General features: G+C 63.0%; 48 protein-coding genes and 1 pseudogene. 19 read left to right on the top strand and 30 right to left on the bottom strand.

The window, feature by feature from the left end:
• Positions 1–560: 560 nt before the first annotated feature.
• From ftsH to NKI25_RS23510, 17 genes are all read right to left on the bottom strand, one after another.
• Entirely contained in the window at positions 561–2,486 is a 1,926-nt protein-coding gene (gene ftsH, locus NKI25_RS23590) for an ATP-dependent zinc metalloprotease FtsH (RefSeq protein WP_023677989.1), read from the bottom strand.
• Between the two features lie 106 nt (positions 2,487–2,592).
• Entirely contained in the window at positions 2,593–4,026 is a 1,434-nt protein-coding gene (gene tilS / locus NKI25_RS23585) for a tRNA lysidine(34) synthetase TilS (protein WP_352999564.1), read from the bottom strand.
• A 54-nt stretch (positions 4,027–4,080) separates the two neighbouring features.
• Entirely contained in the window at positions 4,081–5,190 is a 1,110-nt protein-coding gene (gene ybgF, locus NKI25_RS23580) for a tol-pal system protein YbgF (RefSeq protein ID WP_352621494.1), read from the bottom strand.
• 188 nt (positions 5,191–5,378) lie between these two features.
• Positions 5,379–5,885 (bottom strand): peptidoglycan-associated lipoprotein Pal, encoded by a 507-nt coding sequence (pal, locus tag NKI25_RS23575; protein WP_023677992.1) that lies wholly within the window; start codon positions 5,883–5,885, stop codon positions 5,379–5,381.
• 298 nt (positions 5,886–6,183) lie between these two features.
• Complete coding sequence (tolB, locus tag NKI25_RS23570; RefSeq protein ID WP_245274748.1) at positions 6,184–7,455, bottom strand: Tol-Pal system beta propeller repeat protein TolB; 1,272 nt, start codon at positions 7,453–7,455, stop codon at positions 6,184–6,186.
• 77 nt (positions 7,456–7,532) lie between these two features.
• A complete protein-coding gene (gene tolA, locus NKI25_RS23565) occupies positions 7,533–8,690 on the bottom strand; it encodes a cell envelope integrity protein TolA (RefSeq protein WP_352569596.1) in 1,158 nt (385 codons plus the stop codon).
• Between the two features lie 7 nt (positions 8,691–8,697).
• Complete coding sequence (tolR, locus tag NKI25_RS23560) at positions 8,698–9,150, bottom strand: protein TolR (protein ID WP_502897418.1); 453 nt, start codon at positions 9,148–9,150, stop codon at positions 8,698–8,700.
• Between the two features lie 15 nt (positions 9,151–9,165).
• Positions 9,166–9,876 (bottom strand): protein TolQ, encoded by a 711-nt coding sequence (tolQ, locus tag NKI25_RS23555; protein WP_254816465.1) that lies wholly within the window; start codon positions 9,874–9,876, stop codon positions 9,166–9,168.
• A 295-nt stretch (positions 9,877–10,171) separates the two neighbouring features.
• On the bottom strand, positions 10,172–10,642 hold the full coding sequence (ybgC, locus tag NKI25_RS23550) for a tol-pal system-associated acyl-CoA thioesterase (protein ID WP_352999560.1): 471 nt from the start codon (positions 10,640–10,642) through the stop codon (positions 10,172–10,174).
• Positions 10,643–10,770: 128 nt separating this feature from the next.
• A complete protein-coding gene (gene ruvB / locus NKI25_RS23545; protein ID WP_023719611.1) occupies positions 10,771–11,811 on the bottom strand; it encodes a Holliday junction branch migration DNA helicase RuvB in 1,041 nt (346 codons plus the stop codon).
• Positions 11,808–12,212 (bottom strand): type II toxin-antitoxin system VapC family toxin, encoded by a 405-nt coding sequence (locus NKI25_RS23540; RefSeq protein WP_352999558.1) that lies wholly within the window; start codon positions 12,210–12,212, stop codon positions 11,808–11,810. Before NKI25_RS23540 ends, ruvB begins: the two co-directional genes overlap by 4 nt.
• Positions 12,209–12,493 (bottom strand): AbrB/MazE/SpoVT family DNA-binding domain-containing protein, encoded by a 285-nt coding sequence (locus tag NKI25_RS23535; protein ID WP_352999556.1) that lies wholly within the window; start codon positions 12,491–12,493, stop codon positions 12,209–12,211. The genes NKI25_RS23540 and NKI25_RS23535 overlap by 4 nt, the downstream gene beginning before the upstream one ends.
• Before the next feature lie 67 nt (positions 12,494–12,560).
• Positions 12,561–13,181, bottom strand: a complete 621-nt coding sequence (gene ruvA, locus NKI25_RS23530) for a Holliday junction branch migration protein RuvA (RefSeq protein ID WP_352454898.1) — start codon at positions 13,179–13,181, stop codon at positions 12,561–12,563.
• A 13-nt stretch (positions 13,182–13,194) separates the two neighbouring features.
• A complete protein-coding gene (locus NKI25_RS23525) occupies positions 13,195–13,617 on the bottom strand; it encodes a type II toxin-antitoxin system VapC family toxin (protein ID WP_023678002.1) in 423 nt (140 codons plus the stop codon).
• Positions 13,595–13,864 carry an AbrB/MazE/SpoVT family DNA-binding domain-containing protein gene (locus tag NKI25_RS23520; RefSeq protein ID WP_352634208.1) on the bottom strand — a complete coding sequence of 90 codons (270 nt, stop codon included), beginning with the start codon at positions 13,862–13,864 and terminating at the stop codon, positions 13,595–13,597. Before NKI25_RS23520 ends, NKI25_RS23525 begins: the two co-directional genes overlap by 23 nt.
• 56 nt (positions 13,865–13,920) lie before the next feature.
• Positions 13,921–14,433 (bottom strand): crossover junction endodeoxyribonuclease RuvC, encoded by a 513-nt coding sequence (gene ruvC / locus NKI25_RS23515; RefSeq protein WP_352450830.1) that lies wholly within the window; start codon positions 14,431–14,433, stop codon positions 13,921–13,923.
• A 328-nt stretch (positions 14,434–14,761) separates the two neighbouring features.
• A complete protein-coding gene (locus tag NKI25_RS23510; protein WP_352999555.1) occupies positions 14,762–15,616 on the bottom strand; it encodes an SDR family oxidoreductase in 855 nt (284 codons plus the stop codon).
• A 192-nt stretch (positions 15,617–15,808) separates the two neighbouring features.
• Here NKI25_RS23510 and NKI25_RS23505 point away from each other — a divergent pair, with 192 nt between their 5' ends.
• The gene (locus NKI25_RS23505; protein WP_245274745.1) at positions 15,809–16,126 is read left to right on the top strand and encodes a winged helix-turn-helix transcriptional regulator; all 318 of its coding nucleotides are present in this window, start codon (positions 15,809–15,811) and stop codon (positions 16,124–16,126) included.
• 38 nt (positions 16,127–16,164) lie between these two features.
• Here the strand turns inward: NKI25_RS23505 and rcdA are convergent, their stop codons facing one another.
• Positions 16,165–16,692 (bottom strand): protease adaptor protein RcdA, encoded by a 528-nt coding sequence (gene rcdA / locus NKI25_RS23500; protein WP_352569592.1) that lies wholly within the window; start codon positions 16,690–16,692, stop codon positions 16,165–16,167.
• Between the two features lie 579 nt (positions 16,693–17,271).
• Between rcdA and NKI25_RS23495 the strand changes: the two genes are divergently transcribed.
• The gene (locus NKI25_RS23495) at positions 17,272–17,823 is read left to right on the top strand and encodes a DUF2269 family protein (protein ID WP_352644563.1); all 552 of its coding nucleotides are present in this window, start codon (positions 17,272–17,274) and stop codon (positions 17,821–17,823) included.
• Between the two features lie 40 nt (positions 17,824–17,863).
• On the opposite strand, the gene NKI25_RS23490 is transcribed toward NKI25_RS23495, so the two are convergent.
• Complete coding sequence (locus NKI25_RS23490) at positions 17,864–18,634, bottom strand: sulfite exporter TauE/SafE family protein (RefSeq protein ID WP_352450835.1); 771 nt, start codon at positions 18,632–18,634, stop codon at positions 17,864–17,866.
• 94 nt (positions 18,635–18,728) lie between these two features.
• On the bottom strand, positions 18,729–19,178 hold the full coding sequence (locus NKI25_RS23485) for an Lrp/AsnC family transcriptional regulator (RefSeq protein ID WP_023678010.1): 450 nt from the start codon (positions 19,176–19,178) through the stop codon (positions 18,729–18,731).
• A gap of 132 nt (positions 19,179–19,310) precedes the next feature.
• On the opposite strand from NKI25_RS23485, the gene NKI25_RS23480 reads away from it, so the two are divergent.
• The 3 genes from NKI25_RS23480 to NKI25_RS23470 all read left to right on the top strand — a co-directional run bounded on the left by NKI25_RS23480 (position 19,311) and on the right by NKI25_RS23470 (position 22,051).
• On the top strand, positions 19,311–20,195 hold the full coding sequence (locus NKI25_RS23480; protein ID WP_352644564.1) for a DMT family transporter: 885 nt from the start codon (positions 19,311–19,313) through the stop codon (positions 20,193–20,195).
• A gap of 175 nt (positions 20,196–20,370) precedes the next feature.
• Positions 20,371–21,018 (top strand): thiamine phosphate synthase, encoded by a 648-nt coding sequence (locus NKI25_RS23475; RefSeq protein WP_352999553.1) that lies wholly within the window; start codon positions 20,371–20,373, stop codon positions 21,016–21,018.
• Between the two features lies 1 nt (position 21,019).
• Positions 21,020–22,051: a tetratricopeptide repeat protein gene (locus NKI25_RS23470; protein WP_352450838.1), complete on the top strand. Its 1,032-nt coding sequence runs from the start codon at positions 21,020–21,022 to the stop codon at positions 22,049–22,051.
• Positions 22,052–22,093: 42 nt separating this feature from the next.
• Here the strand turns inward: NKI25_RS23470 and NKI25_RS23465 are convergent, their stop codons facing one another.
• The gene (locus NKI25_RS23465) at positions 22,094–23,110 is read right to left on the bottom strand and encodes a zinc-dependent alcohol dehydrogenase family protein (RefSeq protein ID WP_352999551.1); all 1,017 of its coding nucleotides are present in this window, start codon (positions 23,108–23,110) and stop codon (positions 22,094–22,096) included.
• Between the two features lie 112 nt (positions 23,111–23,222).
• Here NKI25_RS23465 and NKI25_RS23460 point away from each other — a divergent pair, with 112 nt between their 5' ends.
• The 7 genes from NKI25_RS23460 (at position 23,223) to NKI25_RS23430 (ending at position 29,332) form a co-directional block, all read left to right on the top strand.
• A complete protein-coding gene (locus tag NKI25_RS23460) occupies positions 23,223–24,080 on the top strand; it encodes a LysR family transcriptional regulator (RefSeq protein ID WP_352999549.1) in 858 nt (285 codons plus the stop codon).
• A 138-nt stretch (positions 24,081–24,218) separates the two neighbouring features.
• Positions 24,219–24,785 (top strand): elongation factor P, encoded by a 567-nt coding sequence (efp, locus tag NKI25_RS23455; RefSeq protein ID WP_023678016.1) that lies wholly within the window; start codon positions 24,219–24,221, stop codon positions 24,783–24,785.
• 81 nt (positions 24,786–24,866) lie between these two features.
• On the top strand, positions 24,867–25,667 hold the full coding sequence (locus NKI25_RS23450) for an inositol monophosphatase family protein (RefSeq protein ID WP_023678017.1): 801 nt from the start codon (positions 24,867–24,869) through the stop codon (positions 25,665–25,667).
• 99 nt (positions 25,668–25,766) lie between these two features.
• Complete coding sequence (trhA, locus tag NKI25_RS23445) at positions 25,767–26,474, top strand: PAQR family membrane homeostasis protein TrhA (protein WP_023678018.1); 708 nt, start codon at positions 25,767–25,769, stop codon at positions 26,472–26,474.
• 115 nt (positions 26,475–26,589) lie between these two features.
• Entirely contained in the window at positions 26,590–27,615 is a 1,026-nt protein-coding gene (locus NKI25_RS23440; RefSeq protein ID WP_023678019.1) for a MotA/TolQ/ExbB proton channel family protein, read from the top strand.
• A 1-nt stretch (position 27,616) separates the two neighbouring features.
• Positions 27,617–28,648 carry a peptidoglycan -binding protein gene (locus tag NKI25_RS23435; RefSeq protein ID WP_352454907.1) on the top strand — a complete coding sequence of 344 codons (1,032 nt, stop codon included), beginning with the start codon at positions 27,617–27,619 and terminating at the stop codon, positions 28,646–28,648.
• A gap of 285 nt (positions 28,649–28,933) precedes the next feature.
• Positions 28,934–29,332, top strand: a complete 399-nt coding sequence (locus tag NKI25_RS23430) for a hypothetical protein (RefSeq protein ID WP_352454908.1) — start codon at positions 28,934–28,936, stop codon at positions 29,330–29,332.
• A 78-nt stretch (positions 29,333–29,410) separates the two neighbouring features.
• Here the strand turns inward: NKI25_RS23430 and NKI25_RS23425 are convergent.
• A pseudogene (locus tag NKI25_RS23425) lies at positions 29,411–29,754 on the bottom strand (DUF1304 domain-containing protein).
• Between the two features lie 183 nt (positions 29,755–29,937).
• Here NKI25_RS23425 and NKI25_RS23420 point away from each other — a divergent pair.
• Together NKI25_RS23420 and NKI25_RS23415 are read left to right on the top strand one after the other, a co-directional pair.
• Positions 29,938–31,422 (top strand): carboxypeptidase M32, encoded by a 1,485-nt coding sequence (locus tag NKI25_RS23420; protein ID WP_352999547.1) that lies wholly within the window; start codon positions 29,938–29,940, stop codon positions 31,420–31,422.
• A 206-nt stretch (positions 31,423–31,628) separates the two neighbouring features.
• Positions 31,629–33,656 (top strand): DUF3857 domain-containing protein, encoded by a 2,028-nt coding sequence (locus tag NKI25_RS23415; RefSeq protein WP_352999545.1) that lies wholly within the window; start codon positions 31,629–31,631, stop codon positions 33,654–33,656.
• 117 nt (positions 33,657–33,773) lie between these two features.
• Here NKI25_RS23415 and NKI25_RS23410 read toward each other — a convergent pair whose 3' ends face one another.
• Positions 33,774–35,576 (bottom strand): ABC transporter transmembrane domain-containing protein, encoded by a 1,803-nt coding sequence (locus tag NKI25_RS23410; RefSeq protein ID WP_352999543.1) that lies wholly within the window; start codon positions 35,574–35,576, stop codon positions 33,774–33,776.
• 203 nt (positions 35,577–35,779) lie between these two features.
• Here NKI25_RS23410 and rpmE point away from each other — a divergent pair, with 203 nt between their 5' ends.
• Complete coding sequence (rpmE, locus tag NKI25_RS23405; RefSeq protein WP_006327661.1) at positions 35,780–36,001, top strand: 50S ribosomal protein L31; 222 nt, start codon at positions 35,780–35,782, stop codon at positions 35,999–36,001.
• A 69-nt stretch (positions 36,002–36,070) separates the two neighbouring features.
• On the opposite strand, the gene NKI25_RS23400 is transcribed toward rpmE, so the two are convergent.
• Positions 36,071–36,712, bottom strand: a complete 642-nt coding sequence (locus NKI25_RS23400; RefSeq protein ID WP_352999542.1) for a TetR/AcrR family transcriptional regulator — start codon at positions 36,710–36,712, stop codon at positions 36,071–36,073.
• Between the two features lie 131 nt (positions 36,713–36,843).
• On the opposite strand from NKI25_RS23400, the gene NKI25_RS23395 reads away from it, so the two are divergent.
• Positions 36,844–37,323: an anthrone oxygenase family protein gene (locus NKI25_RS23395; protein ID WP_352590001.1), complete on the top strand. Its 480-nt coding sequence runs from the start codon at positions 36,844–36,846 to the stop codon at positions 37,321–37,323.
• Between the two features lie 27 nt (positions 37,324–37,350).
• Here the strand turns inward: NKI25_RS23395 and NKI25_RS23390 are convergent, their stop codons facing one another.
• From NKI25_RS23390 to NKI25_RS23380, 3 genes are all read right to left on the bottom strand, one after another.
• Positions 37,351–37,662: an Rdx family protein gene (locus tag NKI25_RS23390; protein WP_352644582.1), complete on the bottom strand. Its 312-nt coding sequence runs from the start codon at positions 37,660–37,662 to the stop codon at positions 37,351–37,353.
• Positions 37,659–38,408, bottom strand: coding sequence for a YebC/PmpR family DNA-binding transcriptional regulator (locus NKI25_RS23385; protein WP_352540320.1), 750 nt, complete (start codon positions 38,406–38,408; stop codon positions 37,659–37,661). Before NKI25_RS23385 ends, NKI25_RS23390 begins: the two co-directional genes overlap by 4 nt.
• Before the next feature lie 238 nt (positions 38,409–38,646).
• Positions 38,647–38,970 (bottom strand): ArsR/SmtB family transcription factor, encoded by a 324-nt coding sequence (locus tag NKI25_RS23380; RefSeq protein WP_352569576.1) that lies wholly within the window; start codon positions 38,968–38,970, stop codon positions 38,647–38,649.
• Between the two features lie 51 nt (positions 38,971–39,021).
• Between NKI25_RS23380 and NKI25_RS23375 the strand changes: the two genes are divergently transcribed.
• Genes NKI25_RS23375 through NKI25_RS23365 form a run of 3 tightly spaced genes read left to right on the top strand, consistent with a single transcriptional unit; the run spans position 39,022 to position 40,381 of the window.
• Entirely contained in the window at positions 39,022–39,504 is a 483-nt protein-coding gene (locus NKI25_RS23375; RefSeq protein WP_352569575.1) for an SRPBCC domain-containing protein, read from the top strand.
• A 16-nt stretch (positions 39,505–39,520) separates the two neighbouring features.
• The gene (locus NKI25_RS23370; RefSeq protein ID WP_352454915.1) at positions 39,521–39,883 is read left to right on the top strand and encodes a VOC family protein; all 363 of its coding nucleotides are present in this window, start codon (positions 39,521–39,523) and stop codon (positions 39,881–39,883) included.
• Between the two features lie 30 nt (positions 39,884–39,913).
• The gene (locus NKI25_RS23365) at positions 39,914–40,381 is read left to right on the top strand and encodes an SRPBCC family protein (protein ID WP_352590009.1); all 468 of its coding nucleotides are present in this window, start codon (positions 39,914–39,916) and stop codon (positions 40,379–40,381) included.
• 21 nt (positions 40,382–40,402) lie between these two features.
• Here NKI25_RS23365 and NKI25_RS23360 read toward each other — a convergent pair whose 3' ends face one another.
• The 3 genes from NKI25_RS23360 to NKI25_RS23350 all read right to left on the bottom strand — a co-directional run bounded on the left by NKI25_RS23360 (position 40,403) and on the right by NKI25_RS23350 (position 42,731).
• Complete coding sequence (locus NKI25_RS23360; protein ID WP_023678035.1) at positions 40,403–41,167, bottom strand: TerC family protein; 765 nt, start codon at positions 41,165–41,167, stop codon at positions 40,403–40,405.
• A 69-nt stretch (positions 41,168–41,236) separates the two neighbouring features.
• Positions 41,237–42,061, bottom strand: coding sequence for a TIGR00282 family metallophosphoesterase (locus NKI25_RS23355; protein WP_023678036.1), 825 nt, complete (start codon positions 42,059–42,061; stop codon positions 41,237–41,239).
• Between the two features lie 82 nt (positions 42,062–42,143).
• Entirely contained in the window at positions 42,144–42,731 is a 588-nt protein-coding gene (locus tag NKI25_RS23350) for a 5-formyltetrahydrofolate cyclo-ligase (protein ID WP_352999539.1), read from the bottom strand.
• Positions 42,732–42,766 lie beyond the last annotated feature (35 nt).

The raw sequence follows: 42,766 nt of genomic DNA, 5'->3' as shown, positions 1-42,766 counted from the left end.
CCAAATCAGAACGTCACAGAAGAATCATACAGCACACGCCGGCGGAATCCGACACGTCACAACCGAGTCAATCCGTCGCAGCAAGATGTGTATACGCCCTAGCCTCGTGCGGGGGAGATGTCCGGAAGAACAGAGAGGGACACTGTCCCGCCGACATCGATGGTCGCCAGCACGCGCGACGCTTGGTCGAAAAGGAGCCTGAAATAAAAAAAACCCGCCTCGGCGGGCGGGTCATCAGCGCCAATTGGCACCATACCTAAATTAGTAGCATAGCTGCCGGCACAAAGCAAGAACAAAATGTGGCGCCGCCGGCAAAAAATGCGAGCTTCATTCTCCGGCGCGCTTTGTCGATCTTCCCGAAATCGTCAACGAGGACGATAGAAGGCCCCGTTCCTTCGCGCCCCGCTCTGGCCTGCCGGACATCTCCCCACGAGGGGGAGATTGGCCGTCATCGTCACTTTCGCCAATTTCCAGCGATGCAGGAAGGGTCGCATTCCCCAAGAGAAAACGCCGCGGTTAGAGCCGCGGCGTTTCGAAGTCGATCTGTCCTGGGCCGGAGCCTAGCTTGATGGCTGGGGTTCCATGCCGCCTTCGGGCTCGGGGCCCTTCTTGCGGCGGCCGGACTTCGGCACGGCCGAGCCGCGGCTCGGCGGCGTGTCGTCGCCAAGGTCGCGCGCGGGCTTATTGCCGGCGATCAGCTGCTTGATCTCCTCGCCGGACAGCGTCTCGTATTCGAGCAGGCCCTGCGCCAGCGCGATCCATTCCTTCTTTTTCTTGGTCAGGATGGACCTTGCCGTCGAATAGGCCTCGTCGATCAGCCGGCGCACTTCGGCGTCGATGATCTGCGCCGTCTCTTCCGAGATGTTCTGCGTGCGCGCCACCGAATGGCCGAGGAACACCTCCTCCTGGTTGTCGCCATAGGCGACATGGCCGAGCTTGTCGGAGAAGCCCCAGCGCGTCACCATGGCACGCGCCAGCTTGGTCGCCTGCTCGATATCGGAGGAGGCGCCGGAGGTGATGTTCTCCTTGCCGAACTTGAACTCCTCGGCGACACGGCCGCCCATCATGATGGCGAGGCGCGAGATCATGTATTTGTAGCTCATCGAATAGCGGTCGCCTTCCGGCAGCTGCATGACCATGCCGAGTGCCCGGCCGCGCGGGATGATGGTCGCCTTGTGCAGCGGATCGGCCGACGGCACGTTGAGCGCCAGGATGGCATGGCCGGCCTCATGATAGGCGGTCAGCTCCTTCTCGGCCTGCGTCATCGCCGACGAGCGGCGCTCGGCGCCCATCATGATCTTGTCCTTGGCGTCCTCGAATTCGGCCATGGTGACGAGGCGCTTGTTGCGCCGCGCCGCCATCAGGGCGGATTCGTTGACCAGGTTCATCAGGTCGGCGCCGGAAAAGCCCGGCGTGCCGCGCGCGATCACCTTGAGGTCGACATTGGGCGCCAGCGGCACGTTGCGCACATGCACTTTCAGGATCTTCTCGCGGCCGACGATGTCGGGGTTCGGCACCACCACCTGGCGGTCGAAGCGGCCCGGCCTCAGCAGCGCCGGATCGAGCACGTCTGGCCGATTGGTGGCGGCGATCAGGATGATGCTTTCGTTGGATTCGAAGCCATCCATCTCGACCAGCAGCTGGTTCAGCGTCTGCTCGCGTTCGTCATTGCCGCCGCCGAGGCCGGCACCGCGATGGCGGCCGACCGCGTCGATTTCGTCGATGAAGATGATGCAAGGCGCGTTCTTCTTGGCTTGGTCGAACATGTCGCGGACGCGGCTTGCGCCGACGCCGACGAACATCTCGACGAAGTCCGAGCCCGAAATGGTGAAGAACGGCACGTTGGCTTCACCGGCGACCGAGCGGGCGAGCAGCGTCTTGCCGGTTCCGGGAGGACCGACGAGCAGCACGCCGCGCGGGATCTTGCCGCCGAGCCGCTGGAATTTCTGCGGGTCGCGCAGGAACTCGACGATCTCTTCCAGATCTTCCTTGGCTTCGTCGACGCCGGCGACGTCCTGGAAGGTGACCCGGCCATGTGCTTCGGTCAAAAGCTTGGCCTTCGACTTGCCGAAGCCCATGGCGCGGCCGGAACCGGACTGCATCTGGCGCATGAAGAATATCCAGACGCCGAGGATGAGGATCATCGGCAGCCAGGAGATCAGGGTGCCGAACAGCGAATTGGAGCCGTCGGATTCAGGACGCGCATTGATGGTGACGTTCTTGTCCTGCAGGCGCGAAACCAGCGACGGGTCCCCAGGCGAATAGGTCTGGAAGCCGTTGGAACTGTCCGTGTAATTGCCGGAGATACGGGCGCCGGCGATGGTCACCGACTTGATCCGTCCCGCCGCGACTTCCTGCAGGAACTGCGAATAGGGAACATCGCTCGAGGCTCCACGCGTCTGCGGCGTCTGGAAAAGATTGAAGAGCGCGATGAGCAGGACCGCTATGATCGCCCAGAGCGCGAGGTTGCGATAATTCGGATTCATCAATTGTCCCGTTGGCGCCCGCTGGGCGGACACGCGTCGTGAGAGGAAACTTGGCCCTAACATAGGGAGAGCGTTCCCCCTTGCCAAGCATAACAGCAGGTCTCGGTTAAGCTTTCGCCCGTGGTAGGCCGGCACTGTGGCCGCCGAATGGCACGGCTGGAACGGGCGCCGCGCCAAGCAACGCGGCGACGGCATCGGCCGGCGCCAGATCGAAGGACGGCAGGAAACGGGCGAAGGGCGCGACTGCCGGATATGCGGCGACAGCCGCCGGCATCGGGCCTTCCCCGGGCAAACCCGGGCCTTCCCCGAGCAAACCAAGGCATTCGCCGTCCCGCCAGAGCGCCGGCTCGGCGGCCAGGGCGGCACGTACAAGGCTTGCCGGCGTGCCATGCCCTTCAATTGCCCGCTTTGCGGCAAGAGCCGCCCCGAGCGGTGCCACCAACGGCGGCGCGATCAACAATGCACCTGAACTGTCGCCCAATGTGATCCGTCTGCGGCCGTCCCACAGGGCATTGTCGGAAACCGCAACAGCGGGCGGCAGATCCCGCAATTCGCGGTGCAGAAAGATGCCGGTACGCCGGGCATCGATCACGGTCCGCGACAATGTGGCACAAAGCGGCCCGGTGCGGAACCGGCCGAAAAGGGCTTCGCTGCGGGCCTGGTCGGGAAGGAAGGCGGTGCCGCCGGTCGCCGCCAGCAGGATGCGCAGCGCATAAATGGCCGCCCGGCTGTCGGCGGCCGTCGCAAAATCCCGATCGAGGCGGACGAGGCCGGCGGCCGGCCTGGAGGCCAAGCTGCGGATCAGCATGGCCGCGCGATTGCCCAGCTGCTCACGCTCGGCCGCCGCCTTTCTGGCCAGCGCCATAGCTTCAGCCATGCGAGGCGCATCGTCGCCTTCAACAAGTGCTGCGCGGACGCGCGGCCGCTCGAAAGCAGTGTCGGCATTGGTCGGATCTTCGATCCAGGCGACCTGTTCGCGTTGCAGCAATTCGCGCAGCTCAGCACGCCGCACGCCGAGCAGCGGCCGCACGATCCAGTGCCGCCAATCGTAGAGGGTTGCCGGCGCCATGCCGGCAAGGCCCCGCCCTTCGTCGCGCGGCCTCTCCTCACCTGGCCCGTCGTCACGTGCTTGCCGCATCAGCACGGTCTCGGCCTGGTCGTCGGCGGTGTGGCCGGTCAGGATCAGGCCGATGCCTGCCGCTTCGGCGGCCTCGGCGAGCAGCCGGTATCGGGCTTCGCGCGCGGCGGCGGGCAGGCCGGTCGATGGTTTGTGCCCCGACCAGGCGAGGATGCGATGGGCAATGCCGCGCGCCGCGCACAGCCTGGCCACGGCTTGCGCTTCCGCTGCCGCTTGCGGCCGCAATTGGTGATCGATCGTCACCGCCAGCAATTTCGTTGCCGGCGCGGTACGGTCGAGATGGGCTTTGAGGAGGAGGAGGAGGGCGGTCGAGTCGCTGCCGCCGGACACGGCGGCAACAGCGCCGTTGGAAAAGTCGATCTGCGAAAAATCCGAAAGGTCAGGCTCGGTGTCGAGCGTCATGCATGTCGTCCAAAAGTGGACCCGGTTTTGGGGCTACGACATGCAACAGAAAAACTAGCACGCCGCGAGTGCCCTTTCCTGCTTGACCCGCTCCTTGAGCGCGCCGGAAATATCGGGGTAGCGCTTGCCGATCTCGCTGAAAGTGGCGCAGGCCACGTCGCGCTGCTTCAGCCCGACCAGTGAAACGCCGAGTTTCAGCAGCATGTCGGGCGCCTTCTTGGCCTTGGGATAGTCCTTGCTGGCAGCGAGGAAAGTCTCGGCCGCATCGCGGTATTTCTGCTGGCCGAGCAGCGATTCACCGAGCCAGTAATGCGCGTCCGCCGCCTTGGCGTCTCTGGGAAAACGAGCGATGTGGTCGCGGAAACCCTGTTCGGCGGTGCTGTAGTCGCCCGACAGGATGAACTGGTAAGAATTGCGGTAAAGCTCCTCCGGGTCGTTGGTCGACGGGAGTGCCGCGACCACCGTATCATCGGATTTACCGGCCTTGTTGCCGGCTGCGCTGGCGCCGTTGGCTGGGGCCGTATTCTGCTGCGGCGCATTCGCTTGCGCATTGCCGTCGGCTTCGACGACATTGCCGTTTTTGTCGACGGTGATGGTGCCGAACGTCTTGGGCGGCGCGCCGGGGATCAGCTTGCCGGGATCGCCGTTGGGCGATTCGACGATGACGTCCTCGACGCTCTTGTCGCCGTCTGCCGCCTTGCCCGCATCGGCCGGAGCCGGCGTCCCCGGCGCCTCCGCCACGTTACTGTCGCCGTTGGGGCTGTCGCTGCTAGGCGCCACCTCGGACTTCTTCTGCTCGGCCGGCTGCTGCGCGCCTTGCGGACCGCCTTCCAACTGCTGGAAGCGGAATTCGTTGTCTTCCTGCTGCTTGCGGATCTGCTCCTGCATCTGCAGGACCTGGAAATTGAGTTCCTCGATCTTGCCATTCATCTGCCGGAGCTGTTCCTCCAGCGCCGGAGTGCCGGTGCCATCCTGTTGCGCGAATTGAACCTGATCCGGCTTTTTCTTTTCGCCGAAAATGCCGGGCAGTTTGATCGTCGGCAGGTGGAAGGAAAAACCGCTTTCCGATGACTGCCCGGTGCCGTTTGCCCCGTCAGCAAGTGCCGCGATACTTGATACGAGCAGCAGCGCAAGCGTGCCGCTCAAGACCGATCTGAAATGCATGTGCCTCTCGCCGTGAAACCATTGTTGCGCGCCTCTCATTCGAAGTAGACCAGTCAACTGGGGACTAGCCAGACGCTCTCGGCTCTTAACAGGACGTGAGACTTCGGCCAAATTTTGTTTGGAGCGAGCAGATATGAAAAAGGCGGCCTTTTGGCCGCCTTTCGCACCAAGTGTTGCATTTATGCCGATCAAGAACCGGCGCCGCCCAGCGTGGTTACGGCGCGGCGGTTCTGCGACCAGCAGGAGATGTCGTCGCAAACCGCGACCGGACGCTCCTTGCCGTAGGAAATGGTCTTCAGGCGCTGCGCCGAAACACCTTTGGCGACCAGGAAGTCGCGTGTGGCGGCAGCACGGCGGGCGCCGAGCGCCAGATTGTATTCGCGCGTGCCGCGCTCGTCGGCATGGCCTTCGATGACGATGGCGTACTGCTTGTATTGGTTCAGCCACTGCGCCTGGCGCGACAGAGTCGTCTGCGCATCAGCGCGGATCGAGGATGAATCGGTGTCGAAGAAGATGCGGTCGCCGATGTTGACGGTGAAGTCCTGGGCCGACCCGGGCGTTGCCGCGCCGGCGCCGTTGAGGCCGAGATCGGCGGCGCTGTTCGGCGTCTTCTTCGAGGCGCAACCGGTGATCGCGAGCATCGCGACCAGCGCGATCATGACCGGGTTTGTGGTAAGTGCTGCGATACGGCCCATGCCGCCTCTCCTTCGCAATTCGAGTGATTTCATTGATCGTCCAGTAACCACGTTTGGGTTAACCGGCGCTCAAGAAACACGGTTAAAATTTGGTTTCGGCTGCCGTCCGCAGCCCTTATGCAGGGGATATCCTGAGGAGCCACCCCGATGAGCCACAATGAGCGCGGACCGTAGGCGGAAATGCGGCCAAAACGCGACCGACACGTGGAAAACAGGCCGGAAACGGCGCTTTTCGGGCACCGTTGCCGGCGTGCAACTGGGAGCAAAGGATGCTCGAGTTGAACATCCTTGCCCGGGACTATTCGAGCAACGGCGACCAGGCCGGATCCGAGGCGAAGTTCGCCGTCGGGATCGACTGTTCGTTGCGGCCGGTGAGATCGACCGAAACAAGTTTTGGTCCACCGTTCGAATCGCGGAAGAACATCAGCACCCGGCCGTTGGGCGCCCAGGTCGGCCCTTCCTGCTGAAAGCCGGTGGACAGGATGCGCTCACCCGAACCGTCGGTGCGCATGACGCCGATCTGGAATTCGCCGCCGGTCTGCTTGGTGAAGGCGATGAGATCGCCGCGCGGCGACCACACCGGCGTCGAATAGACGCCGTCGCCGAACGAGATGCGGGTCTGGCCCGAGCCGTCGGCGCCCATCACATAGATCTGCGCACGGCCGCCGCGATCCGAGGTGAACACCACCTTGCTGCCGTCAGGCGAGTAGGACGGTGAGGTGTCGATGGCGGTCGAGTTGGTGAGCCTGGTCGTCGAGCGGCTTCTCAGATCCATGGCGAAGATGTTGGAATTGCCGTCATCGCGCAGCAGGCTCATGATCACCTTCTGGCCGTCGGGCGAAAAGCGCGGCGCAAACGTCATGCCGGGGAAATTGCCGACCAGCTCGCGCTGCCCCGTCTCGATCTGCAAAAGATACACCCGCGGCTGACCGCTTTCATAGGACATGTAGGTGATTTCCTGCCGGTTCGGCGAGAAGCGCGGCGTCAGCACGATCGATTTGCCGTTCGAGAGATAGCGGACGTTGGCGCCGTCCTGGTCCATGATGGCAAGCCGCTTCTTGCGCGCATTCTTGGCACCGGACTCGTCGATGAAGACAACGCGCGTGTCGAAATAGCCCTTCTCGCCGGTCAGCCGCTCGTAGATCGCATCGGCGATGATATGGGCGACGCGCCTGGTATTGGCGTCGTTGGCGAAGAACTGCTCGCCCGACATCTGCTGGCCGGCAAACGTGTCCCACAACCGGTACTGGGCGCGAATGCGGCCGTCAGCCTCCTTGCCGACACTGCCGGTGACCAGCGCCTGCGCATTGATCACCTTCCAGTCTTCGAAGCGCGGCGTGGCATCCGGGTTCGAGATCTTTTCAATGAAAGCGCTTTTGTCGATCGGCGCGAACAGGCCGGAGCGTTTCAGGTCGGCACTGACGATGCCGGAAATCTCGGCGCCGAGCGCATCGCCGCCCTGGAAGTCCGTGATGGCGATCGGCAACGGCTCGACATTGCCCTTGTTGACGTTGAGCTCAACGAGCGCCCGCGCCGGCAGGGTGACAGCAACAGTCATACCCAGCGCCATCGCTGCGATCGTCAGGAGCGGCTTGAGGATGGATTTCATGTCTTCTCGCTTCTTTCGCTGATTCTGTAGCGCCGGGCCTAAAGACCGAGCATCTCCCTGGGGTCAAAAGTGACCCGAACGTCGGACCAGATGTCTTGCTTGCCCGCCGGAACCTGCAGGCCGGCCACATCGCATTTCTGAACCGCGCGCACTGCGCTTTCGTCAAACGGGCGGTTTCCGCTCGACTTTTCAACGCTCGGCCGGCCATCCAGCTTGCCGGAGGCGTCCAGATTAAACCGGACCACGACGACGAAATTCTCCGAACCCTCGAGCCCTGCCGGAAGCGTCCAGCAACCACCAAGCTGGGCCTCCAATGCCCCCTGCTCCGATTTCGAAAGCTTCTGGCCCTGATCCTTCTCGCCGCCGAGCGATGCCTGCTGCGTCGAGCGCTTGGCGCCGCCGCCCGACGGCTTGCGCTTGTCGAGCAAAGCCGAAATCTCGTCGGCGTTGAATTGCTTGTCGTCCGATTTCGGCTTGGATGAGGCTTCCTTGACCGGCTTGTCGGCGTCCTTGCGCTCCGGTGCCTTGGCGCTCTCGGCCTGGGCCGGCTGCGGCTTTGGCCGAGCCTCGGGTGCTGGCGCCGAGTCCGGAAGCTGCGCCTCCTCGGTTGGCGGTTGCTTGGCAATCGCCTCGGCGACGGCATCCGGCTTGACCTCGGGCTGCGGATCGATCGCGGCAGTCTTGTCCTGCGGCGGCGTGGGCGTCGGCTCCTTGGCCGGCGTCGGCTTGGGCTCGGTCTGCTTGACAGGTTCGGGCTTGACCTCTTCCTTCGGCTGCGGCACCGGCGCCACCTCCGTAGCGGGAATAGGCTTCGGCTCTTCCTTCGGCTTCGGCACGTCCTCGGGCTTGGGCTTTTCGACCGGCGTCGGCGCGGGTGGCGGAGCCGCCGTCATGTCGACTGGCTGGGGCTTGGGCTCAGGTGTCGGCGGCTTGTCGGTGTCGACGCTGTTATCGCCGACTTTCTGGGCATCGGGAACGATGTCGGGACGCTGCGTCGGTACCGGCGCCGGCTTGTCGTGCATTACAGCCTTCTTGTCGCCTTGCAGGACCTGTGCCGTCGCTTCCATCGGCACGATCTCGACCGACACCGATTCCGCATCGGACGCAGGCATCGCGGGCGGCGAGGACAACGTGAACAGCCCAAAGGCGATCGCCACCGTATGCAAAATCACCGATGTGGTGAGGCCGGTCCTCATCTCGCGTTTATTGATCCTGTTTCGGCAGTGTAATCAGGCCGAGGTTCTTGTAGCCTGCGTCCTGGATGAGACCCATCACCACCATCGCGTCGCCATAATTGGTGGTCTTGTCGCCCTTGACGTAAATGCGCTCTTCGTAGCCGGTCTTAGAAATCGCCTTCAGCTTGGCGATCAGCTCCTCCTGCGGGATTTCGGTCTCCTGCACGAAGATCTTGCCTGTGCCGTCGATCGTAATCGTAATCGGCTGGGTATCGGCGTTCATCGCCTTGGCCTTCGTCTCCGGCAGGGTGACCGGCACGCCGACCGTCAACATGGGTGCGGCGACCATGAAGATGATCAGCAGCACCAGCATCACGTCGACCATCGGCGTGACATTGATTTCCGATATCATCGCGTGATGGCGGCCGCGCCGCCTGTGGCCGCGCCCGCCGCGTCCTCCGCCACCTGCGCTTACGGACATTCCCATGATCGTTCCTCAGGCCTTCTGCGCGACTTTTTCATCGATTTGGCGCGAGAGTATGGCGGAGAACTCATCCGCGAATCCTTCCATGCGCACCGCGATCTTGCTCGCGTCCGACGACAGCTTGTTGTAGGCGATGACGGCCGGGATGGCGGCGAGCAGGCCGATGGCTGTCGCCAGCAGCGCTTCGGCGATGCCGGGCGCGACCACCGACAGGCTGGTGTTCTTCGAGGCGGCGATCGCCTGGAACGAGGTCATGATGCCGATAACCGTGCCGAACAGGCCGATGAAGGGCGCCGCCGAGCCGGTGGTGGCGAGGAAGCCGAGCCGCCCTTCCAGCTTTTCCATCTCGCGGGTCAACGCCAGATCCATAGCTTTGTCGATGCGGGTCTGCAGGCCCAGCGGCGATTTCGCGCCCTTCTCGAAGCTTTTCTTCCATTCGCGCATGGCGGCGACGAAGATCGCGCTCATACCGGTCGTCTTTCGGTCGGCGAGCGTGCGGTAAAGCTCTTCCAGCGACTGCCCCGACCAGAACACCTGTTCGAAGCGGTTGAGCGCCAGCCGCATGCGGGCATAGGCGACGAGCTTGTCGACGATGATCGCCCAGGTCCAGATCGAGGCGCAGAGCAAGCCGATCATGACCAGCTTGACCACCCAACCGGCCTGCATGAACAAGGCCCAAATCGATAAATGCGCGCCCGGTTCGGCGAGAGCGATGTTTTCCATGTTACGTCCTTAAAGATTTTCCGGGCGTGGCTGGCGGCTGGCCCATGGGCATCCCTTGTGGTCCGTTCGCGTTAAGCTTGCGGAATAACCCCAAATGCACCGTTGGCGGCCTTTTCGGGGCAAATATTGGTGAAAGGAAGGCGCTTGGATTCTTCCAATCTTAACCAATCCCTTCATGGACCGTTATGGTTAAGGATGGGTTAGGACGTACAGCGCGGCGCATTGCCGCGCCCTGATAGGCCGCCTGGCGATTCTGGCCTGGACCGGGAGCTCGGGATCGTCCGCCTCTGAACCCTTATTTGCGCGTTCCGGGCATGAAGGCTGCGATCCAGTCCTTGGGAAACCGCCGCGGCCGGCCGTTCTCGCCGACGATCGCCGCTTCGACCCGCGCCTCGACCAGCACTTCGCTGCCGCGCTTCAATTGCTGCGCCATGACGATGCGGGCGCCGGAAATCTCGTCGGTGCGCGTGTCGATGGTCAGGATGTCGTCCATGCGGGCCGAACCGCGGAAATCGATCTCCATGCGCCGCACCACCCAGACTATTTTCTCGCCATGTCTGCCCTCGGCAAGCTCGGTGTGGTGGACGCCGGCCAGCCGCAGATAATCGGAACGGCCGCGCTCGAAGAATTCGAGATAGCGTGCGTGGTAGACGACGCCGGAAAAATCGGTATCGGCATAATAGACCCGCGCCATCAATCGATGGCCGAATTCCGTCAGCGCGCCGGAAAGTCCGGCGGACAATGCCGATTCACCGTGATCGTCCATTGCGCTGTCCTTTTGGCCCGACAGGCCCTGTTTCAAGCAACACCTGTTTTGCGCATAGACCGGCGATGATCAAGACCTGGAGGGCTGGGCCAGGGAACTGCCAGCACCGAAGCCATAAGCAGCGGAACTTACGGTTCTTCCTGGAACAGGCTGATCTGCTGCTGCGCCAGGTCCTTCGGCGCGTCGAGGCCGAGATGCCGCCAGGCATTGGCCGCCAGCACGCGGCCGCGTGGGGTGCGCATGATGAAGCCTTGCTGGATCAGAAAGGGCTCGATGATGTCCTCGATGGCATCGCGTGGCTCGGAAAGCCCGGCCGCGATGGTCTCGATGCCGACCGGCCCGCCGCCGAAATTCCGGGCGATCATCGACAGATAACGGCGGTCGAGCGCGTCGAGGCCGAGCCCGTCGACCTCCAGCCGCGTCAGCGCCTCATCGGCGATCTTGCGGTCGACATGGCCGTCGCCGGCTACGCTGGCGAAGTCGCGCACCCGGCGCAACAGTCGGCCGGCGATGCGCGGCGTGCCGCGCGCCCGCCGGGCGATCTCCAAAGCACCGTCGTCGCCGAGCGGCATGGCAAGGATGCGGGCGCCGCGCCGCACGATCTGCTCGAGTTCCTCGACCGAATAGAAATTGAGCCGCACCGGAATGCCGAACCGGTCGCGCAGCGGGTTGGTCAAAAGGCCGAGCCGGGTGGTGGCGGCGACAAGCGTGAAGCGGGCCAGGTCGATCTTGACCGAGCGCGCCGCCGGCCCCTCGCCGATGATCAGGTCGAGCTGGAAATCCTCCATCGCCGGATAGAGGATTTCCTCGACCGCCGGGTTGAGCCGGTGGATCTCGTCGATGAACAGCACGTCGCGGTCTTCAAGGTTGGTGAGCAGCGCCGCGAGATCGCCGGCCTTGGCGATGACCGGACCCGAGGTCGAGCGGAAATTGACGCCAAGCTCGCGCGCCATGATCTGCGCCAGCGTCGTCTTGCCGAGGCCGGGCGGGCCGACGAACAGCACATGGTCGAGCGCTTCGCTGCGGCCCTTGGCGGCCTCGATGAACACTTTGAGATTGGCCCGCACCGCCGCCTGGCCGACAAAGTCGCCAAGCGTCTGCGGCCGCAAGGTCTGCTCGGCGTCCTCGCCGCGTTTGTCGGGAGCAATGAGGCGTGGCGAAAGGCTCATGCGAGCAGTTCCATACCGGTAATGGACCTTGCAGCCCGCTGGTCGAACGTGACCGTATGCGAGCAACCGAAATTTCGATTGTGCTCGGCTATCAGCGCATCAGCAAAGTCGACCTGGCTCGAATTCGATCGTTCGAGCGCGATCACGATGGCATCGAAATCCTCAAACACCAGCGTCTTGATCTTGAGCAATCTCTGGATCGCGGCCAGTATCTGCTCCTTTGGCTGCCGGTAACGCGAAAGCAGTGACCAACTGAATTCCACCAGCACAATCAAACTCACAAAGCCGAGCTTGTCGCCGCTGAGGCTCCTACCGAAGGCGAGAGCCTTGGCCTGTTGCTCGGCATCATCGTTCAGCACCATTCGAAGCAGAACGTTGGTATCGATACCTATCGACGTCACGCGTCGCCCTCTTTTCCGCCCTGTGGCTTGTCACCAACAACGTGCTGGCCTACGGCCTCCCTCACAGCCGCATCGATCTCTTCCAGGGAAGCGGGACCGCCGGGTGGATCGCCGAGAAATCCGGCTAGGTCGGCGAAGTCGAGATTGCGCGGCGTCCCGACCAAATAGCCATCCATCACCGTCCAGGCGATGGTGTCGCCCGTCTTGAGCGACAAGGCGTCGCGGACGTCCTTTGGAATCGTGAGCTGTCCCTTGGAGGTCAGACTGGCATATGCGCTCATATTCTTACTCCTGCAAAAAATTCTTACCGATCAGATAGTAGTTGGAATTTCACTTTCCAGCAACGTCTCACCGTGCCAGCTCCTTCAGGCCGAAGCGGATCAGCTTCGAGGCGTCCGCCTCCTCGCCTGCCGTCTTCAGCGCTGCCGCCACCGCATTGGCGGCGGTGTCGCGCGAATAGCCGAGATTGACCAGCGCCGAGACGGCGTCGGTGATCGGCGCCGAGGCAACGCCCTCGCCGAGCTCCTGCTTCAGGCCGATGGTGCCGGAGGCAGTGCCCGCATAGGCCGGCGCCTTGTTCTTCAATTCGGTGACGATGCGCTCCGCCACCTTCTTGCCGACGCCCGGCGCACGGCTGACCATGGCAATATCGCGCAACGCAATCGCATTGGCGAGATCGGTCGGCGCCAGCGTCGACAGGATGGCCAGCGCCACCTTGGCGCCGACGCCTTGCACATTGTTCATCAACAGCCGGAACCATTCGCGCTCCAGCACCGACTGGAACCCATAGAGCCGCAGCATGTCCTCGCGCACATAGGTCTCGATGAACAGCACGACTGCCTCGCCCGGCCGCGGCAATGCCGCCAGCGTGCGCGCCGAGCAGTAGGCGACATAGCCGACGCCATGCACGTCGACGATGCAGAAATCCTCGTCGATCTCGTCCAGCGTGCCTTTTAGCTTGCCGATCATTTGAGCGTGCCGATCATGCCGGGTGGGTTTCCGGAGAGATGATATCGAGGTCCGGGAAATAGCCGCGATAGCGCGCAGCATTGCGCGTCAGCAGGCGATGCCCAGCGACAACCGCATGGGCTCCAATAAAGAAATCCGGCAAGGTTCGTTCGCGAATGCCGCCGGCGCGGCGATAGCGCGAGTGCGTGACACCAGCGAGGAAGGCTGCTTCCCACGGCAGAAATTCGCGATCCATCTTGAGCATGTCGGCTGCTTGACGAAGAGCCTGTTCGGTCGCAATCAACGGCGCGAGCTCGGACCAGACGATTGCATTGATTACGAGTGCGCCGTCGCGCCGGCATGCGGTAATCGCGGATGCCGACCATTTCGTCTCCCGTCCGGCAGGACCCCAAACGTCGATCAAGACATTTGTGTCAATCAATGTCGAGATCTTCACGTGGGCCCCTCAGCCATTCCACATATTCATCCGCCGTCAAGCCTCCCAGATCCAGCGTACCGGCCATACCATCGAGCATCTGGCTGAATCTGCGCGAGGCTTCCTCCTCCGACATGTTTTCGTCGACGGCTATGACACGAGCGCCGTCCTCGGTGGGGACGAACTCCACCTCCGAGCCCGGGCCGATACCGAGATGATCCCGTATTTCCTTCGGGATGGTCACTTGGCCCTTGGTGGTAACGCGCATGGTAATACCTCGTTGGTATTACTTATTGCCCACTGGAGAACAAGTCAAGAACATACTTATCCGGCCAGCGCCGCCATCCTGTAGGCGATGCTCTGCCGGTGATGCGCGTGACAGATGGCGATGGCCAGCGCATCGGCGGCGTCGTCGGTGTCGAAAGTCGCCTTCGGCATCAGCACCTTGACCATCATGTGGATCTGTTTCTTGTCGCCATGGCCGACGCCGATCACCGCCTTTTTGACGGCGTTTGGCGCATATTCGGCAACGACAAGGCCGGCACGCGCCGGCACCAGCATGGCGATGCCGCGTGCCTGGCCGAGTTTCAGCGTCGCCGCCGCGTCCTTGTTGACGAAAGTTTGCTCGACCGCCGCCTCGTGCGGCATCGCGGCATGCAGGATCTCGGCGAGCCCGTCATGCAACTGGCAAAGACGCACCGCCAGCGCGGCCTTGTCGTCGGACCGCACCGTGCCGGAAGCGACGAAGCGAAGCGAATTGCCGAGGCTTTCGACTATGCCCCAGCCGGTGCGCCTCAGCCCTGGATCGATGCCGATGATGCGAATCGCTTCCCCCATCCGTCAACTTTAACCCCGGCGAGCAGCGATGCCAGCGAAATGTGAACAAACCAGAAACAGCAAGCCGAGTCTGGTTTAGAGAATGTTTGAGAATTCGCTCTGGCGAGACAGATAGCGTGGTTTTCGAGAACCGGAGCGGAGCGTACATAAGTACGCGAGCACCGGCCTACGCCGGCCATAGCCTTAACTGCCACGACCGCTCTGAATGCTCCGGCCGGCGAAGGCCGGAAGCGCAGAAGGCTGCGCTAGTCTAGCCGTTTGAATAACTGTTGGCGCGAGCGACAGACGGTCCTCTGATCCTTTGGCGGATGTGACAGCCATCTCGGTTTCAACCGCGCAATGCTGCCGCAACGACGCTCTCCAGTGGCGTTGTCGGTCGACCGATCAGCCGGCTCATGGCGCCGCCGTCATCGAACAACGCTCCGCGTGAGGCTGCAATGTCGGCATCGGCCAGGATAGCGGCGAGATCGGCGGGCAGCCCGGCGCCTGTCAACACACCCTCATAGGCCGCCCCGGCAAGATCGTTGTAGGCGATCGCTTTGCCCGATTGCCGCGAGACCTTCGCCGCAAGCTCGGCGAGCGTGAAGGCTTGGTCCGCGGCGAGCTCGTAAGTCCTCCCTGCTTGATCCTCGCTCGTCAGCACCACGGCCGCGGCCTCGGCATAATCCTGCCGCGCCGCGGACGAGAAGCGCCCCTCATTTGCGGCGCCGATGAAGGCGCCGTGCTGCAGAGCCGCCGGGAGCGCCATCAGATGGTTCTCGGTGTACCAGCCGTTGCGCAGGATGACGGCGGGTAGGCCGGAGGCCGCGATGACCTCCTCCGTCTGCCGATGTTCGACCGCGAGCCTCGCGGGAGACGTGTCCGCATGCAGCATGCTCGTGTAAGCGATCAGCGAAACCCCCACCCGTTGGGCGGCCTTGATCACTGACCGATGCTGCGGCAAGCGGCCGCTGACTTCGGTCGAGGAAATCAGCAGCAGTCTATCGACGCCGGCCAGCGCCATCGGGAGCGTGTCGGGACGATTATAGTCCGCCTCCCGCACGACTACGCCGCGTTGGACAAGATCGCTGGCCTTTGCCGGATCACGAACCGCCGCAACGATCCGGCTGGCCGGAACTGTCTTCAGCAGTGCGTCGATCACGCGACGGCCAAGCTGTCCTGTTGCTCCAGTTATTGCGTACATCGTTCTGTCCATTTCGTGGTTGGATGGATTGAGAGCCTCAGATAGCGGCTCTCGTTACCATCGGAAACCACGTATCTTGTAGTTACCATCATTTTCCGGTAACCAACTGGAAACTCCCATGGAAGATGCGCGATGGTCCTCAGGATGCGAACGAAGGTGAAGGCGCTTCCCGGCTGCCCAATGTCGAGGTGCATGGCGCTGCTTGGCGGGTGCTGGACACCCGAGGTGCTCTGGTCCTTGAGCGACGGCCCGCGCCGGTTCTCCGAATTGCGCCGCGATATCCCAGCCATTTCGGCGAAGGTGCTGACCGGCAGGTTGCGCGATCTCGAGGAGCGCGGCGTCCTCGCACGCCACGTGATGCCGACATCGCCGCCGACCGTGGAGTATGAGCTGACGTCATTGGGGCAGGAGCTGCTCCCAGCGATCAGGTCTATCGTGGAGGTCGGATCGCGCCTGCTGCTGCGTGATTCTCCCCGCCTGATGATCGCGAGCCCATCCCTTCGCGGTTAGTCTAGATGGTCGCCGGAGTAGAATTATGAAACGTTCTCTCAGCCGCGGGCGAAAGCCGTGTTTAGCAGCGTGATCTGGTCTGAGACCGGATTGACGCGACGGCTCGACGGCGGCACCTCGGCGAGGCCGCCATAGATCTCCTCGTCCATCCGGCGCACCAACGCCTGCAGCCGCAGCGAACGGTTGACGAGGTCGATGAAATCCTTCGGCAGCTCGGCCCAGCCGGGCGCCTCCTCATGCGCGGAGGCGGTGTCGAGACGCACCTTGGATTTTTCTGAGGCCACCTGATCGCGGGTCATCTCGCCGGAATTCGCCGCCCGCTGCAAAAGCAGCCACGAGGCGACCTGCATCAGCCTGGTAGTCAGCCGCATCGATTCGGCCGCATAAAGCGTCGCCGCCAGCCTCGACAGCTTCTTGGCCTCGGCGCGGCCCTTGCCGTCGAGATATTCGGCCGCCTGCTCGACCAGGCCCATGCCTTCCTGATAGAGCGGCTTGAAGGATTGGGAGAAAACCCGGCGCTCCGCCAGCTTGATGGTTTTCGCGCTCGCCTTCGAAGGCTCGTTCATCGCTACGCCCCTGCACTTGCCTGACAGCCGGCCGATTCGGCTCTTGGCCGCCATATCCGGCAGCCTAAACGACTGAAGCTTGAAAATGCGCTTCGCTGCCAGCGAAGGCAAGCACATGTTTAACAAACGGTTAACGGCCGCATTTAGCCGGAAGGACGCCCATGCCGGCGCACAAAAAAAGAGCCGCGGATAAGGCGGCTCTCAGGAGTTTAACAGGGAGGCGTCAAACAAAGTGGCTCCAACCACTCGGTAAGAATCCAGATCACTGGATGGACATAGTAAACGCCTGTAAAGCTTAACGAAGCCTTAACGCGGGGCATATTTTTCGATCAAGCGCCCAGCAACTGTGCCGTAACAGCACAGCTGACTGGCCACGGCGCCGTTCACACCACCGCCTGGAAAGTAGGGGCGACGCTTGCGCCATGGTTTCCTCCAAATGGTGACCGGCTTACCGAAACAAAACGGCACTGCGCGCGACATCGTTCCGAAACAGGCGCCGCGCTAAACGCCCGTTCCTCGCAACGAGGCGGAGCAAACCTTGCGCTCCGGCAATCATGACAATCTCTCAAGGAGCGAACAATGGACTGGTACTCGGCCGTTAAATTTCTGCACATCGTCTCGGCGTTCCTCTGGGTCGGCGGCGGCTTCACGCTGATGCTGCTCGCGGTACGCGCCGACCGCGCTGGAAACGTCGAAGGCATGCTGCAGGCGATGCGCGCCACCGGCGAGCTCGGCAACCGGTTCTTCGCGCCGATGTCGATGCTGACATTGCTTTTCGGCCTCATCATGTGCGGCTTCTGGGTCGGCTTTTCCGATCTGTGGGTGCTGATCGGCCTTGCCGGTTATGCGACGACCTTCTGCATCGGCATGTTCATCTTCAAGCCGACTGCCGACCGCATGGCAGGCATGATCGCCAAGGAGGGCGTGACGCCGGCAGTGCTTGCCCAGGGCCAGCGCGTCCTCAGCGCCGCGCGCTTCGACTATTCGGTGATGCTGGTGATCATCGCGGACATGGTGCTGAAGCCGACGCTGCACGACATCACCATTCTGGGCTGCATGGCGTTCGTGCTGGCAACCGGCATTGCCCTGGCGCTTGGCAGGACGCGGCAGCTGCTGCCGAGTGCCGCCTGAGGTGTAAGGAATCCGGCGGCGGCCGAATGGGGCCGCCGTCTTACAGGAGGCCGGCGATGCCGTCCCACAGAAGCTTGACCGCGACGACCGCCACGGTCGCATAGGTGAAGGGATAGAACAGCTCCGGCCGCATCCTCCGCACCAGCCAGGCACCGGCGATTGTCGACAGCGGCGCCAGTGGCATCAGCACCGCCGACGCAGTCAAATTGGTGGTATCGAACTGGCCGAGCGCGAAATAAGGGATGAGCTTCAGCGCATTGGTGACGGCGAAAAAGATCGCCGCGGTGCCCGACAGCACCTTCGGATCGAGCCTGATGGGCAGCGCATAGACCTGAAAAGGCGGGCCGCCGACATGGGCGACGAAGCTGGTGAACCCGGCAACAGTACCCCAGAAGCCCGCGGCGACGCGGTTGGGCTCCGCCGCGTGGCCGGCACCGTGGCGGAGCTGCAAATAGAGCCAGCGCAGCACGAAGATCAGGGCAACCGCGCCGACGATCAGCCGCACCATCTCTTCGGTTACAAGTGCCGCCGTCAGCCAGCCAAGGGCAATGCCGATCACGGCGCCCGGCATCATGTCGGCCAGCATCTTGCGGTCGAAGATACCCCACCACGTCCACACCGAGACAATGTCCATCAGGCACAGAATTGGCAGAAGAATTGCGGCAGCCTGAACCGGCGGCATGGTCAGCGCCATCAACGGCACGCCGACAAAACCGACGGCGCCGCCGAAGCCGCCTTTCGACAGGCCGACGAGGATGACGGCCGGAATGGCCGCGGCATAGAACCAGGGATCGACGAGCAGGCCTGACATGGGAAGGGACGCTGGAGGGAAAGTTGAACTCTGGAATAGACCAGAAATGGTCAGGCCGCGACCGCAAATATGTGGGCCACGCCACCGAAACCCGTCACATGTTTGGCATGTCGAGCGGCGGCGGGCGTCTCCGGATCGGCTGCGCCTTGATGATGGCGGTGCTGGTTTCGGCCTTGTCGGCGATGCGGTCGAGAATCCCGTCGAGCTCGCCGATCGAGCGGACGAACAGCCGGGCAACGAAGCAGTCATCGCCCGTCACCTTGTCGCATTCGCCGAATTCCGGGATTTCCTCGATCAGCTTCTGGACGATGTGCAGCTTGCCCGGCAATGGCCGGATGCGAACGATCGCCTGCAAGGCGTAGCCGAGCGCCTGCGGATCGATGTCGATGGTGAACGCGCGGATGACGCCGCGATCCTCTAGCCGCCGAAGCCGCTCCGAAACGCTTGGTGACGACAGCCCGACCTGCAGCGCCAGTTCCTTCAGCGAGGTCCGTGAATCCTTGACCAGGATATCGAGGAGCTTTCTATCGAGCTCGTCCAGCATTTTACAATTCCAAGAAAAAGCCGATGTTTACCTAATTTAATGAGGTTCGTCCTGCATATCACCGGCTAGAAGTCATGGAAAGACCCGATCCGCTGTGGGATTATAAAATCTCAACGGGTTTCAGGAGCATCCATGGACAACACGGTACGCGGCACGATCGAAATGACGGCGGCGATGGCGATCCTCGGCACGATCGGCTGGTTCGTCGTCCTTTCCGGCCAGCCCATCATGGACGTGGTGTTCTGGCGCTGTGCTTTCGGGGCGGTAACGCTGCTGATCATCTGCGCGGCGCTGGGACTGCTGCGTGGCAGGCTGTCGCTTCGCATCGTCGCGATCGCGGCTCTCGGCGGTGCTGCCATCGTTATCAACTGGCTGTTGCTGTTCAGCGCGTTTTCCCGCGCGTCGATCTCGATCGCCACGGCCGTTTACAACACGCAGCCCTTCATGCTGGTGGGTTTTGGCGCGCTCTTCTTCTCCGAACGGCTGACGGTGACCAAGCTGACCTGGCTCGGCATCGCCTTCGCCGGCATGCTGCTGATCGTGCAGGCCGCGCCCGATGGAGGCGATCATGGTACGGATTACTTTACCGGCATTGCGATGGCGCTGGCCGCGGCTTTCTTCTGGGCCGTTGCGGCTATCGTCACCAAGAAGCTCAAAGGCACGCCGCCGCACCTGATCGCCCTGATCCAGGTCTGCGTCGGCGTTCTCATGCTGGCACCCTTCGCCAATCTCACCCACCTTCCGGTCGATGCGCGGAGCTGGGTCATGCTGGCGACACTCGGCATCGTCCATACCGGCCTGATGTACATCCTCATGTACGGCGCCATCCAGAAGCTGCCGACGCATCTGCAGGGATCGCTGTCCTTCATCTATCCCGTCGTCGCCATCCTCGTCGATGTCGTCGCCTTCGGCCATCGGCTGCATCCGGCGCAGATCGTCGGCGCCGCCGCCATCCTGGTCGCCGCCGCCGGCATGAATCTCGGCTGGTCGCTGTGGAAATCGAAGGTGCCTGCGTAGGCCGCAAGCGACCAGGCGAGGAGAATTTCGGCCAACGGCAGTCATGCGCCGAGCCCCATGGAATCGTTGACGGCAAACGTGATCCCCCTGCCGCCTGTTCAATCCCCGCACTTTGCTCTATGCCGCAATGCAACCATCTTCGCCCGGCATAGGCGATAACCGGGACCGAACACCAATGAATGACGCAACGCCGCCCAACCGCTGCCGTATCGTGCTGATCGCGCCGCCGAACGTGTCGGCCGAGCGCATCGCCGCGGCCTTCGACGGCGGTGACGTCGCCTCGCTCATTCTGCCGGAAAACGGTATGGACGAGGCCTCTTTCCAAGCCTTTGCCGAACAGATCGTGCCGGTGGCGCAAGCGGCCGGCATTGCCGCCATCATTGCCGGCGACACCCGCATCGCCGGCCGTGTCCAGGCCGACGGCATCCATGTCGAGGTCGGCAAGGACGAGCTCGCCGAAACGATCGAACACTTCCAGGCCAGGATGATGGTCGGCACCGGCGGCGCCAAGACCCGCGACGATGCGCTGGAACTCGGCGAGGTCAGGCCTGATTACATTTTCTTCGGCCGCTTCGGCTACGACAACAAGCCTGAGCCGCACCCGCGCAACCTGTCGCTCGGGCAATGGTGGGCGGACGTGATCCAGATCCCTTGCATCGTCATGGCCGGATCGGATCTTGCCTCGGTGGAAGCGGTCGCCGCCACCGGCGCTGAATTCGTGGCGCTGTCCAGCGCCGTCTTCGCCGAGGACGTCGATCCGAAGATGGCGGTCGCCGCCGCCAACGCGCTGCTCGACGAAACCGCGCCGCGCTTCGAGGACTGACGTGCTCTCGCGGAAAATCCTTTTCAGCGCCTTTCTCGCAACGGCCGTGACGCAGGCGATAGCGGCGGAACCCGTTCCGCTGCCGCAGCCCAGGCCGGATTCCAGCGAACCTGCCGACAAGCCGATCGCCGCACAATTGCCGCAGCCCGCCACTACCACCCCGTTGCCGTCGGCCGACACCATCAACCCCGACCGCTTCGGCGCAAAGCCGTCCGACGCTGCCTACGGCGCCTTTCAGCGCGGGCTCTACAAGACGGCCTACAACCTTGCGCTCTCCCGTGCTCAAAACGGCGATCCGGCGGCACAGACGCTGGTGGCCGAGATACTGTCGCGCGGCCTCGGCGTGCCGGTCGACGCGGCAGGGGCGGCGAAGTGGTATGCGCTTGCCGCCGAGCAGGGCGTGCCGGAATCGCAATTCCAGTATGCGCTGATGCTGCTCGACGGCCGCTACGTCAAAAAGGACGAGAAGGAGGCCTATGCGCTGATGCAGGCCGCCGCCGAGGCCGGCAACCGCCTGGCGCAGTTCAATTTTGCGCAGCTGATGGTCGAACAGGAGCCCGGCGATGCCGGTATTGCCAAAGCCGTATCCTATTACGAGCGCGCTGCCGCGACCGGGCTTGCCGACGCACAATATGCGATGGCACAGGTCTACGCCAATGGCGCCGGCGGCAAGCCGCGCGACGATGTCCGCGCCCGCGGCCTGCTGGCACAGGCCGCGCGGCAGAACTACGACACGGCACAGATCGATCTCGCCACCTGGATGATCGAGGGGCGCGGCGGCGCCCGCGACCTGAAATCCGGCTTCAACTGGATGAAGCAGGCCGCAGAAGGCGGCAATGTCGCCGCCCAGAACCGTCTCGCCAAGCTCTACATGAACGGCATAGGCACCGACCCGGATCTGATCCTCGCCGGCGCCTGGTATGTTGTCGCCCGCCGCGCCGGGCTGATCGACCAAGAGATGGACGATTTCCTGCAGGGCCTGACCGACGAGCAGACGCAGCAGGCGCTGCAACGGGCCAACCGCCTGCCCTGACCGCGATATCGCGATTCATTGCACCAAGCTCGTCAGGCGGGCTCATTGCGTATGATCGAGCACGACCTTGCCGAAGGGAGAGCCGTGTTCAAGGTACCGAAAGGCTTCGGCGGCCCGGCTCCATGGCACGACCCGGTCGATCACCGGTCTCAACCGGCTGACGACAATGGCGCGGTTCATCGCCTCGAAGGATTCGCGTGAGCCCACCGGTATGCCTCGCGCCCGGACCTGCCGGCGGAAGATGTCGAGCGGGTTGATGGCGCCGTCACTGCCGCCGAGATAGCCGATGACGTTGATCTGGGCGCCGCGCGCCGCTGCCCTCAGCGATTGTGCAAAACTCTGCGGTCCGCCAACCTCGATGATATGGTCGGCGCCGCGGCCATCCGTCAATCCCAGCACGGCCGATGCCCAATCGGGGACGCTGCGATAGTTCACGCCGTCCTGCGCGCCAAGTTGGCTTGCCCGTGCAAGCTTCTCGTCGCTGCTCGACGTCACGATGACGCGCGCCCCGGCAGCGGCGGCGAACTGCACCGCAAACAGCGAAACGCCGCCGGTGCCGAGGCAAAGCACGGTGTCGCCGGGTTTGACGCTGCCCTCCGTAAACAGCGCGTGCCATGCCGTCACGCCGGCGCATGGCAGCGTCGCCGCCTCGAGGTCGCTCAGATTGGCCGGCGCCAGCACCGCCGCCTGTTCGTCGAACCGGGCAAATTCGCTGAGCAGCCCGTCGATTGGGCCGCCGCGTTGATAGGAGAGCTCGGCCATCGCGAAACTGCCACCGACCCAGCGCTGCCAGAACGTGCCGCAGACCCGGTCGCCGATCTTGAACCGGCTGACCTCGGCGCCGATGGCAACGACTTCGCCGACGCCGTCCGACAGCGGCACCAGCGGCAATGCAAACTTCGTGTGATAGCTGCCGCGAACGATCTCGGCATCGCGGTAATTCAGCGCCGTCGCCTTGACCTTCACAATCATCTCCTGGCGCCCTGGCTCAGGCATCGGCCGCTCGACCATTCTGAGGTTCTCGAGGCCGCCCGGGCTCTCCAATTCGATCGCCTTCATCGTCGTTCCTTTCCAGCTGGGTCCTGCCGGAAGAAAATCGCTTGCCATCCATCGGATTTCAAATTCATAATGTTCAGGATAATTATGCTTCTCTGACATGTTCGGGTGTGTCGTGCTTGAAGAACTGAAAACACTGGCCCTCTTTGCCGAGGAGGGTTCGATTCAGAAGGTGGCGCAACGCCTGCCATTGACGCAGCCGGCCGTCACCCGCCAGATCCAGCGGCTGGAGGAGATGCTCGGCACGGAATTGCTCGACCGCCGGCTAAAGCCGTCGCGACTGACCCCGGCCGGCGTAGAGGTGCTGGCACGCGGCAAGGAAATTCTCGCCGCCGTCGCCGCGCTGAGATCATTCGCCAAGGGCGACGAGCCGGAGGGCCTGCTGCGGCTCGGCCTCGCGCATGGACTTTGCGACAAAGCCGTGGCCGCCGCCATTGGTGATGCCGTGGCGCGGTTTCCGAAGGTTTCGCTGCGTCTGAAGAGCGGCTGGAGTCTTGAGCTGGCCGACCAGCACAAGCGCGGACAGCTCGACCTCGCCTTCATCCTGGACGGCAGCAATTCCAAAGCTGGCGACGGCGTTGTCGGAACCGAGCCCCTCGGCATCATCGCTGCCGAAAACACCAGCCGGCAAGCCGACGTCAAGACCATGCCCTGGGTCCTCAGCCCTGAACCCTGCGACGCGCGCCGGCGGCTGGCGGCTGCCCTGGCCAAGGGCGGCCACAGGTTGATGGTCGGCGCCGAGATTCAGGACAGCGCGCTGCAGATCGACTGGGTTCGTCGAGGCCAAGGCCTTGGCCTGCTGCCCAAGCGGCTGCTGCGGGAAAAGCTGCCGGAGGGCATTGCCCTGGTCGACGCTCCCGGCCTCGAGCTGTCGCTGCGAATTGTCGTCCTGCGTTCGCCGCACCTGCATCTTTTGAGAGAGGTCGCCGACGCAGTGACCGAGGCCGTCACCGCGACTGTCAGGGCGGACTGAGGCCGCGATGGCGCGCTGCCGGGCCAGCTTCGTTCCCGCTTCATCGGAAGGCGCTCCTTGCCTCTGCTGGCGATTTGTGGTCTTGGAGGCGCCAAATTGCCCTTTGCGGCGATCATCTCATTTCCGGATCACCTCACCATGGCCAAGATCAATGGCAACGAAATCCGTCCCGGCAACGTCATCGAGCACGATGGCGGCCTTTGGGTGGCGGTCAGGACCAACACCGTCAAGCCCGGCAAGGGCGGCGCCTACAACCAGGTCGAACTCAAGAACCTGATCAACGGCACCAAGCTCAACGAGCGCTTCCGTTCGGCCGAGACGGTCGAGCAGATCCGGCTCGATCTGAAGGATTTTTCTTTCCTCTACGAGCAGGGCGACGCGCTGGTGTTCATGGACACCGAAAGCTACGAGCAGCTCGAATTGCAAAAGGAGTTCGTCGGCGATCGCGCCGCCTTCCTGCAGGACGGCATGATGGTGACGGTCCAGCTCTATGACGAAAGGCCGATCGGCATTTCGCTGCCCGACCAGGTGACGCTGACCATCACCGAGGCCGACCCGGTGGTGAGGGGCCAGACGGCAGCCTCGTCCTACAAGCCGGCGATACTCGAAAACGGCATCCGCGTGCTGGTGCCGCCGTTCATCGGCTCGGGCGAGCGCATCATCGTCGATACCAACGAAATCACTTACGTGCGCCGCGCCGACTAAGGCGTGATCCCAAAGAGTTGCAGACTTTTTGGATAAGATCATGCGTCAAGGCAAATAGGCGCAGCGACAGGAAGAACAGCAATGGCGCGTTCCGCGATCCTCAATGTCATGGTCCAGGCCGCAATGAAGGCCGGCCGCTCGCTGTCGCGTGACTTCGGCGAAGTGCAGAACCTGCAGGTCTCGATGAAGGGGCCGGGCGACTATGTCAGCCAGGCCGACCGCAAGGCCGAAGACATCGTCTTTGCCGAACTCTCCAAGGCGCGGCCCGGCTACGCCTTCCTGATGGAGGAACGCGGCGTGATCGAGGGCGACGACGGCCAGCACCGCTGGATCGTCGACCCGCTCGACGGCACCACCAATTTCCTGCACGGCATTCCGCTCTTTGCCGTTTCGATCGCGCTGGAGCGCCAGGGCCAGATCGTCGCCGGCGTCGTCTACAATCCGGCGATGGATGAGCTCTATACCGCCGAGCGCGGCGGCGGCGCTTTCATGAACGACCGCCGGCTGCGCGTCGCCGGCCGCACCAAGCTGGTCGATGCGGTGATCGGCTGCGGCATGCCGCATCTCGGGCGTGGCCAGCACGGCAATTTCCTCATCGAGTTGCGCAATGTCATGGCCGAGGTCTCTGGCGTCCGCCGTCTCGGCTCCGCCTCGCTCGATCTCGCCTACGTCGCCGCCGGCCGCATGGACGGGTTCTGGGAAACCGGCCTGTCGGCCTGGGATGTCGCCGCCGGCATTTTGCTGATCCGCGAGGCGGGCGGTTTCGTCTCCGATTTCGCCGGGGGACAGGATGTGCTGAACGCCGGTTCACTGGTCGCCGGCAACGAACTCATCCAGCGCGCGCTGTTGAAGACTATCAAAAGGCCACTCTCAGCCGGCTGATAGAGGCACGCCGCGCTGAACCGCCGCAGTCGCAAAACCGCAACCAAAGCTTGAAATACTGTCCCGCGGCCGCCCAGATAAGGTGGCGCAGGATCATCGATGACGAACAGCCGGCCCCAACCCCAGAGCGAACTCTCCCAGCTCGACATTCCCTTTATGGGGCGCTGGCATTACTCGCGCGCCGAGATCATCGCCGACGGCATTGTCCACGCCGTGGGCATCGTGCTGGCGATCGCTGCCGGCTCGACGCTGCTGGCACTGGCCGCCTATCGAACCGGCCCCGGCGAATACGTCGCCGCCGCCTTCTATGTAGTCTCGCTGCTCACCGTGCTGTCGGTTTCGCTGGCCTACAATGTCTGGCCGGTGTCGTCGCCGGCAAAATGGATATTGCGGCGCTTCGACCATGCCGCGATCTATCTGCTGATCGCTGCCACCTACACGCCTTTCCTGGCCCAGCTCGGCGGCTCGCCGCTGGCCGTTTCCATGATCGTCCTGGTCTGGACCGCCGCGGCGGTCGGCATCGCCATCAAGGTCTTTCTTCCCGGCCGTTTCGACCGGCTGGCGATCGTCTTCTACCTAGCCATCGGCTGGAGCGGTATCGTTCTGGTGGAGCCGCTCGTGCGGACGCTGCCGGCGACATCGATCGCGCTCATCGTTGCCGGCGGCATCGTTTACTCCTGTGGCGTGATCTTCTTCGCCTGGAAGGGCCTGCGCTTCCACAATGCGCTGTGGCATGGCTTTGTCGTCACCGGCGCCGGCCTGCATCTGGCCGCCATGGTCGACTGCCTGGTCATCAACCGGCTTTGACCTCCGGTCGCGGACAGTGGCAATATTGCCAAGCGCCATTCAATTTCGTCACAATTCCGTTTAGAGTCGCAAACACAAATTGATCGGCGGCGACGGCATCGGAAACGGGGCACGGATGACTCTTCTCAGATCCTTCGGCATGGGCAGGCGCTCCGACGTTCTGATCTACGACCCGCACAAATTGTCGAGCCCGCAGGTGTTTCTGCTGACCATGGTGATCTTTCTGTTCATCGTGGCCTTCATCGCCGCCATCCTGACCCGCCAGATCTCGACCGCCTTCGTCACCAATCCCGGCCTCAACGGCCTGATCATCGGCGTGCTGGCGGTCGGCATCCTGCTGGCCTTCGTCCAGGTCGGCCGGCTGTTCCGCGAGGTGCGCTGGGTCAACTCGTTCCGCGCCGGTTCCGAAACCACCGAACCGGTGTTGCTGGCGCCGATGAAGGCGATGATCGGCCGCTCCTCGACGATTGCTTTCTCGACCAGTTCGATGCGCACCATGCTGGATTCGATCGCCACCCGGCTCGACGAAAGCCGCGACACGTCGCGCTACCTTGTCGGACTGCTGGTGTTCCTCGGCCTGCTCGGCACCTTCTGGGGCCTGCTCAACACGATCGGCTCGATCCGCGAAACCATCGAGTCGCTCGATCCCGGCACCGGCGATGCCGCGGCCGTGCTCGAATCCCTGAAGCAGGGGCTTTCCGCTCCGTTGGCCGGCATGGGCACCGCCTTCTCGTCCTCGCTGTTCGGCCTCTCCGGCTCGCTGGTGCTCGGCTTCCTCGACCTGCAGGCCGGCCGCGCCCAGACGCGCTTCTATACCGAACTCGAAAACTGGCTGTCCTCGGTCACCGACCTGTCCTCCGACATCGTCGTTGCCGACGCGGCCAAGACCGAACCCTCCGAGGAAATCCGGCTGTTGTCGGAAAAGCTGCGCACTCTGCAGGAGAATGGCGGCGGCTCCAATCCGCGCGTCGCCACCGCCATGGCCAATCTCGCCGACGGCATTTCCGGCCTGGTCAAGAACATGCGCTCGGAGCAGCAGATCATGCGCGACTGGGTCGAGGCCCAGTCCGACGAGCAGAAGGCGATGCGCAACACCCTGGAGAAGATCGCCGACGCCTTGAAGAAGCCTGGAGTGCATTGACGTGGCGTTGGCACGAGGCCGGCGCTCCGACCGCCGCATCGATTACTGGCCGGGCTTCGTCGATGCGCTGTCGACGCTGCTGTTGGCGATCATGTTCCTGCTCACGGTTTTCGTGCTGGCGCAGTTCCTGCTCGGCCGCGAGATCTCCGGCAAGGACACGGTGCTCAACCGCCTCAACTCGCAGATCAACGAGTTGACCCAGCTTCTGGCGCTGGAGCGCTCGACGACGCAGGACAAGGAGGACACCCTTGCCAATTTGCAGGCGTCGCTGTCCGCGTCGGAGGCGGAAAAGAGCCGGCTCGAGCAATTGCTGGCGCAAGGCGCCGGTGCCGGCGATGCCGCCAACCAGCGCGCGACGGCACTTTCCGGCGAGCTCGACAGCCAGCGCCAGATCAGCCAGCAGGCGCTGAGCCAGGTCGAGATCCTCAACCAGCAGATTTCGGCACTGCGCAGGCAGATCGCAGCGCTCGAACAAGCGCTCGACGTGTCCGAAACGCGCGACCGCGAATCCAACACCAAGATCGCCGATCTCGGCCGCCGCCTCAACGTCGCACTGGCGCAACGCGTGCAGGAGCTAAACCGCTACCGCTCCGATTTCTTCGGCCGCTTGCGTGAAATTCTCGCCGACCGCGAGAACATCCGTATCGTCGGCGACCGCTTCGTCTTCCAGTCGGAAGTGCTGTTCCCGACCGGCTCCGAGGTGATCAACGATGCCGGCAAGGTCGAGATGAAGAAGCTTGCCGATGCCATCATCGAATTGCGAAAGGAAATCCCGCCGGAGATCAACTGGGTGCTGCGCGTCGATGGCCACACCGACAACAAGCCGCTCTCCGGCACCGGCCGCTACCGCGACAATTGGGAATTGTCGACGGCGCGCTCGACATCGGTGGTCAAGTTCCTGATCGAGAACGGCGTGCCGGCCAACCGGCTGGTCGCGGCCGGCTTCGGCGAATTCCAGCCGCTCGACCCCGCCGATACCGAAGAGGCGCGCAACAAGAACCGCCGCATCGAGTTGAAGCTGACCGAGCGGTGATCTGCAGGCCTTTGGCTTGTATCATGCGCCAGGTCGGGCCAGGTCGAGCCGGCTCGAGCCGGCTCAAGTCGGCGGCATTTAGGGCACTGGTGCGGCAGCGGCAAGAGCTGAAAAAAATTACCTTTTTTTAATTACACTTTGCCGCCATGGCCTTTTAGCCTTGGTCATGGGCCGAGAACCGCCGGCGGTGGAACCGCTCATCGCGACGCGACGGAACCTGACGGCCCGCGGCCGGAAGGCAGGACCCTCCCAACCACCGCCTTCCCCAGTAAAGGAGACGCAACCATGCGCTTCTTCGCTCCCAGGAATCTCAGGACTGCTACGCTCGCCACACTGCTCCTCGCCGTTCCGTTTGCTGGCGCTTACGCCGGCCCGCGTGCGACGGCCTTGATCAATCAGATCCAGAGCGTGGAGACGGGTATCCAGGGCGCCATCCGGGCGAACAAGCTCGAGCCGGGCGAGGCACGTGACTTGCGCACGCAGGTCGCTCAACTCGATCGGGCCGCCCAGAGGGCCGCACGCGATGGAACCATGCCGAGCACGCAATATCAGCAGTTGCTGGCGCAGCTCGACGATGTCAGCCAAAAGCTGCGCGCTGACACCGGCAGTGCCTTCCTCATCGGCAACGGCGCCGATGGCGGATACTATCCCAACGGCTATGGCCCAACTTATCCAGGCGGCTGAAATCGGCCGCAGTGCCCGGCGCTGTGGCAATTGATTTGCGCATGATCCCGTTCCAGCTTTCGGTTCAGGGATCATGCGCTAGCCCACCGCCAGTGCAATCAGCGCCAGCGCTGCCGGCACTGTCTCGATGAACAGGATTTTACGGCCCGCCGTCGCTGCCGTAAAGGCCGGCGACGGCGACGCAGAGCAGGAAGAAGACTACTGGAAACCGGCTTCGCCGAGGTAAAGCCCCAGATCAGGCTGGCTGCGAGAAAGCCGTTGTAAAGCCCCTGATTGGCCGCGAGCACTTTCGAGGCCCTGGCGAATTCCGGCGTCAGCCTGGATACCATATGGCCGCGCGGCGTGTCCTACAGCACCATCTCAAGATAGACGATGCAGAGGTGGATCACGGCCACCAGCCCGACCAGCACATTGGCGATCATGTTTCGTCTCCGCATCGCGGTCTGCCGCCGCCGGACGACATTGATCACGCACGCCACCGCTTCCACAAGATGCTTTTCGGCCGTTGCGGCCGGCAGTCGATGCGTCGGTCGCGGGCGGCTTTCGGGGTTGCCAACAGTTTTGCATTGGTATCTTTTCCCGCCGTCAAATCAGCGGAACCCACAATGTCCTTTCAAAAACTCGACGACCTCGGCCACAAGCTCGAAGCGCTGGAACACGCCCTCGCCATCCTCGGCGCCGACGAGGCGACCCATATGGCGGTCGGCGGCGGCGAGAAGCGCGCAGAGGCAATGTCGGCGCTTGCCGGCATGCACCATGCCCGGGCGACTGCGCCGGAGATTGCCGACTGGATCGCGGCGGCCGAGCAGGAGGCGCTGAACGAAGAGCAGCAGGCCGCGGTCAGGGAATTCCGCCGGCAATACACCAACCTGACCTGCCTGCCGGTCGAGTTCGTCGAGCGCCAGACGACCGCGCGCATGCGCTCCGAGCAGCTCTGGCGCGACCTGCGCGCCAAGAACGACTGGGCGGGTTTCCTACCAGCGCTCGAAGGCGTCGTGGCGCTGGTCCGCGAGGAGGCGGCCCTTCGCGCCGAGGTGCTCGGGCTCGAGCCTTACGACGCGCTGATGGAGCAATATGACCCGGGCAATCGCGCCGCCGACATCACGCCTGTGTTTGTCGCGTTGAAGACCTTCCTGAAAGGCTTCGTGCCGGAGGCACTGGCCGTGCAGGAAGAGCGGCTGGCGAAACATCCGCTGAAGCCGCTTTCCGGCAGATACCCCTTGGACAAGCAGCGCGAGCTTGGCCTCGCCATGATGGCGGCGGTCGGCTTCGACCTCACCCACGGCTCGCTGTCGGTTTCGCACCATCCCTTCTGCGGCGGCGTGCCGAGCGACGTGCGCATCACCACCCGCTACAAGACCTCGGATTTCCTGTCGGCGCTGATGGGCGTGCTGCACGAGACCGGCCATGCGCTGTACGAGCAGAACCTGCCGAAGGCGTGGGCGCACTGGCCTCTGGGCAGAGCGCGCGGCATGGCGGTGCATGAAAGTCAGAGCCTGTTCGTCGAAAAGCAGATCGGCCGCAATCCAGAATTCTGGCGCTGGGCGCTGCCGGTGGTCGAAAGACACCTCGGCGAGAGCTGGACGATCGACGACATCCTGCCGCATGTACACCGGGTCGAGCGCGGCCTGATCCGCGTCGATGCCGACGAGGTCACCTATCCGCTGCACGTCATCCTGCGCTACGAGCTGGAGCAGGAGCTTGTCTCGGGACGGCTGGAAGCAGCCGACCTGCCCGAAGCCTGGGATGCCAAGATGCGCGATTATCTCGGCCTGTCGACATCAGACAATCCGGCTGACGGTCCGATGCAGGACGTCCACTGGCCGGGTGCCGCCTTCGGCTATTTCCCCTCCTACACGCTGGGCGCCATGATGGCGGCGCAGCAATGGGCGGAGCTGACCAGGGATCATCCTTCAGCCGACGAAGACCTCGCCAAGGGAGATTTCGCCGCGATCAACGACTGGCGCCGCAAAAGGATCTGGTCGCAAGGCTCGCGCTGGTCGACACCGGAACTGCTCGAACGCGCTACCGGCGAAAAGCTCGATTCCGTGCATTTCACCGATCACCTGAAGAAGCGGTACGGGAACTGAGCCGCTTCGTCTATTCCAGGTTCTTGCCGCGGTGACTGCAGAAATCCGCGAAACTGGCCTTTACTTTGGTGGGAAAGCCTCTGAAAAAGGAGTTCTTCCAAGTTGGGCGAGCGTAGATGTCTGTCTGTTACAGTTTTCATAGGATGAAGTCTTTCTGGCCCCGCTTGGTATTTTTGATCTTATTGATCGGCCTGAGTTCTCCGGCCATGTCCGACGACATGGTTCTCAAGGGTCCGGCAGAAAGCTGGGTAAAGCAGCTTGATATTCCGGTTGCCGATCCCACCCGATCGGATCAAATCAAGAATGGCGTTTCATGGCTGCTCTCGGACGACCAGATCAAGCATCGCGCCGGCGGCTATGTCGAGTACTCGCGCACCGTCTATAAGATCGTCGACCGTCCCGGCCTGGATCGTGGCGCGAGTATCGATCTGCAGTTCGATCCGTCCCGGCACAAGGTCACGCTCAACCATCTTCACATCATCCGCGATGGTGCCGTTCTGGACCGGCTGGAAGGCGTCGAATTCGACATCTTCCGCAGGGAAAGAGACGCCGAGAAGGGTGTCTTCGACGGCTGGCTGACAGCACACGTCAACATCGATGATGTGCGCACCGGCGACATCGTCGACTACGGGTCGACCTACGAGATAACACCGCTGATCGGCAAGGACCTTTTCTTCAAGAATTTCTCCACCGAATGGGAAGAGCCGGTAGCGCTTATCCGCACAAGCATCATTTGGCCTTCGGGCCAGCCGCTCGAGATCAAAACCAGGGGAACCCGACTCAAGCCTTCAATCTCCCCGACTGGGCCGGAGACCACCTATCTATGGGAAATTCCAAACCCGAAACCGGTCAATGTCGAAGATAACCTGCCCGTGACCTATCCAGGCTGGGGCTCCATCGATGTCGCGTCTACCGCGAATTGGCCAAGTGTGGTCGATGCCGTTGCGCCCTATTACAAGCCAGCGACCGTTTTTCCCCCGGCTTTTGCGGCAAAGCTCGACGACATCGCTCTGCGGCATCCGGTGCCCGAAGACCGGATGGTCGAGGCAATGCGGTTGGTGCAGGACCAGATCCGCTATGTAAGCCTGTCGATGGGTGCCGGTTCCTACGTTCCGCGTGATCCCGCGACGGTCATCCTGAGCGGGTTCGGTGACTGCAAAGACAAGGCCCTGCTGCTGGTTTCGTCGCTTGTGCGGCTTGGCATTGCTGCCGAGGTTGCCTTGGCCGATCTCGACGAGGGACGGGCCCTCGACCAGCATCTGCCGGCGCTCCGCGATTTCGACCATGCCATCGTCAAGGCAAGGATCGGAGCAAAGACATATTGGCTGGACGCCACGAACTATCTTCAGGGCGGCAGGGCGCACAATCTCGCACAGCCGGACTACGGCTTCGCGCTGCCGCTTTCCAGCACCGGCGGGTTGGAGAAGATGCCGAGCCCTGTGCTTACCAGCCCGTCGATCCAGATCGCCGAGGAATTCGACTTTCCGCGGAAACCGGGCGATCCCCTCGTGCTGACGGTCTTCTCGACATATGAGGACGCCGATGCCGATTGGATGCGCGGCAATTTCGCCAGCCGGTCGCTGAGCGAGGTGTCGGACGCCTACCTGAAATACTACAACAAGCAATATCCAGGCATCCAAACCATCGCCAAGCCGGAAATAGTGGATCGCCGCGACGGCAACATAGTGAGCGTGAAGGAAAGTTATCGCTTGCCGGCGGAGGCGCTGACGGCCAACGATCTGGCAAAGAATTTCCCGATCCGCGCGGCCGATCTCGGCAACAACTCTCTTCCAACCCCGACAATCGTCGACCGAACCGGGCCCGTCTCCCTCGGCCCCCAGTTCTACCGCCGCCACAAGGTGACCGTGCGCAACCTCAAGGCGAGGTTTTCCGGCGAGTCGATGAAAAACGTCGTGACGCCCTATCTGTCTCTCAAGGCATCCTGGTCCAACACGCCCACCGAATTGCAAGTTGAATGGAACTTTCAGACGCTGGCGACTGAAGTACCGGCCAAGGCGATTGCCGATTATCTGAAAACCGTCGATGACCTCGCAGACCAGGTTCGCTGGCAGTACGATTTTACCTATGAAGAGCCGCCTGCCGATGTGCAGCTCAGCGATCCGGCAAAGGAGCAGCGACAGACCGTCGCCAGCATGCTTTTGTTGTCGTTGCTTGTCGGCGTTCCCCTGTTCATAGCCTATCGACGCGGCAAACGCCGAGCTTTCGGTAGCTGAAGAAACTCGGCGGCCGCTGGGCACCATGATCCCGAAAAGTGGATGCCGGTTTTCGGAAAAGATCATGGTCAAACAAGAAGATGGAGCCTCATCCCGATTTCATCGGATGGAGCGATGCTACTCGGCCGCGCCCCTGAAAGCATTCGCCCCGGTATCGAACTGCAGCTTGGCCAGCCGCGCATAGATGCCGCCCTTGGCGACCAAGCTCTGATGCGTGCCTTCCTCGACGATGCGGCCGCCATCCATGACCAGGATGCGATCGGCCTTCAGCACGGTTGCCAGCCGATGGGCGATGACGATCGTGGTGCGGCCCTTCATCAGCCGGTCCAGCGCCGTCTGCACCAGCGTCTCGCTTTCGGCATCTAGCGCCGAGGTCGCCTCGTCGAGCAGCAGGATGGGCGCATCGCGCAAAATGGCGCGGGCGATCGCCACGCGCTGGCGCTGGCCGCCCGACAGCGTCACGCCGCGCTCGCCGACCTGGCTGTCATAGCCCTTTTCGAGTTTCAGGATGAACTCGTCGGCAAGCGCGTCCTTCGCCGCCGCCTCGATCTCGGCCTGGCTGGCGCCAGGCCGGCCAAAGCCGATATTGTCGCGCGCGCTTGCGGCAAAGATGGTGACGTCCTGCGGCACGATGGCGATGCGCGCGCGGATCGCGGCCGGATCGGCCTCGCGCAGATCGACCCCGTCGATGACGATCCTGCCGGCCTCCGGATCGTAGAAGCGCAGAAGCAGCGAAAACACCGTGCTCTTGCCGGCGCCGGATGGCCCGACGATCGCCACCGTCTCACCGGGTTTGACCTGAAAGCTCAGGCCATGGACGGCGGCGCGGTCGGGCCGGGCCGGATAGGAGAAGGAGACATCGTCGAAGCTGATCGCGCCTCTCGCCTTTGCCGGCAGCGGCTTCGGATCGGCGGGCGCCTGGATCGCCGGTTTCTCGGCCAGGATCTCGGTCAGCCGTTCGGCAGCGCCCGCTGCCTGGGACAGTTCGCCCCAGACTTCCGACAGGGCGCCGAGCGCGCCGGCGGCGAACACCGAATAGAGCAGGAATTGGCCAAGCGTGCCTGGCGACAGCGTGCCGTCGAGCACGTCGCGCGAACCGAACCATAGCACCGCCACGACCGAGGAAAAGATCATGAAGATGGCGAAGAAGGTGAGAAACGAGCGGGCAAAGATCGAGGCCCGCGCCGCTTCGAACGCTGCTTCCACGGCGGATGAAAAATACCCGGTTACAAGCTTCTCGTTGGTGAAGGCCTGCAGGGTGCGCACCGCGCCGATCTGCTCGCTGGCGTAGGCGGTGGCATTGGCCAGCGTATCCTGCGCCAGCCGTGACTTGCGCCGCACCGAGCGGCCGAAGGCGACCAGCGGCAGCACGATTAGCGGAATGGCCGCGATGACCAGGCCGGACAGTTTTGGGCTGGTGAAGACCATCATCGCCACGGCGCCAAGGCCGAGGATGACGTTGCGCAAAGCCACCGAGGCGGTAGCACCGACGGCCGATTTGACCTGTGTCGTGTCGGCGGCGAGCCGCGAGACGATCTCGCCCGACTGGGCCGTGTCGAAGAAGGAGGGCGACAGCGTGGTGACGTGGGCAAAGACATCGCGGCGGATATCGGCAACGACGCGCTCGCCGAGCGTGATGACGAAATAGTAGCGGCTGGCCGACGCCGCCGCCAGAACGGCGGCCATCACCACCAGCATGGCGAAATATTCGGCAATGAAGCTGGAATCGGAAGCGGAAAAGCCGTGGTCTATCATCCGCCGCACGGCCAGCGGCAGCGCCAGCGTCGTCGCCGCAGCGACGGCCAGCGAGACGATCGCGCCGATGACCATTTTGCGGTAATGCGTGATGTAGGGAAACAGGCGCTGCAGCGGCCTCAGCGAGCGCCTGCGCTCGTCTGCATCGCCGCTGATGTTCGCCATGACCGTTTCCTTTGGCCCTTTGAGGTTTGCGCCATCAATATGCGCTTGCCGCGGCCTTGTGATTCAATTCCGGCTGATGTATAGGCTCGCCGACCGTTTTAGAAGCCGTGGCTCCTCAATAGCTGCGGCTTCGAGTTTTAAAAAGGGGCGCATCGACGCAGGCTTCAGCCCGTCGGCAGCACCCGGCAGCCAGGAACAGACCCATGAAGACCGATATCCATCCCGACTACCACACCATCAAGGTCGTCATGACCGACGGCACCGAGTACATGACCCGTTCGACCTGGGGCAAGGAAGGCGATACGATGAACCTCGACATCGACCCGACCACCCATCCGGCCTGGACCGGCGGCCAGCAGACCCTGCTCGACCGCGGCGGCCGCCTGTCGAAGTTCAAGAAGCGTTTCGAAGGTTTCGGCCTCTAAGCCGCATTGGCGTTTCGCAGATCGAGAAACCCGCCTTCGTGGCGGGTTTTTTGTTGCGAAAATACGGCCCTACTCGCCGAGCAACTCGCGCAGCGCCATGCGCTTGTAGGCTGCGACCAGCCTGTCGCCTTCTTGCCGCCCGACCGAGATCGCCAGCCGCATGGTGGCCTCGCCCAGTTGCCAGATGAGAAATGACGTCGTTTCGAGCGCTTCCGAATCGGCGGACGGCCGCAGCCGCTTCAGCACTGTGGTGAGGAATTCGGCGTTGGCCCGGCTATCGGCAAGCTCGAGTTCGCGCAACGCCTTGTCGGCCTGCGTGCCCGACCAGATGTCGCGCATCACCGGCTCCGCCAGGAACAACCGGTAATAGATATCCACCAACTCCGAAAACGCCTTGCGCAAGCCGTCGGCGTCACTGACCTCGGCAAGTGCCGCGGCAATGCAGGCCTGGCTTTCGGCGGTATAACGTTCGGCCAGTGCCCAGATGATCGCTCTCTTGTCGGGGAAGAACTGGTAGAGCGAGCCGATCGACACGCCGGCCCTCTCCGCAACCTCGCCCATGCGCATGGCGTCGCTGCCTTGCTCGGCGATCAGCGCCGAGGCGGCGGCCAGCATGCGCTCGACCCGCTCGCGGCTGCGCTGCTGGCTCGGCGCCCGGCGCGGCGATGCGGCCTGCTCGTTGCGGGAACCCGGTGCAGCGGTGCCTTCCATGACTGTCTCCAGAAAAATGGCTTGACTGACAAAATACGAGGGTTTATCACGTTTTGCAAATGTGAGGATCGCTCACATTTTTTAAACGACACGCCAATCAAACTGTCGAACCCCGAACCGGAGCAACTGACATGATCATGAAACTGCTTCCCACCCTTGCTTTCGTCGCTGCCATTGGCTCAGGCGTTGTCGGCGGCGTTTTCTTCGCCTTCTCCAACTTTATCATGCCGGCGCTCGCCCGCTTGCCTGCCGAAGGCGGCATCGCCGCCATGAATTCCATCAACATCACCGTGATCACGCCGACATTCATGACCGCACTTTTCGGCACCGGGCTGGTCTGTCTTGTCCTCGCCGCCGGCGCTCTTATCGGCTGGAGCCAACCGGGTTCGTTCTGGCTTCTCGCCGGCGCCCTGATCTATGTCGTCGGCAATCCGATCGTGACGATGATGTTCAACGTGCCGCTCAACAACGCCCTGGCCGCCGTCGATCCGGCAAGCGCCAACGGCGCCGCCGTGTGGGCCACCTATCTCAGGGACTGGGTGATGTGGAACCACGTCCGCACTATCACCGCCATCATGGCGCTGGGCTGCTTCATCTTCGCATGGCGGTGAATGCAGGACGGAAGTCCTAAAAGGCCGTCAGGCAGGGTCTTTTGACTTATCGCCCTTGCGGTCGGCATGGCCGAGATCGCGATCCGGATCGATGACGTCGCGAACCAGTTGCTTGAGCTTTGCGGCGTCGGGAAAACCGCCGTCACGCTTGCGGTCCCAGACCAGCGTGTCATTGCAGGAAATGGTGAAGATGCCGCCGGTGCCGGGCACCAGCGTCACTTCGCCCAGATCGGTGCCGAAGGTCGACAGCAGCTCCTGCGCCATCCAGCCGGCCCTGAGCAGCCACTGGCACTGGGTGCAATAGGTGATGCGGACTGTGGGCAGCGCCTGTTGGATCATGCCGCGCTGAGCTTCGCCAAGGTCTCCTCGTCGACCTCGAAATTGGCGTAGACGCTCTGCACGTCGTCGTCGTCCTCGAGCGTCGCAACCAGCTTCATCAGCGATTGTGCCCGCTCCTCGTCGACCGCGATATTGGTCTGCGGCTTCCAGATCGGCTTCACCGATTCAGCCTCGCCGAGCGCGCCTTCCAGCGCCTTCGACACTTCGCCGAGATTCTCGAAGGCGCAATAGATCGTGTGGCCGTCCTCGTCCGACTGGACATCGTCGGCGCCGGCCTCGATCGCCGCGTCCATCACCTTCTCGGCGCTGCCGGCCGATGCCGGATAGTAGATCTCGCCGACGCGGTCCCACATGAACGATACCGAGCCGGTCTCGCCCATCGCCCCGCCGGCCTTGGTGAAGGCGGCGCGCACATTCGACGCCGAGCGGTTGCGGTTATCGGTTAGCGCCTCGACGATCAGCGCGACGCCGCCTGGCCCGTAACCCTCGTAGCGCACGGCTTCGTAGGTCTCGGCATCGCCCATCGACGCCTTGTTGATGGCGCGCTGGATATTGTCCTTCGGCATCGACACCGCCTTGGCGTTCTGCACCGCAAGGCGCAGGCGCGGGTTCATCGATGGATCGGGCGTGCCGCTCTTGGCGGCGACGGTGATTTCGCGCGCCAGCTTGGAAAACATTTTAGACCGCACCGCATCCTGGCGGCCCTTGCGGTGCATGATGTTCTTGAACTGTGAATGGCCAGCCATGGCACCCCTGTCGTCTTCTCGGCTAGAGCATCTGCCGCCTGGTGAACCACCCGGCATCTTGCAAAAATGCTCGAATTCAAAATTTCAGAACGTCCTGCTGCGTCCCTGACGGACGGACGGCGCTCGCTGTCGGAATGGCCGGCTTATAGATAAATCGGCTCAATTCGTCCAGCCGCGCCATTGCTGCCGGCACGCAAGGCTTTCAAGATCCGAAAATCGGCAGGCTTCGGCAAACCTTTCATCCCTTAAGATCGGATTTCAGCCGGTCGAGGATGCTGATCGCGTGCGTGGCATATTGACTGATCCAGCGGTCGTGGATGTGCTTGATCGGCAGCGCGTTGAGATGGTTCCAGCGTTCGCGCCCCTCGCGCCGCGCCACGACCAGGTCGGCCTCCTCCAGCACCTTCAGGTGCAGCATGACCGTGCAGCGGTCCATGTCGGGGAAGGCATCGCACAACATGCCGGTGGTCTGCGGCGCATCCTTCAGCCGGTCCAGCAACGCACGCCGGCGCGGATGCGCCAGCGCCTTGAAAACATTGTCGTCTCGCGATTGGCTTGACATGTTATATTTCTATAACATATCCTTGAGCCATTCAAGGAAGGAGCTGTGGATATGTCTCTTGGATTCAGGGTTTCTGGCCGCATCGGCAAACCCGTCGCCGAAGTCTTCGATGCGGTCGTCAATCCGAAGAAACTCAGCGGCTACTTCACCACGATCGGCGGCGCCAGCGCACTGCTGGTGGCGGGCGCCACCGTCATCTGGTGGGGCAAGGTTCCCGTCGAGGTCGAGGAGGTGGCCAAGGACAGCCGCATCGTGCTGCGCTGGGATGCCACCGACGCCGACGGCAAGCCAGCCTACAAGACCCGCATCGAGATGAATTTCGAGCCGCTCGACGATGGCGGCACCTTCGTCACCATCGCCGAAACCGGCTGGCACGAGAACGCGGTCGGCCTGAAGAAATCCTACCTCAATTGCGAGGGCTGGTCGCAGATGCTGGCCTGCATGAAGGCCTATGTCGAATACGGCATCAATCTGCGCGACGGCTATTACCGCAGCGAGATGAAGGGCGAGCCGGCTAACGAGAACAACATCTGAGAGCAATGGAGTAAGAATGACCGCGAAGATCACCGGCGGCATCAACATCGCCATGAAAGTCCCGCCGCATCAATACCAGGCGACGATCGCCTTCTATCGCGACGTCATCGGCCTGAAGCCATTCACGGCCAAGCCGCCGGCCGTCGGCTTCGAACTCGGCCCCAATCGCCTGTGGATCGACGAAGCGCCGACGCTTAGCCAGGCCGAGATCTGGCTGGAACTGTTCACCGATGATTTTCCAGGCGCTGCGGACCATCTCGCCAAGGCCGGCGTCGTGCGCTGCGATGCCATTGAGGCACTGGGTGAAGGCTTTCGCGGCGGCTGGATCACCAATCCGGCCAACATCATTCACCTCGTGCGCGAACCCGATGCCTGGTGAACAGGGCGGCGCCGTGGAAAGGAGGACGCTATGAAAATCCGTGAAACACCGACCGCCGAAGCCGGCATGCTGATAAGGCGGCCGGTCGCCGACGTATTCGAAGCCTTCGTCGATCCGGCGATCACGACGAAATTCTGGTTCACCCATGGCAGCGACAGGTTGGACAGCGGCAAGGAAATCAGTTGGGAATGGCGCATCTATGGCGTCTCGACGACGGTCAATGTCAGTGAGATCGTCGATAACAAGAAGATCGTCATGCAATGGAGCGATCCGCCGACCACGGTAGTGTGGACTTTCGCCGAGATGCCGGGCGGCACGACCTTTGTCGAGGTCCGCAATTTCGGCTTTGTCGGCAGCCCCGATGAGCAGGTCAAGCAGGCGATCGGCTCGACCGGCGGTTTTGCGCTGGTGCTCGCCGGCGCCAAGGCGTGGCTGGAGCAAGGCGTGATGCTCGGCCTGATCGGCGACCGCCATCCGAAGGGTGTGCCGGGGAATTAGGTCAGCCGCGGTGGGCCATCCTCAGTGCCCGCCGCCTTTTGCCTTCTTCCGCCGCCGCGCCAGCATGTTGAGCCCTTCGACCAGTGCCGAAAAGCCCATGGCGGCGTAGATGTAGCCTTTCGGCACGTGGTAACCCATGCCGTCGGCGATCAGCGTCATGCCGATCATCAGCAGGAAGCCGAGGGCCAGCATGACGATGCTGGGGTTCCTGGCGATAAAGTCGGCCAGCGGCCCGGCCGCCAGCATCATCACGCTCACCGCCACGATCACCGCGATGTACATGATCGCGATTTCGTCGGTCATGCCGACGGCGGTGATGATCGAGTCGATCGAGAAGACGAGGTCGAGCAGCAATATCTGGAAAATCGCGCCGGCCAGCGAAAGCTGCAGCGTCTCGCCCATCATGGTGTCCTGGTGATCATCGAGATCGACCGTGTGGTGGATCTCCTTGGTCGCCTTCCAGACGAGAAACAGGCCGCCGGCGATCAGGATCAGGTCGCGCCATGAAAAGCCGTGGCCGAAGGCGGTGAATATCGGCGTCGTCAGTTGGACGATGATCGAGATGGTGGCCAGTAGGATCAGCCGCATCACCAGCGCGGCCGAGATGCCGAGCCGCCGGGCGCGGGCCCGCTGCGCTACCGGCAATTTGTTGGTCAGGATCGAGATGAAGATCAGATTGTCGATGCCGAGCACGACTTCCAGCACGATCAGCGTCAGCAGCGCGACCCATGCCGTCGGGTCGGAGACAAAGGCGAAATGCGGCGCCAGGAATTCGACTAGCTGCATGGAGGTCGTCCCCTCTACGATCTAGAGCAGTTTCGCCGGCAATTGGTATTGCAAGCGTCTATATCAATGTCACGACCAGAAGGATGGAGCCGTTTCCTCCAGCCGCGGGCCGCGGCGAAACGGCGCGATCCGTTCGGTCAGGCCGCTACGGTCGGAAATGTCGACGCCGACGCCGCACAATGTCGCCGGTCCGGTCGACGCCTCGAAGCGGCCTTTCGGCACCTTGGACAAGAATCGGTTGAGCGGCTCCTCCTTGTCCATGCCGAGCGAGGAATCGTAATCGCCGCACATGCCGGCATCGGAAATATAACCGGTGCCGCCATTGAGGATCTGGTGATCGCCGGTCGGCTGATGCGTATGGGTGCCGACAACAAGGCTGGCACGGCCGTCGACGAAATGAGCGAAGCACATTTTTTCCGAGGTCGCCTCGGCATGGAAATCGATGACGATCGCATCGGCCTGCTCGCCAAGCGGACAAGCGGCAAGTTCGCGCTCGCCGGCCTGGAACGGATCGTCGAGCTCGGGATGCATGAACACCCGGCCCATGATGTTGGCGACCAGCACACGCGCGCCGTTCCTGGCGATGTAGACGCCTGAGCCGCGCCCCGGCGTACCCTTGGGGAAATTGGACGGACGCAGGAAGCGCTCTTCGCGCGGCGCGAAAATCAGCGCATCGCGCTGGTCCCAGACATGGTTGCCGGTGGTGACGACATCGGCGCCGGCCGAGATCGTCTCGCGAAAAATTTCCTCGGTGATGCCGAAGCCGCCGGCGGCGTTCTCGCCATTGACGATGACGAAGTCGAGCTTGAAATCCGAGATCAGGCCAGGCAGTTGTTCCCACACCGCCGTACGTCCTGTCTTGCCGACCATGTCGCCGAGGAAGAGAAGTCTCATATAAGCGTGATCCCGAACCCGAAGGTCAGCGAAGCAAAAAGCTGCATGACTTTCGGAAAAGACCATGCGTCCAGGAACTTATCTACAATTTCGGCGCGAAGCGACGCAACCCGCTCTCGGTGAGTATTTCCGGAATGATCACGTCATGCGGCTCGTCAGGCACCACGGCCACCTCCTGGCAGTCGAAGGCAATGCCGATCAGCCGCGGCTGCTGCCCCTTGTCGACCAGCCGCGCGATCGCCCGGTCGTAATAGCCGGCGCCGTAGCCGATGCGGTGGCCGCGCGCATCGAAGGCGGCAAGCGGCACCAGCATCAGCTGGGGATCGAGCACCTCGGCTTCCTCGTGTGGCCCGACGGTGCCGAAGCCCATGTCGACCATCGGCGCGCCGCGCACCAGTTCCCGAAAAACGATGGTGGTCTTGTCGAGGATGGCCGGCAGGCAGAGCCTTGCCCCCTTTTCGCGCAAGGCAAACATCAGCGGCCGGACGTCGACTTCCGAGCGCATCGGCCAGAAGCCTGAGACGATCTGGCCCGGCTCGACCGTGATCCGGTCGCGCGCCGTCTCGGCCATTTCGAGTGCTGCCTCCACCCGCCAGAAAGGATCGAGCGCGTCGCGACGCCCGAGGGCTTGGTTGCGGAGATTTTTTTTCAGGTCTTTTGGGGATGTCATGCGCCGACGTTAGAAAAGGTCAGATTTGGATGGAG

Source organism: Mesorhizobium sp. M0808 (genome assembly GCF_040320025.1).
GTDB lineage: Bacteria > Pseudomonadota > Alphaproteobacteria > Rhizobiales > Rhizobiaceae > Mesorhizobium.
Note: the sequence above shows the minus strand (reverse complement) of the source record. Positions and strands in the feature narration are given on the sequence as shown.

What these genes read in the sequence shown, in the direction of transcription:
- ftsH (WP_023677989.1), bottom strand. Translation starts at nt 2,486, where the DNA reads ATGAATCCGAATTATCGCAACCTCGCGCTCTGGGCGATCATAGCGGTC.
- tilS (WP_352999564.1), bottom strand. Translation starts at nt 4,026, where the DNA reads ATGACGCTCGACACCGAGCCTGACCTTTCGGATTTTTCGCAGATCGAC.
- ybgF (WP_352621494.1), bottom strand. Translation starts at nt 5,190, where the DNA reads ATGCATTTCAGATCGGTCTTGAGCGGCACGCTTGCGCTGCTGCTCGTA.
- pal (WP_023677992.1), bottom strand. Translation starts at nt 5,885, where the DNA reads ATGGGCCGTATCGCAGCACTTACCACAAACCCGGTCATGATCGCGCTG.
- tolB (WP_245274748.1), bottom strand. Translation starts at nt 7,455, where the DNA reads ATGGCGCTGGGTATGACTGTTGCTGTCACCCTGCCGGCGCGGGCGCTC.
- tolA (WP_352569596.1), bottom strand. Translation starts at nt 8,690, where the DNA reads ATGAGGACCGGCCTCACCACATCGGTGATTTTGCATACGGTGGCGATC.
- tolR (WP_502897418.1), bottom strand. Translation starts at nt 9,150, where the DNA reads ATGTCCGTAAGCGCAGGTGGCGGAGGACGCGGCGGGCGCGGCCACAGG.
- tolQ (WP_254816465.1), bottom strand. Translation starts at nt 9,876, where the DNA reads ATGGAAAACATCGCTCTCGCCGAACCGGGCGCGCATTTATCGATTTGG.
- ybgC (WP_352999560.1), bottom strand. Translation starts at nt 10,642, where the DNA reads ATGGACGATCACGGTGAATCGGCATTGTCCGCCGGACTTTCCGGCGCG.
- ruvB (WP_023719611.1), bottom strand. Translation starts at nt 11,811, where the DNA reads ATGAGCCTTTCGCCACGCCTCATTGCTCCCGACAAACGCGGCGAGGAC.
- NKI25_RS23535 (WP_352999556.1), bottom strand. Translation starts at nt 12,493, where the DNA reads ATGAGCGCATATGCCAGTCTGACCTCCAAGGGACAGCTCACGATTCCA.
- ruvA (WP_352454898.1), bottom strand. Translation starts at nt 13,181, where the DNA reads ATGATCGGCAAGCTAAAAGGCACGCTGGACGAGATCGACGAGGATTTC.
- NKI25_RS23520 (WP_352634208.1), bottom strand. Translation starts at nt 13,864, where the DNA reads ATGCGCGTTACCACCAAGGGCCAAGTGACCATCCCGAAGGAAATACGG.
- ruvC (WP_352450830.1), bottom strand. Translation starts at nt 14,433, where the DNA reads ATGGGGGAAGCGATTCGCATCATCGGCATCGATCCAGGGCTGAGGCGC.
- NKI25_RS23510 (WP_352999555.1), bottom strand. Translation starts at nt 15,616, where the DNA reads ATGTACGCAATAACTGGAGCAACAGGACAGCTTGGCCGTCGCGTGATC.
- NKI25_RS23505 (WP_245274745.1), top strand. Translation starts at nt 15,809, where the DNA reads ATGGCGCTGCTTGGCGGGTGCTGGACACCCGAGGTGCTCTGGTCCTTG.
- rcdA (WP_352569592.1), bottom strand. Translation starts at nt 16,692, where the DNA reads ATGAACGAGCCTTCGAAGGCGAGCGCGAAAACCATCAAGCTGGCGGAG.
- NKI25_RS23495 (WP_352644563.1), top strand. Translation starts at nt 17,272, where the DNA reads ATGGACTGGTACTCGGCCGTTAAATTTCTGCACATCGTCTCGGCGTTC.
- NKI25_RS23490 (WP_352450835.1), bottom strand. Translation starts at nt 18,634, where the DNA reads ATGTCAGGCCTGCTCGTCGATCCCTGGTTCTATGCCGCGGCCATTCCG.
- NKI25_RS23485 (WP_023678010.1), bottom strand. Translation starts at nt 19,178, where the DNA reads ATGCTGGACGAGCTCGATAGAAAGCTCCTCGATATCCTGGTCAAGGAT.
- NKI25_RS23480 (WP_352644564.1), top strand. Translation starts at nt 19,311, where the DNA reads ATGGACAACACGGTACGCGGCACGATCGAAATGACGGCGGCGATGGCG.
- NKI25_RS23475 (WP_352999553.1), top strand. Translation starts at nt 20,371, where the DNA reads ATGAATGACGCAACGCCGCCCAACCGCTGCCGTATCGTGCTGATCGCG.
- NKI25_RS23465 (WP_352999551.1), bottom strand. Translation starts at nt 23,110, where the DNA reads ATGAAGGCGATCGAATTGGAGAGCCCGGGCGGCCTCGAGAACCTCAGA.
- efp (WP_023678016.1), top strand. Translation starts at nt 24,219, where the DNA reads ATGGCCAAGATCAATGGCAACGAAATCCGTCCCGGCAACGTCATCGAG.
- NKI25_RS23450 (WP_023678017.1), top strand. Translation starts at nt 24,867, where the DNA reads ATGGCGCGTTCCGCGATCCTCAATGTCATGGTCCAGGCCGCAATGAAG.
- trhA (WP_023678018.1), top strand. Translation starts at nt 25,767, where the DNA reads ATGACGAACAGCCGGCCCCAACCCCAGAGCGAACTCTCCCAGCTCGAC.
- NKI25_RS23440 (WP_023678019.1), top strand. Translation starts at nt 26,590, where the DNA reads ATGACTCTTCTCAGATCCTTCGGCATGGGCAGGCGCTCCGACGTTCTG.
- NKI25_RS23430 (WP_352454908.1), top strand. Translation starts at nt 28,934, where the DNA reads ATGCGCTTCTTCGCTCCCAGGAATCTCAGGACTGCTACGCTCGCCACA.
- NKI25_RS23420 (WP_352999547.1), top strand. Translation starts at nt 29,938, where the DNA reads ATGTCCTTTCAAAAACTCGACGACCTCGGCCACAAGCTCGAAGCGCTG.
- NKI25_RS23415 (WP_352999545.1), top strand. Translation starts at nt 31,629, where the DNA reads ATGTCCGACGACATGGTTCTCAAGGGTCCGGCAGAAAGCTGGGTAAAG.
- NKI25_RS23410 (WP_352999543.1), bottom strand. Translation starts at nt 35,576, where the DNA reads ATGGCGAACATCAGCGGCGATGCAGACGAGCGCAGGCGCTCGCTGAGG.
- rpmE (WP_006327661.1), top strand. Translation starts at nt 35,780, where the DNA reads ATGAAGACCGATATCCATCCCGACTACCACACCATCAAGGTCGTCATG.
- NKI25_RS23400 (WP_352999542.1), bottom strand. Translation starts at nt 36,712, where the DNA reads ATGGAAGGCACCGCTGCACCGGGTTCCCGCAACGAGCAGGCCGCATCG.
- NKI25_RS23395 (WP_352590001.1), top strand. Translation starts at nt 36,844, where the DNA reads ATGATCATGAAACTGCTTCCCACCCTTGCTTTCGTCGCTGCCATTGGC.
- NKI25_RS23390 (WP_352644582.1), bottom strand. Translation starts at nt 37,662, where the DNA reads ATGATCCAACAGGCGCTGCCCACAGTCCGCATCACCTATTGCACCCAG.
- NKI25_RS23385 (WP_352540320.1), bottom strand. Translation starts at nt 38,408, where the DNA reads ATGGCTGGCCATTCACAGTTCAAGAACATCATGCACCGCAAGGGCCGC.
- NKI25_RS23380 (WP_352569576.1), bottom strand. Translation starts at nt 38,970, where the DNA reads ATGTCAAGCCAATCGCGAGACGACAATGTTTTCAAGGCGCTGGCGCAT.
- NKI25_RS23375 (WP_352569575.1), top strand. Translation starts at nt 39,022, where the DNA reads ATGTCTCTTGGATTCAGGGTTTCTGGCCGCATCGGCAAACCCGTCGCC.
- NKI25_RS23370 (WP_352454915.1), top strand. Translation starts at nt 39,521, where the DNA reads ATGACCGCGAAGATCACCGGCGGCATCAACATCGCCATGAAAGTCCCG.
- NKI25_RS23365 (WP_352590009.1), top strand. Translation starts at nt 39,914, where the DNA reads ATGAAAATCCGTGAAACACCGACCGCCGAAGCCGGCATGCTGATAAGG.
- NKI25_RS23360 (WP_023678035.1), bottom strand. Translation starts at nt 41,167, where the DNA reads ATGCAGCTAGTCGAATTCCTGGCGCCGCATTTCGCCTTTGTCTCCGAC.
- NKI25_RS23355 (WP_023678036.1), bottom strand. Translation starts at nt 42,061, where the DNA reads ATGAGACTTCTCTTCCTCGGCGACATGGTCGGCAAGACAGGACGTACG.
- NKI25_RS23350 (WP_352999539.1), bottom strand. Translation starts at nt 42,731, where the DNA reads ATGACATCCCCAAAAGACCTGAAAAAAAATCTCCGCAACCAAGCCCTC.